Source organism: Rhodococcus sp. PSi06 (genome assembly GCF_054960675.1).
The window spans coordinates 115,343-170,973 of record NZ_JBHNYO010000002.1 but is presented as its reverse complement, the minus strand read 5'-3'; the positions used below and the strand labels follow the sequence as shown (position 1 = coordinate 170,973).

Genomic DNA, 55,631 nt, shown 5'->3' with positions numbered 1-55,631 from the left:
GGCATACGGCAAGCACCTGCGAGTGGAGCCCACGCTCGGCGCACAGCCCTGGAGGGCGACGTCCCCCGACCGAGAGGACACGTCGATGACGACGGCCGAATTCGAAACCTTCACAACCACGCGAGCGATACAGGCCGATCCCGGCGTCTACGAACCGCAGGATGACTCGTGGCTGCTGTGCGAAACGGCGGCGCAGGCCGGCGTGGTGCGCGGCGCGAGAGTGCTCGACATGTGCACCGGCAGCGGCGCAGTCGCGATCGCTGCGGCGTCCTTGGGCGCGCGTGAAGTGGTTGCGTTCGACATCTCCCCGCTCGCGGTGGCGTGTGCGCGCCGTAATGCCGCCGCCCTCGGTGCCGACGTCGACGTCCGCCTCGGATCCTTCGCGGATGCCGCCGCGCTCGACCCGTTCGATGTGGTGTTGTGCAATCCGCCGTACGTGCCCTCGGAAGCGGTGCCCGTCGGAGAGGGACCGCATCGAGCGTGGGACGGAGGCCACGACGGCCGGATGGTCTTGGACCCGTTGTGCGACAGCGCTTCCGACCTACTCGCGCCCGGTGGAACACTGATTCTCGTGCAGTCCGAGTACTCGGATCCTGGCCGTACCGTGGCCATGTTGAGCAACGCGGGTATGACTGTGTCCGTGGCAGCACGTCGGTCCATCTCGTTCGGACCGGTCATGACAGAACGGTCTGCCTGGCTACAGGAGGTCGGGCTGCTCGACGCGTCTCGCGACATCGAGGATCTGGTGGTCGTTCGTGCCGACCGATGACGACGGCCCCACCGTAGATGTTCCCGCGACCGATGTTCCCGCGACAGATGTTCCCGCGAAGCCGACGCGCACACGCACCACCGTTCGTGTAGTCAAGGGTGGGCCGATAGTGGTGGACGGACCCGTCGAGATCGTGTTGGACGACGGGTCGCGCGTGCGTTCGGACCGTTTCGCGGTGGCGGTGTGCACGTGCCGGCGGAGCAAGAACTACCCGCTGTGCGACACCAGCCATCGCGCCAAGAAGCGGCCTGCTCAGTCGAGTGAGGACAGGCCGGCAGACCAACGCGACATCACGTGATCGGCGAGTTCGTTCTCCACAAAATCCAGTGCCCGCATTCCGAACACCACGTCGGCCTCGAGCTCCGGTTCGTCGCGCAGCAGGTTTCCGACGACATCGTGACGCAGCACCTGCTCGTGTACCGCGTCCGCTTCGACGTGCTCTGCGTAGAACGCGATGCACGGTTGGGGTGCGTTCAATCGTTGCAGCCCGTGAACGTACCGCTGTGAGCCGGGGGACGACGTGATCTCCGTGGCGGCGAGGTGTCCCACCGTGGCACCGCGGAGGCTTCGATGCAGACCGAAGAGCGACATCAGGTTCACCCACGCCAGCGTCTGCGCGGGAACACGGTCGACGTATCCGAGGTACGACGCGTCGAGCTCGGCCGCCTTCATGGACTCGGCCCACAGGTGTTGGTGGACGCGGTCGCCCCGCCCGCCGCCGTACTCGTCGAATTCGACTGCTACGTAAGAGGCTTTGGCCTGACCGGTCAACCGGGGGATGGCCCAGGCATGGGGGTCGGCTTCCTTGAGATGGTAGATGGAGCGGTGGACGAAATACTCGCGCATCTGCTCCCACGAGCCCTCGTCGCGAAGGAACCAGGACGGTCCTGTGCCCGACGTCGCCTCGACGGACAGGGCATCCATTTCGGAGGCGGCATCGTTGCCGGGTTCGACATTGGCCCGGACGTACTCGAGGAATGCGGATTCGAGAGTCGCTCGGAGGCGAAGAAGATCGGGGTCCCACTCCCACGAATCGGCGATCCCGACGAAGCCGCGATAGTGCAGTTCGTACGCGATCAACAGTGTCAGTTGTACATCCCGGGAGGTGGGATCGACACCGGTGACCACCGGTAGTGCTGCAGTTCGTCCTGGTTCACCGGTGGTCAGATAACGAACGACTGCATCCGAGATCGGCCCGCACGGGGTCGGCAGAACAGGGGTCCTAGCGGCGGACGGGCTGACGGACAGGAGCGCGGTCATACCTGAGACTACCCATCGTCGCCGGCATCAATCGCGGTCCGCGCATGTGTTTGTGAGCCGAATCGACCGGCAATCCGTTCTGCACGACATCGAAGTTCGGTGCCGTTCCAGCGGAAGGACCTCATGCGCGCAGTGACATGGCAGGGCAAGAGAAAAGTCAGTGTGGACTCCGTCCCCGATCCCCGGATAGAGCAGCCGACGGACGCGATTGTGAAAATCACGACCACCAACATCTGCGGCTCGGATCTGCATCTGTACGAAACCCTCGGTGCTTTCATGGACCAGGGCGACATCCTGGGCCACGAGCCGATGGGCGTCGTCGAGGAAGTCGGTTCGCAGACAGGGGATCTGGCAGTGGGCGACCGCGTCGTCATTCCGTTCCAGATATCCTGCGGACATTGCTTCATGTGCAATTCCAGCTTGTACACCCAGTGTGAGACGACGCAGGTTCGCGACCAGGGAACGGGAGCGGCGCTGTTCGGATACTCCAAACTCTACGGTCAGGTCCCCGGCGGTCAGGCCGAGTACCTCCGAGTACCGCAGGCGCAGTTCACGCACATCAAGGTTCCCGAGGGGCCGCCTGATTCTCGCTTCGTCTACCTTTCCGATGTGTTGCCGACCGCGTGGCAGGCCGTGGAGTACGCCGCTGTTCCCAGCGGCGGATCGGTCACCGTTCTCGGTTTGGGACCCATCGGAGACATGGCAGCGCGCATCGCTCAACACAAGGGTGCTCGGGTGATTGCCGTCGACTTGGTTCCCGCGCGCTTGGCCCGTGCGTCGGCGCGCGGAATCGAGACGATCGATCTGAACGACCTCGACGGCACCGTGGGAGACGCGATTCGGGACATGACCGACGGCCGCGGCACCGATTCCGTCATCGATGCGGTCGGAATGGAGGCACACGGGTCCCCGGTGGGGAAGCTGGCCCAACAGTTCGTCGGTTTCCTTCCCGATGCCGTAGCGGCGCCCATGATGCAGAAGGCGGGTCTCGATCGCCTCGGCGCGTTGAACTCGGCCATCGACATCGTTCGTCGCGGTGGAACGATCTCGATCAGCGGGGTCTACGGGGGTATGGCCGATCCGATGCCGATGATGACCCTGTTCGACAAGCAGATTCAGCTGCGCATGGGTCAAGCGAACGTCAAGAGATGGGTCGACGACATCATCCCGCTGCTCGGTGACGACGACCCCCTCGGCGTCGACTCGTTTGCCACCCACGAGCTGGCGATGGAACAGGCACCGCACGCGTACGACATTTTTCAGAAGAAGCAGGACGGTGCCATCAAGGTGCTGTTGAAGCCGTAGCACTTCGAATACAGCGATGCGGCCCGGAACAACACGGGCCGCATCGGTATTCGCAGAAGGAGCAGTCGGTCTACATCAGTCGACGGAGATGACGTCCTTGGCGATGGCTGCCACGCGAGTCTGTCCTGCGGACACGACGCCGTGGCGATTCTTGTGTGCCTCTTCGTACGTCACGACAGTGCGGACATCCGTCGGGTCGGTGAGGTCTTTGATGGCGGCGACGGCGTCCGAGACGTTCAGATCGTCGTAGTCCGCAATCGGCAGCTCGTCGGCGTCGAGCGTTCCACTGGCCGAGCGAGCAGTGTGGATGGCGTCGGCGACAGAATCGACGCCTTCGCTACGGGTGACGTCCTCGGCAGCCTCGAGGGCAGCGTCGCGGCTGGCGGTCAGAGTCTTGACTGCCACGTCACCGGCGTGTGCACCGCGGCCGAGCAGTGCGCTGAGGCGATCCGGTGTCGCGCGAGCGGCGTCGAGTGCGCGGTCGAGGCTACGTGCAGACCATGTGGCCGGTGCGTTGACGATCTTGACCGCGGTGCCTGCGGCAGCCTGGAACGGCGTGCGGCGCAGTGCTGCGGGTCCGCCCAGTGCGTCCTCGGCAAGCACTGTTTCCAGCCACTCGACCGTTGCGGTGTGCGCGGTGGCCAACCGGGTGGCCAGTGCTACTACGGACGGCTCGTGGGCTGCAGTCGCCAGAGCCTTGATGTACTTTGCTCGGCCCAGCAGCTGCTGCTCGAGGGCCAGATCGCCCAGCAAGGCTTCGTCGAACGGCTGAGCCTGTTCGGCGACGGCCTTCACGGCAGCGAGCGTGCGGCCCAGGAACGGTGACACGAGGTCGGGCAATCCGCCGAGACCGCGCAGGGCCTCTTCGATGGCAGCGGCGCGTTCGCGTCCGTTCGCGGCGTTCTGGGTCAGTTCCTTACGAACTGCCTCGGTACGCGCCTGAACGACGCGAGTTTCCGCAATTTGGATCTCAGTGTTGGTCAGCTGCAGCGCGACGCGCAACTGGGCGATCAATGTGGATGTGCTCATGGTGATCCCCTTCGGTTGGTGGTCGATACGTGTGGCAGAGACTCGAGGGCCTGGTCTTGTTCGGCCCTGTCCGGTCATTACCCGTGAGTAGGTTCGCTCAAACGGCTACCGCGAATGTGTGAACAGCAACACGATCGGCGCACGGCGAATCGAAGCTAGGTGGTGGGCACCGGTTTCGATCGACCTGTCACCGGACATCCGACAGACATGAATACCGAGTTGTACACAGCAACCGTCTCCGCCACCGCGACGGGCGTCACCTCCGACGACGGCGTCCTGTCGCTGAGTGTGCGTGAACCCGAGAAGCTCGGCGGCCCGGGGGAGGGCACCAACCCCGAGCAGCTCATGGCTGCCGCGCTGTCGAGCTGCCTGGTCGAATCCCTGCGGATCGCCCTCGGAACGGTCGGCGGCAGCGTCGACGAACTGGCGGTCACCGGAACCGTCGTCCTCACCGACTCCGACGCATCCGGATACGACGCGAAGTTCGCACTGTCGGTGTCGCTGCCCGGCACGGACGACCCCGACGCGGTGCTGGCTCAGGCGACATCGATCTGCCCGTTCCTCAAGGCCATCGATGGGGTCGACGTCACCCTGGCATGACCCCGCGTCGGGGTGCTGTGGCACATTTCCGACATGACATCGATCCGAACCCGAACGGGTAGCGGCCTCGCCGCGATCAAAGCCGGGTTCGCTCGCGAGGACACGACGCTGATCGCCGGCGGCCTGACCTTCTACGCTGTCATTGCCGTCGTACCCCTTCTGTTGCTCACCATCCGAGCCACCACAGCGTTGGTGTCGGCCGAATGGGTGCGATCGGGGTTCGATGCGGTGGCGGCGCTGCTGCCCGACGCGCTCGATGCGCGGGCCGCAGTGGACGGACTGGCCACTGCCGGAATCGAACTGGGTCCCATCGGTGTACTGATCTCCATCTTTCCGGCGACCTTCTACGGCGAGGGCTTGCGCCGGGCGATCGTGCGATTCTCGCCGACCCGCGAATCGTTCACCGGATGGCGTGGCAGATTGGCGATGGTGCCTTTCTTCGCCGCCGCCCCGGTTCTGCTCGCCGGTGTGCTGAGCGTGGCCAGGCTGCTTCAGGCCACGACGGGCGAGGGCGGCATCGGTGCCATGACGCTTCGGGTGTTCCTCGGGTTCAACTGCCTCTGGCTGATCTTGTCGGTTCCCCTCGCGTGGACCTATCGAGTGATTGCGCCGAGAGCCGTAGGGTGGCGAGCGTTGATCATCGGATCACTGGTCACGTCGTCGATCGTGACCGGATTCGTGCACGGTTTCATTCTGTTCCTGGCAATTCCAGTGGACCTGGGCGCGCCGTTCGGCGGGCTCACTGCCATCGGCGGGGGCGTAGCCGTCATGCTGTGGATGTTCGTGTTCCACGTGTTGGCGCTGGCCGGTTGGCTGGTCACCGCGGAATTCGATCGGCCCGGCGATGCAGCCCGAACATCAGCTGAATGAAGCCGAGTACGGCCAGCGTGCACGTCACGGACATTCCGATGGTGGCCGATGTGCCGGCAGTAGCCGGGGCGGCACCGGCGACGGTCGCGGTGACCGCTGCGGCGATCACTCGCGACGGTCGCTCCCAGACCGTCAGGAACCCGACGTCCGGGATGCCGGCACCGACGGCCCGAGCCCGGGCCATCTCGTGCAGCAACGTGGTCACCCCGACTGCGATCACGAGAGGCATCGGAGCCCCGAGTACGAAGCCGCTGGCGAGCAGCAGCAGATCACTGCATCGATCTGCGACGGTATCGAGCAGATAGCCCCACTGAGACTGGGATCGGCCGATCATCGCGACGCCGCCGTCGATGCTGTCGAGTAGGCCCGAGAGGGCAATGAGCACGGCGGCGAGCAGAGGGGCCGAGGTGCCCGGCCGAGAAAGAGCGACCGCCGCCCCGGCGACGACGACGGCAGCGAACGTCACGGCGTGGGCGGAGACGGATGCGCGAACCAGAGGCGCGCTCAGCGTGTAGACCACCGTCAGCCAGCAACGGACCAGCACCGAGGAGGACGGGTCTATGCCGTTGTGCAGGGTCGACCACGTGGACAGGTATTCATCACGAGTCGCCGGTCGAACCGGGGAATCCCGCTGACTGGACACACTGCGCTGACTGACCATCGACGATCCTTGCTCGGCACCCGATACGAGGGACCCGACGAGCATCCGAACACGAGGGTGTACGTCGAGACTTCCGGGTGGCGTACCCGTTCTGTCCGTTTTCAATCGTCGTCCGAATTGCTCTCTCGCCTGCGAGCCTTCAGCCGCGAGATCTTGATGCCCGCGGCGACGAGTACGAGCAGCCATCCCGCGACCAGTACCCCGCCACCGACGAACGCCGCGCGCCGTAGCGGGTGTGCGTCTGCATAGACGTAACCGACTGTGCCCCAGAGCAATGCAATGAAAGCAATGATTGCCATCATGCAGATCATCGAATAGAGCGTTCTGTTCATTTTCACTCGACCTTGCTGTTCACTTCGTCCCGACCTGCCCTGACCTGATTTTCCCACCGACCCTGTATTCGGACTCTCGTTCGGTGCCGGCACGGTATTACCCGTCACCACGCCAAGTTCGGCTGGTGCTCACCGATCGACAATCCGAATTCGACGCCGGTGCGGTGCCTGGAACCGAACAACGCGTCCGCCACGTCGTGCGGTGCCCGTCCGAGTGCCTGTGCCCACCGTGCCGCACGTGCAGTCGATCGCGAACTACGCAACTCGACGACACCCGAACCGCCGACGTCCACGGTCATCCGGTCGGCACCGGCGGCGAGCATTCGACGCAGTGCGTGGTCGCCGAACAACACCGGGCCACGGACGTACACGACGACGTGGCTGATGCCGGTGTCGCCCGGCTGCCCGTGCCGCACCCGCGGATCGATATCTCCCCACGGCCGTCGCAACTCGGCTGCGTCGGGGCCGTGAATCCACACCGCACAATCGCTCTCGCGCAGAACGGATCCGACGGTGCGCAGCAGAGACGCCGAGGTGTGTCCCGTCGAATCGACGACCGCGACGATCTCGGGCACAGCGTAGAGCAGACCGTGGGTGCGCGCCGCCGGGTCGGTGATCCGCGAGGCCAACATCATGGCCTCGGTGTTCTTGCGTTCGCGGTCTCCGCCTGTCCGCTCGGCCCATTCCGGTCCGTCGTGCCAGGCGACTGCGCGCGGCAGGTGTGCCAGAACGGCACCGGCATCGTAGGCACGGTGCGCGAAATCCCAGTCCTCGCCGCCGTATCCGACGATGCTCTCGTCGAATCCGCCGACGTCCTCGAAGAGCGCACGAGTGCACGACATGACAGCGCTGATGATGTACCGGTACGAACGGCGATCGGCGTCGAGCAAATTTCGGGAACGCGCGTATCCGTCTCGCAGCCACTGCGGTTCGGTCAACTCCGGCGGTCCGGTCGATCGACCGCCGAGCCACTGTGCAACGTCCTCGGCGGTCCAGCCGTCCAGATCGGCGTGGCGTCGACGCCCCACGGCGAGGCCGTCGGGCAGGGCGGCGAGCAACCGGACAGATTCCGCGATGTAGTCGGGATCGGGAATCGTGTCCGCGTCGAGAAAACACAGAACCTCACCGTCGGCGGCCGACGCGCCGAGATTACGGGCGGCTGCCGCGCGAAACCCCAGATCCGACTGACGTACGACCGTGATGTCGAGCGCCGAACGATAGGCATCGACGTCCGGCGGTACGGGTGAGCCGTCGTCGGCCACGATCACCTGCACGAGAGAGGCCGGATACTGTTGGAGGGTCAGCGCGGTCAGTACGAACTCCAACCGGCGCTGTTGCTCGAAGTACGGGATCACGACCGAGACCGACGGGTGTCGGTCGCCGGACGGCACCAGATCCCACCGATTGCCCGGCACCACCCAGCGGCCGTCGGGAAGCTCCTCCGCCTGCGGCCGCTCGAATTCGCGAAAGAGTGCGCAGTACAGGGCCGCTGCCTGGTGAAGTGTCGGATAGGGGACGACGCCGGGCTGCTGCCAGGTTCTCTCGGGATCGTCCAGCGCCTCGATCATGGCCGCAGCGAGACCGTCGAGGGAGTTCTCGTGGATCCAGAGTGTCCCTGGCGAATTGGCCTCGATCTCCTCGACGTACCGACCGCGGGGGACCAGCGGTCTACGACCTGCAGCGATCCACGAGTTGATCGAACCCGACGCCGACAGGTGTCGGTGAAACGCGACAGGCACGGCGATCGATCCGAGCAGCTCGTCCAGTTCGGCGTCGGGGACGAAACCGGTCGAACCGAACGAACGGCCGAATTGTGCTGCGGCACGGCCCAGTTCGTCGATCATGTCCTCGTGACCCGGCGACGCGGATCCGATCGACAGCAGATCGACGGAGGTGTCGAGAGCGCGCATGGCCTCGAGGACCTCCTCGTGTCCCTTGCCGGGGTACACGAACCCCAGTACGCCGACGACGGCGCGTACGGTGTCGCGGCGCTCGGGAACTGTCACCGGACGGTCGATGGGAAGCGGGATCACGCGAATGTCGCGAGCACCGGCCGGCAGCTCGTCGAGCAGCAGCCGCTCGTGCATGCTGGAGACGACGACTGCCGACGCACAGTCGATCACTCGCCGATAGCAGTCTTTCCGCGCTTCGAAAGCGTGTCCGTCGGAGGCCTGCGGAACGTCGTGCACAGTGATGGTGATCGGGGCTCGGTGTCGCTGCGCCATCGACACGAAGGCGTCGGCGGCCGCACCCGCGGTGCGGCCGAACAATCGGTCGGTGAAGTGCACGTGGACCGGAATGTCGACCGAGAGATCCTGGAGGTTCGAGATCACCGGACTGGCTGTTGCAGAAGCCAATCGGTCTGCGCAGCGAACTACTCCGTGCTCGGCAGGGCCCATGACGAGATGGTGGACCGGCTGGTTCACGGCGCCAGTTCCAGTATGCGGATCAGTTCCGCGTGTCGCTCCAGCGCCGCACCGACGAAGTGCGGGTGAGCGGCGTACCACCGCAGATGGGCGCGGTGCACCGAATCCGGCGAATGCTGCGTGCCGTCGACCGACCACTCGGTCCGTGGATCGCCGGCGAGGCCGAGGGCGTCGAGCACTCGTTGCTCGACCGGTGCCCGAACACCACCGAGCAATTCGCGACCCGGATCCGCGGCGGTGCAGCCGGTACTCAGTTCGTCGAGGATGCGCTGGGCGAGAGCGATGAGCACCACATTGGTCGCATGGTTGATCGTGTGTGTTGCCGCGCGACCGGCCTCGACGAACAGATCGGCCGCTGCAATGTCGGTATCTCGGCTCTCGCGTCGACGTAACTCGACGAGGCTTGCCTCGGCGGCGCGTCGCAGCCCATCGTCCGAGACCGATCGATCCCAGTCGTCGTTTTCGCCGAGTCCGCTGTCAGCGCCAAGGATCGTGCGCAGGTCGTGGTAAGGCACCAGGCTCGGCACGGCGGCAGGTTCGCTCGGATGTCGAACGATGACCTGAAAGGGATGCAGCCCTGCGTATCTGAGTACCGGCCATCGCACGACGGTGGCGTCGGGTCGCAGTGCCTCGGCCAGATCGGGTACACCGAGCGGTAGCGAACGATAACCCTCCCGAACCGGTTGCGTGAGAAGGACCGACGCCTCGCGCACCAGTCGGTCGACATGGGGTAGGTCGGAGGCGTCGAGCTCGTGAACGGGCGGTACGCGAACGGTCCGTAGCGGCATGGCCGGATCGGAATCGAGCAGAATGCGCAGTGCCTCGGCCTGACAATTTCCCCAGACCAGAAGCAATGGCCGGTCGTCGTGTGCGGCGGCGTCACGGCCGTGTTCTCGTTCGGCTACTCCGTAGAATTCGCCGTAATGGCGGGTGCGCCCGTCCATGCTTGCCCCGACGTCGTGTGCTCGTTCGTAGTGGACCATTTCCTCGTCAAGGTAACCCCGCCAGACCTGCTGCGCCAACCCCGATTGAACCCGGGCAAAAGTGGGTACAGGACACATATCGCGTGTCGGGACCAGGCACGATTGCCCTGCCTGTACCCGAAGGAAGTCATGATTCGTGTTGCCTCGGTTCCGTCCTCGCATGTCTACGTTCAGCATCTGCAGCCAGTGCTCGGCGACCGTACGGAGTTCACCTCGGAGCGCGTCGTGTTGCTGCCCGACCCTTCTCCAGTCCGCGTGGATGTACCCGGCCAATGGTGGCCGCCGCGGCTTCTCGACGCTCAGTGGCTCGCCGAGCAGAACGACGTCCAGTTCGACGTCCTGCACGTGCATTTCGGCTTCGAGTCCTTCGGTCCCGAAGAGCTCGCTCGGACCGTCGAACATCTACGTGCCAATCGGCAGGCCTTGGTTGTGACCGTTCATGATCTGCACAATCCCCACATCGCCGACAACGCCGATCATCTTCGGCAACTGGACGTTCTGGTTCCCGGAGCCGATGCGGTGATCACCCTGACCAAGGGCGCAGCCGCCTGGATCCGCGATCGATGGGGGGTGCGCGCGACGGTGGTAGAGCATCCGCACGTGGTGCCGCTCGAGCGAATGAAATCTGCTCGCCCGACAGCCGACTCGTTCGTCATCGGCGTCCACGCCAAGAACTTGCGGCCCAACATGGACCCGTTGGCGGTGATGGACGCAGTGGTCGAGGCCGCGAGGTCGCTGCCCGACGCGACGGTACGACTGGACGTCGACCAGGATGTGTTCGAGTCGACCAGCCATTGGTACAGCCCCACGATCGGCGCAAAGCTGCTGGACTACAACACGTTTCCCGACGTCGATGTTCGAGTGCACCGTCGGTTCGGTGACGACGAGCTGTGGGACTACCTCAGCGAGATCGACGTGTCGGTGCTGCCGTATCGATTCGGCACGCATTCGGGGTGGCTCGAGGCATGTCGCGACCTCGGAACGTCCGTGGTCGCTTCGAATTGCGGCTTCTATGCAGACCAAGGCCCGGTGCGCAGCTTCCGAATGGGAATCGATCACTTCGATGCAGCCGGCCTCGTCGCAGCCGTGCGGGCATCGTACGACGATCGAACGCCCGCACTCGATCCTGGCTTCCGCGCACGACAGAGAAGACGGATCGCCGAAACCCATGCAGCAATCTATTCAGCAGTGACAAAGGAGATGCGTTGAACGAGAAGCCACTTCGCATTGCGGTGCTGGCGTCATCGAGTTTTCCGGTGGCCCAGCCCTTCGCAGGCGGTCTGGAGGCACATGTCTACAACCTGGTCCGTGCGCTCACCGAGCGCGGACACCGGGTGAGTTTGTTCGCAGCGGACGGCTCCAGCGTCGACCTCGAGGCGACGCTGCTGCCGGTCCGCACCTTGGATCTGACGCCCATTTCCATTGCCGACGTCGCGATCACGCCGACTGCTATTCGGGAACACCACGCCTACCTGGCGGTCATGCTGGAACTGGCAGGCTCGCTGTCCGATTCCTTCGACATCGTGCACAACCACAGCCTGCACTACCTGCCGCTGGCGATGTCCTCGACCTTGCCGGTGCCGATGGTGACGACCCTGCACACGCCGCCGTTCGCCTGGTTGGAGTCGGCCGTGGCGCTGGCCCCTGCCGGGGCCAACACCTTCGCCGCAGTCAGTGAGTTCGCTGCCTCTCAATGGGCCGATGTCACCACCGGCACGGTGGTCATTCGTAACGGGATCTCACTGGAAGACTGGCCGTTCGGCAGTGGCGGCGATTACGTGGTGTGGTCCGGACGAGTGGTTCCCGAGAAGGGGCTGCATCTGGCCATCGCCGCGGCGAGGCTTGCGGGACGCTCGCTGCGCATCGCGGGTCCGCTGAGCAACCTCGACTACTTCCATGGAGTCGTCGAACCACTGCTCGACGACGATATTCGCTATGTCGGGCACCTCGATCAGCCCGCGTTGGCGGCGTTGGTGGCAGGAGCCGAGGTCGCGCTGGTGTCGCCGGTATGGTCCGAGCCGTACGGCCTGGTGGTGGCGGAAGCGCTGGCGTGCGGCACCCCCGTCGCCGCGTTCGCGCGCGGTGGTATTCCGGAGATCATCGACGCATCGTCGGGAGTCCTCGTGCCGGCCGACGACGTACAGGGTCTGGCCGCAGCGATCCCTCGGGCAGCTGCGCTGAACAGAAGCGACGTCAGGGCCCGCGCCGAAGTGGTGTGTTCGATGGATCGGATGGTCGACGAGTACGAGGCGCTGTACCACTCGACACTCGATGCGTCTGCAGACCCGATGGACGAGCGGCTCGTGTTCGCTTGATCGGCTACTACGCGCACCATCACGGGGTCGGTCACGTGACTCGCGCCGATTCCATCGCGCGTTCGTTGTCGGAACCGACGACCGTCCTGTCCTCGCGCACTCGACCACCAGGACACGCTGCGGCCCAATGGATTTCGTTACCGATCGATGTCGACGAGTTCACGGACCCTGCTGCGCAGCAGAGTTCGGCGGGCGGAGTGTTGCACTGGGCACCGCACGACGTGAACGGCCTGACCGAGCGAATGGCGATCATCGCGGAGTGGGTGGCGCGGGAGAAACCGTCGGCGGTAGTGGTGGACGTGTCGGTGGAAGTGGCGATGTTTCTGCGCCTCATGGGAGTTCGAGTGATCGTCATGGCGATTCCGGGGGAGCGGACGGACCCGGTCCACGGCCTCGCCTACCGGTCCGCGACGCACATCCTCGCTCCATGGTCACAGGAGATCTACGACCCGATCTGGCTGTTGCCCTATGCGGACAAGACCACGTTCTCGGGATCGATCAGTCGATACGCCGGACGCGAGCGGACCTCGATCTCGGTCGATCCGACGGTCGTGGTGTTGGGCGCGGCGGGCGGTACGTCGCTCACCCGCGATCTCGTGAACTCGTGGTCTGCAGTGGACGACCGATTCGAGTTCAGGGCCCTCGGTGTAGCCGGTGGTGATTGGGTCGACGACGTGTGGCCGGTGCTGTGCTCGGCATCGATCGTCGTCACGCACGCCGGGCAGAACGCCATCGCCGACGTCGCCGCATCGGGTGCGCCCGCCGTCGTCGTGCCGCAAACTCGACCCTTCGACGAGCAGGTGGCCACCGGCCGAGCCCTGGCCGACGGTGCGGTTGCCGAGGTACTCGATACGTGGCCGTCCGTCGCCCGGTGGCACGCCGCAGCGGACCGCGCACTCGGTCTCGGCGGCGACCGGTGGTCTGCGCTGCGTACCGACGGTGCGCCCGCACGCGCAGCTCGGGCCATCGAGCAAGCCGTGTCTAGGAAGGTTCTGCAGTGAGGATCGCGGTGGTCACCGTGGTGGCCGGTCGACACGAGCACCTGTCGGCTCAGGTGCGAGGTCTTCGAGACATCGCTGCGGAACAGCTCGAGGTGGACCGATTCGAGCACATCGTGGTGTCCATGGGCGACGACGCGGTTGCCGAGGTGCTCGCCAGAACCGGTTCGGCCGCAACCTGTCTCGAGATCCCCGTGCACGGAGCGCTGCCGCTCGCCCGCGCACGCAACGTCGGCGCGGCTGCTGCGCTGGACCGTGGCGCTGAATTGCTGGTGTTTCTCGATGTCGACTGCATCCCGGGACCGGCGCTGCTCGAGCGATACCGATGCGCGGCAGCGGCGTCGGGTAACGAGCGATCTCTGCTCTGTGGTCCGGTCACCTACTTGAAAGAACGCGACGTCGGAACCGAAGGACGGGCTCTGGCGGCACTAACCGGCCCGCACCCGGCGCGCCCGAACCCGCCGACCGGAACCGTCGAACACGGGGACAACTTCGATCTCTTCTGGTCGCTGTCGTTCGCCGTCACCGCCCCGACCTGGACCGAACTCGGTGGCTTCTGCGAGGACTACACCGGCTACGGCGGCGAGGACACCGATTTCGCTGCCACCGCGGTGGCGTCGGGCATGGGGTTGCGGTGGGTGGGTGGAGCGCACGCGTATCACCAATGGCATCCGGTTTCCAACCCTCCGGTCGAGCATCTCGACGACATCGTGGCCAACGCGCGCACGTTCTTCGATCGATGGGGTCGGTGGCCGATGGTCGGCTGGCTCGATGCCTTCGCGGCACGCGGACTCATCGAGTTCGGCAACCGAGGCATTCGGCGCGTCGCCTAGTCTGGTCGAACCTCAGGACCTAGGAGTCAGCCCGTGCCCCAGCCTTCAGTGCCGCTGCGTTCGCTCGGCTTCCTCACGATCGGATTGTTCGACGAAGCAGATCCTGCGCGCGGGCACGAATCGACGCTGAACATCATCGAACTCGGCGAGCAGCTGGGCTTCGACAGTGCGTGGCTTCGGCACCGTCATCTGCAGTACGGAATATCGTCACCGACAGCGGTCATGGCGGCTGCGTCGCAGCGAACCCACCGGATATCACTCGGCACGGCGGTGACCCCGCTGGGTTGGGAGAATCCCTTGCGTTTGGCCGAGGATCTCGCGACGGTCGATGTGCTGTCCGGTGGACGGATCAATCCCGGCGTCAGCGTCGGGCAACCGATGCAGTTCGAGCGTGTCAAGCATGCGCTGTATCCCGACACCGCCGACAAAGAAGATTTCGGATACGACCGGGTATCGAGGTTGCTCGGTTTCATTGCCGGTGAGCCGGCGTCGACCTGGTCGGGTATCGAGGGAATCGAGTCGTATTCCGATCGCGTACAACCGCATTCGCCCGGTCTGCGTAGCCGGATGTGGTACGGCGGAGCGAGTCTTCGGTCGGCGCAGTGGGCCGGTGAGAACGAGATGAACCTGTTGGTGAGCAGTGTGGTGCGCGCCGAAGAGTCGACCGATTTCGACGAGATCCAGCACTCGCACATCGAGCGGTTCCGGAAATTCCATCCGGCGGGGCGTGATGCGCGGGTGTCGCAGGGGCTGGTCGTCATTCCGACCGACAGCGCCGATGCCGCTCGGATTGCCAAGTACGAGGAGTACGTGCGCGGTCGATCGGCACGGACGCACGAGCCGCAGGGTCCGGCGCGCATGATGTTCGCACCCGACCTGATCGGTAGCTCGGATCACATTGCCGAGCAGCTGTATGCCAACGCATCGTTTCGCGAGGTGGACGAGGTGGCCTTCGCGCTGCCGTTCAGCTTCGACCATGAGGACTACGTACAGATTCTCACCGACATGGCGCAGAAATTGGGTCCGGCCCTGGGATGGACGCCCGCACAGCAATGAGGACGGTCGACCGCGCGGCCGACCGTCCTCATCGGGCTGAACCTGTGAACTATCCGCCGGTGATGGGCGAGTTGTACGCACACGGGATCGACTTCGTGGGGAAGCCCTTCGGATCCAGTGCGTTCTTCACGATTCCGATCGCGCGCTGCGAGACCGAGATCGACAGGTGGTCCGACAGGTCGATGCCGCAACCGTCCTGCAGGGTGACGTTGTTGACCGTGGCACCGGGGCCTGCGGTGAGGAACGTCGTCTTGTAGGGGGTAACCACTTCGTCGTACTTGGTGCCGATCACGGTGTACTTGATTCCGGGGTCGGTGTCACCGCCCACAGCCAAGGCCTTGACCAGCGGAGAGTCGATGACCTGGTCGGAGGCCGCGGGACCGGCGATGGCACCCACGACGCCGAGCACGTTCAGGCCGATGTTGTTGATGGTGCGACCGAGCGTGCCGATTCCGACCAGCGTGGTGCCGTGGTTCGAGCCGGCGACGCTGACGACGGTGTTCACCTTGTTCTTGGTGGGATCGGCCGGATTCGCGCCACCCTCGAAGCGAAGGTACTGGCGGGTGACGAGACCACCCTGGGAGTGACCGACGATGTCCACCTGCGCGGAGCCAGTAGCGGTGCGCACAGCGTCGATGTAGGTAGCGATTTCCTTGGCGCTCGAGGCGACGGAGTCGGTGCCGCGCAGCGACTTCAAATGTCCGGCGATGCTGGCGTCGGTGTCACCGTAGTTCAGCGCGAAGACACAGTAGCCTTCCTTCTTCAGCGCAGGTGACATCCGAGCGAAGTTGTTGAATGCGTTCTCCCAGGTGCCGTGCAGCAGGACAACCGGTCGTGGATGCGCTGCGGATGGCTTGCAGTTCCAGTCGTTGGCACCCTGCGGCGCGATGTCCGGGTTGACGACGCTGTACAGGAAGCCGGCGATGAAGTTGGTGAATACCGGGCCGGTTCCCTTCGTCTCGGTCTTCGGATCGTAGGTGCTGGTCGCCGGGAGAGCCGAGTCGAGACTCGGAGGAACGATGCCCTGGTCGGAGGCCTTGGGCGACGCCTCGGTCGGTGCGGGCGGGATGACGTCGTCGCCCTGCACTGTGGCGGGCGGCGCGGGAGCGGTGGTGGGCTGAGCCTGCGCTGCAACACCGGTACCGAGGGCAAGCGAGCACGCCATTGCCGCGATCATCGCAGCGCGCACCGTGGTGGCTTTCCGCGTTGCGCGGAAAGAGGACCGAGAAGTGGTCATGGAGCCTGACTTTCGACGAGGGTTGATGGACAAGTCGGAACAGTAAGCCTCGGTTTCGGGCAAACACGGCCTCCGGCCTGGCGTTTGGAATCTGCCCGTAACCGCCTCGTCATTTGTGAGAGAGCGTCACAAGTGATCTTGGGCACCTCGATTCAGGACGCGTTGCCGGATATATTGGTGAAAACAATCCGTAGGTTTGATTGTTGTTCTACGCTTCGTGTGTTCGTTCGGTCGTGCGCTTGTCAGGCGCGCAGCACGGTAGAGCGACGGGTGAGTTCGGTGCCACAGTCGAGTGGATGCCGGACCTGTGCGACGGATGTATGTGAAACGGGTTTCGATATCGAGGGGTGTAATCGGGTGACCGCGACAGAGAGCATGCACGTGCCACAGGAGGATTACGTGGGCGGGCGACGTGCATCCGATCGTTTGCGAACGCCCCGGGAGACGGCAGCCCGGATGTTGGATCAGTACATCGGGGAACCGGAAGACACTCCGCCGCCGCGGGACTGTGCTCGCGGTGAACTCGACGACATGACGACCACGTGCTGCGAACTGGCGACGGGTGTCCTCGAATCGGGTCGCCTACCGACGGCGGCAGCGATGGACATCTTTCGCGATGCGGCCACCAGGTGGGCCCGTGACGGTGTCCCACTGGGGCGGATCCAGCACGCGATCAACGAGGGCTGCGCACTGGGTCTGCGCACGGCACCGCGTTCGGTCGACGAGACTGCCGATGCTTCGGTGGCCGACGGCACCGTGCTGATCATGGAACTCCTGGACGCCGTCACCGAATCCGTGTCCGACGCCTATCTCGCCGAATTTCGCACGCTGACGCAGAACGGTCCTCGCCACGACGCCGAGCTACTCGACGCGCTGCTGACCGGCGACGGGACGGCCCGCAGGATTGCCGACCGAATGGGCGCGTTGCTCGCCGAGGACTATCACGTGGTGGCCCTGCACTTTCCGGCCCACGCGGACGACGGTGCTCGCCGGAGCGACGCCAGCATGATGGCAGCTCGCAAATTGCGAAAGATACATGCCGTGCTGGCGACCCTCGACGCGGAATGTGCGCCGATCGCATCCGTCAGCGCCACCGGCGGAACCGTGCTGTTGCCCGACATTCCCGGCGTCGACGTCGACGAACTGGTCGGTCGTTTCGCGGACGGCGGGCAGATAACCGTCATCGCGACCACAGCATCGGCAGCGATCGACGATATCGCAGCGACTGCGCCCCACCTGTACGAGCTGTTGAGTCTCGTTCGTCGGTTGCGATATGCGCCGGGAACGTATCGGATTTCGGATCTGGTGTTCGAGTACCAGGTGAGCAGGCCGGGCCTGGGCCGAAAGCACCTCGTGACATTGATCGATCCGCTGCGTGATTCGGTCGATCTGTTGCCGACCCTGCAGGCCTTCGTCGAATCGGACTCCAACCGAAAGAAGACGGCCACCTGGCTGACGGTGCACCCCAACACGGTCGACTATCGCCTCAAGCGGGTGGAGCAGCTCACCGGACTGGACCCGATGAAGCCGTCGGGACTGCGCCGACTGCACGCGGCTCTGATCGCGGACCGCCTCGAGGCCCGTCGTGCTCCGGTGGACGAGCGAATATCGTGACCGTCTCGGACGGCGCGGTACTGGCAGCGTCGGCGGCGCTCGATTCGGTCGAGTCGGTGGCAGCCATGTTTCAGCCCGTCGTCGAACTGTCGACCGGCGATGTCGTCGGATACGAGGCGCTGGCCAGGTGGCCATCACCCAGCCTGGCTGTTCCCGAGGCTGTCTTCGCCCTCGCCCGCGAGCGCGGCATGGTGGGCCGCGTCGACGTCGCCTGCCGCGCGGCCGCGCTGCGCGCGGCTCGAGAACACGCGTACTCGCGCAGAGTGCGCTTCTTTCTCAATATCGAGCCCGGCTGCTTCGTCGACGAACAGGACGTGAACACCCATCTGGATGCGATCGGCGATGATCTCGACGTGGTTCTCGAAATCACCGAGCGCGATCTCGACCGAAACGTGCCGATGTTGATGGCGTTGGTTCGAGGGGCCCGCGCCCGCGGAATGGCGGTGGCGATGGACGACGTCGGGGCGACCCCGGCGACGCTCGGTCTGCTTGCTTCGGTGAGGCCGGACATCGTCAAACTCGACGCATCGATCGTCCGGTCGCCGTACCGATCGCGGGCCGCAGTACGACAGATACGAGAGTATTTGCACTCGAGCGACGCAATTCTGCTGGCTGAAGGAATCGAAACTCGTCGGCATCTGCGTCGCGCATCGGCATTGGGCGCGACGCTGGGGCAGGGCTGGCTGTTCGGCCGGCCCATGCCTCTGCCGAATCCGTCGATCTGACGAGCCGGTCCCCACGCACACGAAACCCCGCACCTATCAGGTGCGGGGTTTCGTTGCTACGAACCGATCAGTTCGTGAACTTGTCCTTGATGTTGCCTGCGGCGTCGGAGACGTCGTCGCCGACCTGCTTGGTCTTGCCCGACGCCTGATCCTTTGCGCCCTCGGCAGCAAGATCGTCGTTGTCCGTCTTCTGGCCGATCTTTTCCTTGGCCTCGCCCACAAGCTCTTCGGCCTTGTGCTTCGCCTTGTCGATGAAATCAGCCATGTGAACTCCTCGAAATAGATTGTCGTACGTGTTCGCACCTTGCTATACCCACAATCGGACGCCCTAATCCCCGCGCGAGCATGGATTGTGCAGTAGTGATCGGGGTAAGCGCCGATCATGAACTCAGATCCCGACGAACAATCCCCTCAGGAGACACCCTCACCTGCGCATCGGCGACCCAACGGTGTGGACGACGCCACGGTGGCCGCGGTGGGCAAGATGTCCGAGGCGCTCGAATGCGTCGAGCGGGCTCGCGGACACCTCTATTCGTTCCATCAATTGATGGGGCATTCCGATCTGCTGCTGGGGGAAGCGGTGGACGCGCTCTCCGATGCGCATCACGACGACATCGCTCAGCGAATCGACGACGACATGATCGGCAGGAACATCGCGCCCGGACGCTGGACGTTCCAGCTCGTCGAGGAATTCGACGACGGCTACTGGAGTCCACTGCGCGAACACGAGCGGGCAGTGCGGGACGAGCTGCTCGACGGTCGACGCCACGTGTTCGAGGCCGAGATGAAGGAGCAGCGTCGCACGCACGGCCGACGAGGACACGAGGCGAGGCCGGCCGACTGACAGGGCTTCGAACGACATCGACCCCGCCGAAAACGGCGGGGTCGATGCTCGTAGAGTGCTGGCTTCTAGCCTGCTTGCTGCGCTGCGTCGACCTCACTGGAGGCGTTGGCGGTGGACAGCTGGCCACCGGAGTTCTCCAGGTGTGCGCGGACGAACCAGTGGAACAGCTCCAGCTGGGCGCTCTGGCCGATCAGCATGTCTTCGGTGATGGGGTCGATATCGCCGACCTCGTCGATGTTCTTGCGGGTGGTTTCGATGACGCCGGTGTACACGAGATCCAGCGCTCCGAGGTGCTCGATTGCCGTTGCGCGGCCGATCGAGTAGTCGTCCCACGTGCGCCCGGAGACGATGGCCCCCGGCGTGCCCTTCGCCGACGAGCCGAGGGTCGCGATGCGCTCGGCGACGTCGTCCGCGAAACCGCGCACTGCTTCGACCTGCGGATCCAGCATCTCGTGCACCGAGATGAAGTTGGGTCCGACGACATTCCAGTGAATGTGCTTGAGGGTGAGGTGCAGATCGTTGTACGCGTTCAATCGATCCTGCAAGATTTCGGCGACGCGCGCGCCCTTTTCCGAGGTGAGTCCGGGGACGGTGTACGAGTTCTTTTCAGCCATGTTCAGTGTTTGCCCCAACGTCTCGGAACACAAACATGCCCCGCCGAAGAACTCGGCGGGGCATGTGTCGAGCGGGGCTACGACTTGTCGAGCCTCGGTGTGTCCGGACCCGACGTCCCCGTGGACGAGGTGGTGCCGGCGGTGGAAGTGCCGTCCGTCGGATCGACGATCGGACTGTCGGCGGCCACCTTGTCGACGGCGTCGGCAGTGTCGTCCTCCGGCGGGGGATTCTTCAGGCTCAAGATGATCGAGCCTGCCAGGACCACGATGATGACCACCAGGCTGACCAGCGAAGGAATCTCGGGGATCGACGTGCTGATCACCTTGTGTCCGGCCTGGAGGATCAGCTTGACACCGATGAAGGCAAGGATGATCGCCAAGCCCTTGGACAGGTAGTGGAACTTTTCGAGCAGGCCCGCGAGCAGGAAGTACAGGGCGCGCAGACCGAGGATCGCGAAGGCGTTCGAGGAGTACACGATGAACGGGTCGTCGGTCACCGCCAGAACGGCGGGGACGCTGTCGACTGCGAACACCAGGTCGGCTGCCTCGATGGCGACCACAACGGCGAGTAGTGGCGTGGCCACGCGCTTGCCGGCCTCCTTGACGAAGAACTTGGTACCCGAGTACTCGTCCTGCACGGGGACGATCTTCTTCAGCATGCGCACCGCGATGGAGGTGCCGGGATCGTAGGAGTCGTCCTCGTCCTTCATCAGCTTCCATGCGCTGTAGAGCAGGATGGCAGCGAAGACGAACAGAACGGCGGCGAACTTGCTCACGATGGCCACACCGGCGGCCAAGAAGATGGCGCGGAAGACCAGGGCGCCGATCACACCGAAGAACAGCACGCGATGCTGGTACTCACGGGGAACCTTGAAGTAACCGAAGATCAGCGCGAAGACGAAGAGGTTGTCGACGGACAGACTCTTCTCCAGCAGCCAGGCCGTGGTGTATTCGACACCTGCCGTCGTACCGAGTGTGAAGAACACGACGATGCCGAAGACGATGGCCACGCCGACCCACAGGGCGCTCCACCATGCGGCTTCTTTGAACCCGATGATGTGCGCGCCGCGGTGAGCGAGCAGGTCGATTGCCAGCAGGATGAGGACGACGGCTCCGAAGGCCGCCCATGCCCACCACGGGACGACGTTCATGAACGACCACCCTTACCGGTGATCTTGCTGCCGAGTTGCTTCAACTTCGCCTGATTCTCGGGCTTGGTGGCGTATCGACGTACCTGATCGGCCATCTTCTTGCCCTGCGGGCTGCGAGCGAATGCGGTCAACTTCTGTGTCAACGACGACATCTGTCACACGCTCCTTCACGTTCTCGTCTGTCTGTTTCGGGGATACTGCTGTCGACGGTGGACCGTCGGTGGGTCTTTCCGCGGGTCGTTCTTCCGCGACTACTCCAGTGTGACTGTTCGGTTTCGTGCAGGCACGGTCGGTTTGCGGACATGTTTCGTGGAGATTTGTTGCCGGGTTCCGGCAATCAAGCCCGAAAAGGGTCACGAATCAGCGCGATGTCGCGGCCAGTCGAGCAACTTGGCACCGAGGACCGCCGTATGCAGCGCGAATGCCTCGACGGGGTTGCCCACATCCTGACCGGTCAAATCATGTACTCGGGACAATCTGTATGTGACCGCCCTCACAGACAAGTGCATGCGCCGGGCGGTCGACGCGGAATTCGAGCCGGTGTCGAAGTACACCTGCAGCGTCTCCAGCAACGGTCCTGCGCCACCGCGGGCTACCAGCAGCGGAGTGAGCAACGTGTCGACCAGATCGGCGATGGCGGCACGATCACTGATGAGAACCCGATAGACGAGCAGATCCCGTGCCTCGACGACAGGAGCGTCGAGTCCGAGCGCGGACGCCAGTTCGAGAGCATCGAGCGCCTCTCGGTACGACGCGGCGACGCCTGCTGCTCCGCTGCGCGAGCGCCCGACCCCCATCTGCGTCCTGCCGTATTCACCGCCGCGACGGAGGTCGACAGAGTCGCCGGGGTTGGGTGCGGACGTTCCGAGAATGTGCCCGGCTCGGGTGAGTACATGCTCGACGGCCTCGAGATCGGGTGCGGGGAAGACCAGAATCAACCGGCCTTGCTTGGTTGCGACGAGCAACTCGGCGTCGCCCTTGCTGCCCTGCACGCTGCGCTCGACGAGCCCGATCGCAGAACTCGCATCGGTGAAGGGCTTACTCGACGTGACCACCGCGACCGCATGCGGACTCGACAGGTCGAGTCCGAACGTCTGCGCGCGCCCGAGTACCCCCGCGACGTCGGACGTTCCCGAGAGCAGGTCGTCGACGAACTCTCGGCGGGCCAACACCTCGGCACGAACCAGCGTGCGACGGGCGAGTTGGTAGCCTTCGGCGAGTTCGGCCACTGCGTCGTCGACGGCCCGCAACATCACTTCGCCTGCTGTGACGACACCGGCGGGATTCTCGGCGGCTGCCGTTACCGCGGGAAGTTCTCGCCACAGCCGCCATGCCGAGGACAGATACAGGTCGAGCAGTGCGCGCAATGCCACTCCGGCGCGTGCGGCGGCATCGCCTTGCTCGCGGAATGCCCGCAGTTGTTGCCGTCGGAGTGGGACGCCTGCGTTCACCGCGTCGGTCAGGACGCCGAGGAAGTCGCCGAGGAACACGACGTCGAGGCCGCCGGCATCCGACGCAGCCAGCGCGGCGACCGTGTCGAGCGCTGCTGCGTCGTCCTGTGTGGCCATGTTTCGCTCGTCTCCCATCGGATCGAATGTCAATGGTAGGCGCCGCTGCGGCAGTGAAGAAACGAACCGATACGTCGATCGAGTCGTCGTGCGGCGTGTTCGGTGTGCGCGAGGCGCTGTCCGGGAGCACAATCAGCCGATCCGCACGTTCGCCTCCACGTTGGGAGAGCCGGCCATGACCGAGCCGAACAGACCCGCATCGAGTCTGCGATCACAGCTGCTGCGCAAGAAGCCGATCGTGGACCCCGATGAGCACGGGACCGGTGGGTTGGAACGCACCATCGGAACGTTTCAGCTGACGATGTTCGGTGTCGGTGCCACCATCGGCACCGGTATCTTCTTCGTACTGTCGCTTGCTGTTCCGGAGGCCGGCCCCGCGGTTGTGCTCTCGTTCCTGGCGGCGGGCATCGCAGCCGGTCTCGCCGCTATCTGCTACGCCGAGATGGCGTCGGCGGTACCGGTTTCCGGCTCCACCTACTCGTACGCGTACGTCACGATGGGCGAGGTGGTCGCGATGGGAGTCGCGGCCTGTCTGCTGCTCGAATACGGGGTGTCGAGCGCCGCCGTCGCCGTCGGCTGGAGTGGGTACCTCAACGAACTTCTGAACAATCTGTTCGGGTTCACCATCCCGCACGCGCTGTCCGCTGCGCCCGGTGACGCCGACCCCGGAGTGATGAACCTGCCCGCCGTGGTGCTCATCGTGCTCTGCGCCATTCTGCTCATTCGTGGGGCAAGTGAGTCCGCGGCCGTCAACGCCGTCATGGTCGTCATCAAGCTCGGTGTGCTCGCGCTGTTCGCGATCGTCGGATTCACCGCGTTCGACTCAGGCAATTTCTCGGACTTCATGCCACTGGGCGCGGCGGGTGTGACAGCGGCTGCGGGCACGATCTTCTTCTCGTTCATCGGACTCGATGCGGTGTCCACTGCGGGCGACGAGGTGAAGAATCCGCAGAAGACGATGCCCCGAGCCATCATCGCGGCATTGATCGTCGTCATCGTCTTCTATCTCGTGGTGGCCGTCGCCGCTCTCGGTACTCAGCCGTGGACCGCCTTCGCCGGGCAGGAGGAAGCAGGGTTGGCCGAGATTCTGCGCAATGTCACCGGGCAGGCCTGGCCGGCAACCATTCTGGCGGCAGGGGCCGTCATCTCGATCTTCTCGGTGACCCTGGTGACGATGTACGGGCAGACTCGCATTCTGTTCGCGATGGGCCGAGACGGCATGTTGCCGAAGGCTTTTGCCAAGGTCAGTCCGCGTACGCACACTCCGGTCAACAACACGATCGTGGTTGCGGTGATCATCTCGGTACTCGCGGCGTTCATTCCGTTGGACAAGTTGGCAGATCTGGTGTCGATCGGCACACTGGTCGCGTTCATCGTCGTCTCCATCGGTGTGATCGTCCTTCGGCGCTCCATGCCCGATCTCGAACGGCCGTTCAAGGTTCCGGGATATCCGGTGACTCCGGTGTTGTCGGTCCTGGCCTGTCTTTACATTCTCTCCGGTCTGCACTGGACCACGTGGTTCTGGTTCGGGCTCTGGCTCGCCGTGGTGTTGGCGTTCTACTACTTCTGGGGTCGACATCACTCGACGCTGCGCGGGGCGGAACAGGACGCGCGATGAGCGTCCTGATCGCCTTCGCTCCGGGAAAAGGCAGTGTGGGTGCCCTCGATCTCGGGGCTCAGCTCGCTCGATCGCTCGGAACCGAGATCGACGTGGCGACGGTTGTGCCCAAACCATGGTCGACGCCGTCGATGGCCCGGGTGGACGCGGAGTTCGCGAATTGGGCGGCCGCAACAGCATCGGAGTCGGAGGCGAAGGCGCGCCACTATCTGCAGGAGAGAGCGCCCGACATCAGCGCGACCTTCCATCGCCTCGCCCACCGATCGGTGTCGACGGCGCTCACCGAGGCGGCCGAGGAAACCGGAGCCGCGGTGCTGGTTCTCGGATCCTCGGGCGACGGTGCGCTGGGACAGGTGGTGGTGGGATCCACTGCGGACAAACTCCTGCATTCCTCGCCGGTGACCGTGGCACTGTCTCCGCGCGGCTATCGCATGCGCGACCGTGCGACTCTGACGAGGATCACCTGCGCGTTCTCCGGAGACAGTGAGGCCTCGCGGGTGGTCGGTCCCACCGCGGAGTTGGCCCGGCAAGCCAGCGTCGAACTGCGGTTGGCGTCGTTCGTCGTGCGCGGGGCAACGATGTACCCACCCGAAGTCGGATTGCGAGCCGAGGACGACGTTGCCGCCGAACTCGCCCGAGGGTTGCGAGAGGCGTTGACCGCGGCGGTCGACGACGCAGTGGAGGTGGGGCTTTCGGCCGACCAGGTGACCACCGAGTTGGCCTCGGCGGGTAGCTGGCGCGAGGCCCTCGACGAAGTGCACTGGCAGGACGGAGAAGTGCTGACCATCGGATCGTCGGGACCGTTGGGGCCCATCGCACGCGTGTTTCTCGGGTCTCGGGCCACGAAGATCATTCGTCATTCACCGGTGCCCATCCTGGTGTTACCGCGGCGGTGACGTACGGGCCTGTCAGCGGTTGAGGGCCAGTACCGACAGCAGTTCGTAGGCAACGTGAGCCGCGGCGATTCCGGTGATCTCGGCGTGGTCGTATGCGGGCGCGACCTCGACGATGTCGGCACCGACCACGTTGAGGCCGACGAGTCCGCGCAGCGTGTTCAGCAGTTCGCGTGAGGTCATGCCTCCCGCTTCCGGAGTCCCGGTGCCCGGAGCGTGGGCCGGGTCGAGTACGTCGATATCGACCGAGACGTAGACCGGTCCTCCGTCGAGGCGACGACGCATCCGCTCGACGATGCTGGCCACGCCGTCGACCTCGTAGTCGTCGGAGCGAATCACCTGGAAGCCGAGCACACGATCGTCCTCGAGGTCCTGCTCGCTGTAGAGCGGGCCGCGAATACCGATGTGCTGTGAGCGCTCGAGGTCGATCAGGCCTTCCTCGCTGGCTCGCCGGAACGGCGTCCCGTGGGTGTAGGGGGCTCCGAAGTACGTGTCCCAGGTGTCGAGGTGAGCGTCGAAGTGCAGCACCGCTATCGGCCCGTGGTCGCGCGCGAGTGAACGCAGGATCGGCAGTGCGATGGTGTGATCGCCGCCGAGGGTGAGAACCGACGAGCCGTCGGCGCGCAGGTCTGTCACGGCGTCGTGAACCGTGGTCAGGGCCTCGGTGATGTCGAACGGATTGACTCCGATGTCACCGAAGTCCGCCACCTGTTGACGGGCGAAGGGAGACACCTTCAGCGCAGGGTTGTACGGCCGCAACAGTTTCGAGGCCGCCCGGATGTGACCCGGGCCGAAGCGTGCACCGGGGCGGTAACTCACACCGGAATCGAACGGCACACCGAGGATGGTGACGTCGGCACGAGACACCTCGTCGAGACGGGGCAACCGCGCGAAGGTGGTGGGCTCGGCGAAGCGGGGAACCTTGGTGGCGTCGACCGGACCGATCGGGGGGTGCTCGGGATTGCTCGGGTTCATCGAGAATTCCTTCCGAATTTTCTTCGAGTCCGATGCCGGCGAGGTCGACCGGATCGCCCGGCAAGCGTTACTCTGATGCTCGGTCTTGTCAACACGAGTTTCCTGAGAGGCGAGAGCAGTGTCCCTGGCTACGTCGGTTTTCAGCGATGCACCGCGGATCGGCGCGCGCCTCAAGGAGGCTCGGCAGAAGAAGCGATTGACCCTGGACGCGCTCGCCGATACGTGCGGGGTGACCAAGGGGTATCTGTCCAAGCTCGAGCGCGATCAGGTGAACGCGTCGGTGGCGTCGTTGGTGCGGGTCTGTGCTGCGCTCGACGTACCGGTCGGCTCCCTGTTCGACGATGCCCCGGCGGGTGACGTGGTAAGAGCACAGTCGTTGCCGCGCATCGTGTTCGGCGGCGAGGCGATGACCGAGTACCTGTTGACCCCGGTGGGGGAGCGGCGCGTGCAGGTACTGCTCGGTGACATCGCGGAGGGCGGCGGCAGCGGTGCGGAGGCGTACACCCTGCCGTTGGACGTCACCTTCGTGCACGTGTTGTCCGGCCGGGTGCGGGTGATCTTCGAGGCGGACCCGGACGGCAGCTTCGGCGGTGACGACGTCCTTCTCGGTGCAGGCGATGCGTTCACCTTCTCGCCCCGGCGGCCGCACAGTTTTCGCAGCGAGGGTAGCGGCGGAGCGCAGGTTCTTTGGGTGCTGGCCCCGGCATTGCCCGAGGAGTTGCCCGCGGCGACACCGGAGTCCTCCTCGTGAGTGTCACGGCCGCGCTGTTCCAAGGCCCGGAGCTGTCCGGCGATGTCGAGACCAACCTCGCCGCGATCGACGCCGCCGCGGCGACCGCAGCTGCAGCCGGGGCGTCCATACTGGTCACCCCGGAAATGTCGGTCAGTGGTTACGACATCGGAGATCTGGTGCGCGAGCGAGCCGAACCGTTCGACGGTCCGATCTTCGAGTCCATCGCAGCCATCGCGCGATCTCGTTCCGTCGCAATCGTGTACGGATATCCCGAGAGCAGCGGTGATTCGGTGTTCAATTCGGTCCAGGTGGTCGACGCATCCGGGCTCTCGGTTGCGCGTTACCGCAAGACGCATCTGTTCGGAGAGCTCGACAGGACGCACTTCACTCCAGGGCCGGAACTGTTGGTGCAGTTCGATTTCGGAGACCTGCGCTGCGGGTTGCTCACGTGTTACGACGTCGAGTTCCCCGAAACGGTCCGCGCCCACGCCGATTCCGGAACTCAATGGTTGATCGTCCCCACCGGTCTGATGACACCGTTCGAGATCATCGCAACTCACGTCGTTCCCACCCGGGCGTACGAGAGTCAACTGTTCATCTCGTACGTCAATCGATGCGGCACCGAGGCGAGCCTGACGTACTGCGGGCTGACCTGTGCCGTCGCACCGGACGGAACGGATTCGGCCCGGGCCGGCGTGCACGAGCAGCTGCTCACTGTGTACATCGATCCGGCCGAGCTCGCTCGATCACGCGCCGTCAACACCCACCTGGCCGACCGCCGTACCGACCTCTATTCCACAGGACCCTCGCGGGCCGAGCAGGAGACCGACCGATGACCACACCCGTCACCCCGGACAGCGCGATCGAATCCGAGGACGACCAGCCGCTCACGATGTTCGGCCCGGACTTCCCGTTCGCCTACGACGACTATCTCGCGCATCCGGCCGGCCTGGGAAGCATTCCCGACGCGGCCCTCGGTACCCGAGTCGCGGTGATCGGCGGCGGACTCGCCGGCATGGTCGTCGCCCGCGAACTGTTGCGACTCGGGCTCGAACCCGTTGTGTACGAATCGGATCGAATCGGGGGCAGGATGCGCTCGGTGCCGTTCGACGGGTACCCGGGAGTGGTTGCCGAGATGGGCGCGATGCGGTTTCCGCCGTCGTCGACCACGCTGTTCCACTATCTCGACACCGTCGGACTCGACACGACGCCGTTTCCGAACCCGTTGGCCGAGGCCACCCCCAGTACGGTGATCGACCTCAAGGGCGAGAGCCACTACGCGCGCAAGCTCGACGATCTGCCGCCCATCTTCGCCGAGGTGGCAGACGCGTGGAACCGGACACTCGAGGAGCACGCCGAACTGGTTCCGCTGCAGCGCGCCATTCGCCGGCGCGACGTGGCCGAGATCAAGCGAATTTGGAACGAGCTGATCGTGAAGTTCGACGATCAGACCTTCTACGGATTCCTCGCTGCGTCCGAGCACTTCTCGTCGTTTCGGATGCGAGAGCTGTTCGGCCAGGTGGGTTTCGGAACCGGTGGCTGGGATACCGATTATCCCAACTCCATTCTCGAGATCCTCCGCGTCGTCATCACCGCCGCGGACGACCACCACCGCGGAATCGTCGGCGGGTCACAGCAACTGCCGATGCGGTTGTGGACCGATTCACCCGCGACCATGGTGCACTGGCCCGCAGGCACGTCGGTGGCCTCCCTGAACGGGGGCACCACCATGTCGCGTGTCACCGAGATCAGGCGAACCGACGGCGGCACCACGATCCACGACGACCGCGGCAACATTCGCACCTACGCGGCCGCCGTCGTGACTGCGCAGAGCTGGATGCTGCTGAGCAACATCAGATGTGACGACGATCTGTTTCCCATCGACCACTGGACCGCTATCGAACGCACCCATTACATGGGTTCGACCAAAGTGTTCGCACTCGTCGATCGGCCGTTCTGGAAGGACAAGGATCCGGTCACCGGACGGGATCTGGTGAGCATGACGCTGACCGACCGCATGAGTCGCGGCACCTACCTCCTCGATCAAGGCGAGGGCAAGCCGGGACTGATCTGCCTGTCCTACACCTGGTCCGACGATTCGCTCAAGCTCCTGGCCCTCGACCCGACCGAACGCATGAACATCATGCTGCGATCGCTCGAGGAGATCTATCCCGGCGTCGATTTCCGCAGTCACATCATCTCCACCCCGGTCACTCTGTCCTGGGAAACCGAACGCGACTTCATGGGTGCGTTCAAGGCAAATCTGCCGGGGCACTACAGGTATCAGGAACGTTTGTTCACCCACTTCGTGCAGGACGAGCTCGAACCGCGGCACCGGGGGATCTTTCTCGCCGGCGACGACATCTCGTGGACCGCGGGATGGGCGGAGGGAGCGATTCACACGGCCCTCAACGCGGTGTGGGGCGTCGTGCATCACCTGGGGGGCTCGTGCGCCGAGGGCAATCCCGGGCCGGGCGACGTGTTCGACGCCATCGCGCCACTTCGGTTGGGCGACTAGCTTTTCGGCGGCAGTGACCGCGGGGCGCGCTCGTCGATGACGAACAGAGCCAACGCGATCGTCAACATCAGGGCAACGACCCAGATAGCTCGTAACCCGAACAGCTCGACCGCACCGGCACCCAGCATCGCCCCGCCGAGAAATCCGGAGATCACCGCGGCGAACCGTCGTGCCCGCGTGCCGGCCTCGCGATCGTGGTCGACGACCCGATGAAACGCCGCCATCGCCATGCTGCGGAGATTGCCGGTGGTCATCGTGGTGTTGAACGGTGAATCCACCAGCACGCGGAAGGTGGTCACCTGCACCCCCGCCACGTGCGCCAAGATCACCGCGACCACGGCGTCGGGCACTGTGGCCGGAAGAAAACCGACGATCAGCACCACGAAAATCTCGAACACCAGCACCGCGCGGACCGGCCGTCGCACGATCCTTGCCACCGCCGGTAACGCGATGAACTCCGCGGTTGCAACGCCCAGCACGAACGCCGTCAACGGGGGTAGAAACGCCAACGCTTCGACCCACCGACCCCCGGCGACATCGACACCGAGAAGCACCACGTTTCCGGTCTGCGCACCGGCGAACACGCCACCGCGAGTGACGTAGGTATAGGCGTCGAGAAATCCCCCGACCGCGGCCAGCAGTACCCCGAGCCGAACCGACTTCGCGGTGGCAACGGCGATATGTGGTTCAGGACGCGGAGCGGTCACCGAGAAATCCTGACACACAGGGCTCCACTCACGCTGCGAGTAGAGAGAGCAGCAATTCCGCCCGCACTCTCGCCGACGTCAGGTCCACCGCCAACAGCTCCTCACAGCGTGTGATGCGGTTGCGGAGAGTGTGGCGGTGAACGGACAGTTGCACGGCGGCAGTTTCCCAATGTCCGTTGGCCTCGAGAAATGCCCGCAGTGACGCCACCAGGTCGGCGCTGTGGATGCGGTCGTACTCTGCCAGCACGGCGATGGTCACCGCGGCCATAGCGCGCAGCGACTCCTGGACCGGTTCGGAGGCCAGCAACATCGAGCCGGAGAATTCGACGACGCGATCGTGGGATCCGGCGGCTGCGCAGGCGAGCGAGGCCTCTCGAAGCGCCGTAGGGGACCGGTTGATGTGCAGCGGAGAGCTCAGGCCGGCGCATGCCGATCGGGGCAACGATTCCAGCAGCCGGGCAACGACAGTGGCGTCATCGGAGCCTCGGAGCAGGAGCGCGCAACCGGTGTCGGTCGTCCGGGCGTACGTGGGACGGCCACGGAGCCGACACTCGGCATCGATCGCGTCGACGATGCGCTCGGATGGCCCGCGGACCACCGCAACCCTGATGTGTGAGTCCTCGTCGGCCGCCTCGGTCAGATAGGAGGGCATCTGCGCATTGTCGTGATCGGTCAGATGCCCGTCGAGCAGTAACCCGAGCGCCAGGGTGTTGAGCCGGGATTGTTCGACGCGCAAGCGCGCCGGCTTCTCGAGTTCGAGCGTCACCAGCGAGACGGCATGCCCGAGCAGGATTTGCTCGACCCCGGTCACCGGCCCGGTGGTGCGAATGGCCAGGAACGTCGGTGCGCTACCGGTGATCGGGACGGAATGCAGGCTGACCGTGCGCCCGGGTTCACTGACCGAGACGGTGGCAGGCGACGACGACGGGCGGATGCTGGCGGCGATGCCGCGGGCCTGCTCGACGAGATCGGATGCGTCGGTCGGATGAAACGATTCGGTGCGCCGGCCGATGAGTGCCACAGCTGTCGACGTGGCGACGGCGAGCTCGCGGACGATCGCGTCGACGCCGCCGTGCAGCGCTGCCCGGGTGATGCGGTTCTGCACTGCCGCAGCGCGCACGACCTGCTCGTACTCCTGCTCCGAGATGCGTTTCATGATGGCCCGGATGACAGCAGCGAACGGAATGTCGTAGGGCACTTCGACGACCGGAAGGCCCACGTCGTCGGCGGCGTCGAGCAGATGCTGAGGAATGACGCTGTGCGACAACCCGATTCCGAATCCGAGGCAGGCGACACCCGCGGTCGCCAGGGTGCGAACGTAGGTGTCGAGCGCGGGACCGTCGGAGTCGAAGCCCAGCCCGGTCGTCAGAATCAACTCGCCGCCCGACAGCCACGGGCTGGGATCGGTCAGCTCGGTCGCCTGTGCGAAGGTGATGGACGCAGAACCGCGTGCGGGTCCACCGCGATGACTCAGTCGAAGGTGTCGCTGACCCAGCAGCCAGGACATGTGCACACTCACCTGTCGCACTGTAGACCCTCGGGTGGACGAAACGGTGTGCAATCGACTCGTGGGATAGACGAAAAGGCAGCAGCTGCTCGAATCCGGCGGTCGCATACTTGCGGAACAAACCCAGATGAAAGGTGCGACCATGGCCTCGATCGAGTACCGGCTTCTGCAGGAGCGCAAGATTGTCACCGCGTTTCCCGGCCCCAAGTCGTCGGCATTGGCGGAGCGCCGCAAGGCCGTCGTCGGTGCAGGTGTGGCATCGACCCTGCCGGTCTACGTGGCCGACGCGGACGGCGGTGTGGTCGTCGACGTGGACGGTAACTCGCTGATCGATCTCGGTGCCGGAATCGCCGTGACCACCGTCGGTGCCTCGAACTCGGCAGTCGTTGCCGCCGTGCAGGATCAGGTCGCGCATTTCACCCACACCTGCTTCATGATCGCGCCGTACGAGGGCTACATCGCGGTCTCCGAGAAGTTGGCCGAGTTGACTCCCGGTGATCACGACAAGCGCAGCGTCCTGTTCAACAGCGGTGCCGAGGCCGTGGAGAACGCGGTCAAGATCGCCCGCCACGCCACCGGCCGCACGGCCGTCGTCGTGTTCGACCACGCTTACCACGGACGTACCAATCTGACGATGGCGCTGACGGCGAAATCGATGCCGTACAAGAGCGGCTTCGGTCCCTTTGCTCCCGAGGTCTACCGCGCCCCGATGTCCTACCCGTTCCGGGAAGGCCTGAACGCCGACGGGTCTGCGGTCACCGGTGCCCAGGCCGCCGCGCGCGCGATCTCCGTCATCGAAAAGCAGGTAGGCGCAAACAATCTCGCCGCCATCCTGATCGAGCCGATTCAGGGTGAGGGCGGATTCGTCGTCCCGGCCGAGGGTTTCCTGCCCGCTCTGGCGAACTGGGCGCGGGAGAACGATGTCGTGTTCATCGCCGACGAGGTGCAGTCCGGCTTCACTCGCACCGGCGCATGGTTCGCCAGCGAGCACGAGGGCGTCGTGCCGGATCTGATCACGATGGCGAAGGGCATCGCGGGCGGGATGCCTCTGGCCGCGGTCACCGGCCGCGCCGACCTGATCGACGCCGTGCATCCCGGTGGACTCGGCGGCACGTACGGCGGCAATCCCGTTGCCTGCGCCGCCGCCCTGGCATCGATCGAGCAGATGGAGACACTCGAGCTCAACGTCCGCGCCCGCGACATCGAGCGCATCGTGCTGGCGCGGCTGCACGCACTGATTCCCGAGGTCGCCATCATCGGTGACATTCGCGGACGCGGGGCAATGCTGGCAGTCGAGCTGGTGGTGCCGGGTGGACGCGAGCCCAACCCGGAAGCGACCAAAGCCGTTGCTGCTGCTGCACTCGAGGCCGGGGTGATCATCCTGACCTGCGGTACCTACGGCAACGTCATTCGCCTGCTGCCGCCCCTGGTGATCTCCGACGAGCTGCTGGACGACGCGCTCACCGTCCTCGAAGTCGCGCTGCGCTCAGTGGCACAGGGGAACTGATATGTCGGTCCACGATCTGATCTCCTCGCTGCCCACCGACCTGTGGCTCGGGGGCAAGCAGTCCGCGTCCGCGTCGGGCGGCCGATTCTCCGTGCTGAACCCGGCGACCGGTGAGGAACTGACCACCGTCGCCGACGCCACCGCGGCCGACGGGATCGCCGCTCTCGATCTGGCGGCCGCGGCTCAGCCGTCGTGGGCGGCGACGCCGGCGCGGGAGCGAGCAGAGATTCTGCGGCGCGCGTTCGATCTGTTGCACGACCGCGCCGCCGACTTCGCTCTGCTGATGACCTTGGAAATGGGAAAGTCGTTGGCGGAGAGCCGCGGCGAAGTGAACTACGGCGGTGAGTTCCTGCGCTGGTTCAGCGAGGAAGCCGTGCGGATCGGTGGCCGCTTCACTGCTGCGCCGGCGGGGAACGGCCGAATACTGGTGACCAAGGTGCCGGTCGGGCCCGTGCTGGCCATCACCCCGTGGAACTTCCCGTTGGCCATGGGAACGCGCAAGATCGGGCCCGCTCTGGCGTCCGGGTGCACCGTGATCGTCAAACCGGCCGAGGACACTCCGTTGACGATGCTGCTGCTCGGGCAGGTGTTCGCCGACGCGGGGTTGCCCAGCGGGGTGCTCTCGATACTCCCGGCCTCCGACGCCGCGGCGGTCACCGGACCGCTGATGGAGGATCCCAGGCTGAGGAAAGTCACCTTCACCGGCTCGACCGGGGTGGGGAAGTTGTTGGTACGCAACGCAGCCGACCGTTTGCTCCGAACCTCGATGGAGCTCGGCGGCAACGCTCCGTTCATCGTGTTCGAAGACGCCGACATCGATGCGGCCGTCGACGGGGCGATGCTGGCCAAGATGCGCAACGGTGGTGAGGCGTGCACGGCAGCCAATCGCCTCTACGTCGCGAACTCGGTGCGTGAGGAATTCACCGCGAAGCTGACCGCACGGATCGAGGCGCTGACGGTCGGTGCGGGTGATGCAGACGGCACCGACATCGGACCGCTCATCAACGACAAGCAGCGCCGGACGGTGACCGCACTGGTCGACGACGCCGTGTCGAAGGGTGCTCGCGTGCGAACGGGTGGCACGACACCGAGCGGGCCCGGATTCTTCTACACACCGACGGTTCTCGACCGCATCCCGGCAGATGCGAAGTTGTTGCAGGACGAGATCTTCGGGCCGGTCGCCGCAATCATCGGGTTCGACACCGAAGACGAAGCGGTGGCCGCAGCGAACGACACCCGGTACGGGTTGGTGGCGTACTTCTACACCGAGAACCTCGACCGTGCCCTGCGAGTGTCGGAGGCACTGGACACCGGCATGGTCGGGGTCAATCGTGGCGCCATCTCCGACGCGGCCGCCCCGTTCGGAGGCGTCAAGGAATCCGGCTTCGGCCGCGAGGGCGGCTCGGAGGGCATCGAGGAGTACCTCGAGACCAAGTACATCGCGCTCCAGTAGCCCGTGCACTCGACGCTCCACTCCGTGGCCGTCGGCCCGGACATCCTCGGTCGACGGGCGGGGAGTGGAGCGACACATGCCGGTGCGGACTCAGCCCAGGGCAGCCGCGATCCGGTCCTCGGCCAGACGATCGGCCGCGGCCCCCAGCAGGATGCCCTCGGCGCGCGCGATGGCGAAGATGCCGGTGACGGTGTCTCGGATCTTCCCGATCGTTGCCATCACCTGGTCCGAATCCTTGCCGCGCAGTTCGCCTTCCACCTGGATCAGGCCGCCTGCGTTGGCGACGTAGTCCGGTACCCAGACCGTCCCACGCGCGGCGAGCATGGCTTCGACGTCGGGTGTGAGGAGTTGGTTGTTCGCTGCGCCGCACACGATGGCCGCCGACAACCGGCCCACCGACGAGGCGTCGAGGGTGGCACCCATGGCGCACGGTGCGTAGACGTCGATATCGTCACCGATTATGTCGGATCCGATGGTGACCCCGGGAAAGTCCAGGGCGATGCGATCGAGTGCAGGGGCGTAGGAGTCGCTGACGATCACGTCGGCACCGGCATCTCGGAGCAGAGCGACGAGGTTGTAGCCGACCTTGCCTGCGCCTTCGACGCCGACGCGCTTGCCGGTCAGATCGTCTGAGCCCCAAACCGATTCGGCTGCCGCACGGAGCGAGAGGAAGACTCCGAGTGCGGTCTGCGGGCCGCTGTCGCCGGTACCGCCCGCGGTGGTGTTCTTGCCGACGACGTGCGCCGTCTCTTCCGCGATGATGTCGAGGTCGTTGCTGTTGGTGCCCACATCGCCCGCGGTGACGTAGGTTCCGCCCAGCGACTCGACGAATCGACCGTATGCATTCAGCAACGTGGGGGTCTTGACGACGTTGGGATCACCGATGATGACGGCCTTTCCACCGCCGAGATTCACTCCCGCGACGGCGGCCTTGTAGGTCATCCCACGGGAGAGCCGCAGTACGTCGGTCAACGCATCCTGCTCGGATGCGTAGGGGTAGAAGCGAGTTCCGCCGAGGGCAGGCCCGAGAACGGTGGAGTGCACCGCGATGATGGCGCGCAGCCCGGTATCGCGATCCTGGCAGAACACGACGCGTTCGTGGACGGAGTCGCTCGGCAGGTCGGGACGGTCGAAGACGCCCGGCGTCGAGGAGTGGGAGTGGGGCGGGGTGCCGGCTACGGCGGCGGGGTGGTCGGCAACAACGGACACAGGCGGTCTCTTTCGGTGATGAGGCGGCGGTTCCGGAAAGGGTGGTATCCGGGAACATGTCCGTCGAAGAGTGTCCTGAAGGTGCACACCGGTCAACCGCTCTCGCCGAGATCATGCATGTTGCATCGTGGCGTCGGAATCGGTCCGGCACAGCTGGGCTGATTGCTCAGCGTCGACCTCCTTCGGCAAGCTGCTCGAGCAAGGGCTTGGTGCGGTATTGAATCAGTTCCGACATCGCGATGGACATGTTGGTGCGCTCGACTCCCGGTATCTCGAGAATGAGACCGGCTATGCGATACAGGTCGTCGGCATCGACGGCGGCGATGCGGATGTGCATGTCTGCAGCTCCGGACAGCCCGAACACCTCGAGTACCTCCGGGATGGTGCGGAGGTTCTCCGTGACCGCCGCCAGCGTGTGCTGGTTGACCGTCGCGGTGACGAATGCCTGCAGCGGTCGACCCAGCGACTTCGGCGGGATGCGGTGGTCGATCGGAGTGAGTGAGCCCTTGTCGTCCCATCGGCCGAGGCGCGCCTGCACGGTGTTTCGGGACAACCCCAGTGTCGTGGCGAGTTCTACCCCGGTGGCGCGGGGCCTCGCGCACAGGGCGAGGAGAAGCTTGGCGTCGGTCTTGTCCAAATCGGTCATTGCGCACTTTCTGTAGCTCGGTTGTTACTCAATATTGTGCAGGCTGCTCGGTTTCGAACTCATGACTTGTGCAGTCTGGATGTCGGTGGTGTCCTTGTGAAGGACATCACATCAGGACGGAGAGTGCCAGGACCATGAACACCAACTCGCTGATTCAGCTGATCAAGGAATCGGGAACAGTGGTGCGCAACGAGACCTACTCGCCTCTCGTCGCCGATATCGACACCGCCGCGATGATGGACATGTACCGAGATCTCGTCGTGGTCCGCCGCATCGACTCGGAGGCCACCGCGTTGCAGCGGCAGGGCGAATTGGGTCTGTGGGCACCGCTACTCGGTCAGGAAGCGGCGCAGGTCGGATCCGCACGAGCGCTCGACACCGAGGACTTCGTGTTCGCCAGCTACCGCGAGCACGGCGTCGCCTACTGCCGCGGCGTGGATCCCACTCGGATGCTGCGGTTCTGGCGCGGATCGACGCTGTCCGGCTGGGACCCGTACGAGTACCGGATGACGACACCGGCGATCATCGTCGGATCGCAGGGTCTGCACGCGACCGGATACGCCATCGGTATGCAGCTCGAAGGTGCCGAGGGCGCGGCCATCACCTACTTCGGTGACGGCGCGACGAGTCAGGGCGACATCTCCGAGGCGCTCGGTTTCGCCGCCAGTTTCCATGCGCCGGTGGTGTTCTTCTGCCAGAACAATCAGTGGGCGATCTCCGAGCCGGTGACGGTACAGACCAAGACCACGATCGCCGCTCGCGGCGAGGGCTTCGGTATTCCGTCGGTGCGCGTGGACGGCAACGACGTCCTCGCGGTCCTGGCGGTGACCCGAGCAGCGCTGGCGCGCGCACGCGAGGGCAGTGGCCCGACGCTCATCGAGGCCGTCACCTACCGGATGGGCCCGCACACCACGTCCGACGATCCGACGCGATACCGCTCGGGTGCTACCGACGACGAATGGCGTGCGAAGGATCCGATCGATCGAATCGAGAAGCTGCTCAGGCGAATCGGCGTGTTCGACGACGCGTTCGCCGCCTCGGTGAAGCAGACGGCCGACGACGTTGCCGCCGAGCTGCGTCGCGGGTGCCTGGAAACAGTCGAACCGGAAGCGATGTCGGTGTTCGACAACGTGTACGCCGATCCACACCCCCTCCTGGACGACGAGCGGGCCCAGTTCGCCTCGTACCAAGCCGGATTCGAAGGAGCTGTGTCATGACCACCATGGAGAGAATCGCGCCGCAGCGACCCACCAGTCTTCCGCTGGGCAAGGCCATCAACGCAGGTCTGCGACGAGCGATGGAGAACGACCCGAAGGTGCTCCTCATGGGCGAGGACATCGGCAAACTTGGTGGAGTCTTCCGCATCACCGACGGCCTGCAGAAGGATTTCGGACCCGGTCGCGTTCTCGATATGCCGCTGGCCGAATCGGGCATCATCGGCACCGCAGTCGGCCTCGCGATGCGGGGATTCCGGCCGGTATGCGAAATCCAGTTCGACGGCTTCATCTATCCGGCCTTCGATCAGATCGTCTCGCAGGTCGCCAAACTGCACTACCGCACCAGTGGCAACGTGAAGATCCCGATGACGATTCGCGTGCCCTACGGCGGCGGCATCGGTGCCGTCGAGCATCACTCGGAGTCCCCCGAGGGCTACTTCGCGCAAACCGCGGGCCTTCGTGTCGTCACCTGCAGCAATGCCGCAGACGGCTATTCGATGATCCAGCAGGCCATTGCGAGCGACGACCCCGTGTTGTTCTTCGAGCCCAAGCGTCGGTACTGGGAGAAGGGTCCGATCGACCTCGACTCCGCAGATCTCGATGCCTCGTTCCCACTGCACCGGGCTCGGGTGGTCACCGAGGGCACCGACGTCACCCTCATCGCCTACGGCCCGCTCGTCGCCACTGCCCGCAAAGCCGCCGAAGTCGCTGCCCTCGAAGGAATCTCGATCGAGGTCATCGACCTGCGCTCTCTCTCGCCGATCGACTTCGAGACCATCGAGGCCTCGGTACGCAAGACCGGACGGCTGGTCGTCACGCACGAGGCCCCCGTATTCATGGGTATCGGCTCCGAGATTGCCGCTCGAATCTCCGAACGCTGCTTCTACAACCTCGAAGCGCCGGTGCTGCGGGTGGGCGGCTTCGGTACTCCGTACCCGGCATCGAAGCTCGAGAAGTTCTATCTTCCCGACGTCGACCGGATCCTCGACGCGGTCGACCGCTGCCGCGCCCACTGATCTCGCTCACTGCCACCGACAGACACCGAACAGGATTCGACGATGCCCACCATCCAGAGTTTTCCGCTGCCCGACCTCGGGGAGGGTCTCACCGAGGCCGATCTGCTGACCTGGCTCGTCGCCGTCGGTGACACGATCGAGTTGAACCAGAACATCGCCGAGGTCGAAACCGCCAAGGCTGCCGTCGAGCTACCGTCACCGTTCGCGGGGGTGGTTGTTGCGCTGCATGTCTCGGAGGGCGACACCGTCGAGGTCGGGGTGCCGATCATCGACATCCGAGTCGGCGGCGACAGCGAGGATGCGACGGTGCCGCACGGCGTCGAGACTGCTCCGGACACCGGCGAGGCCGGCCCTGCAGAAGCCGACGACGAACGCGTTCCGGTTCTCGTCGGTTACGGCGTGGCGAAAGAGGGCTCCAGTCGACGCGGCGGTCGGGGAACACCGCCGGTCGCGTCGACACCGAACGGGCAGAACGGAAAGCCGCTCGCTGCACCACCGGTTCGAAAGATGGCCAGGGACAACGCTGTCGACTTGGCCGAGGTACCCGCCACCGGAGGCCGCGGCGACGTCACCCGTCAGGACATCGAGTCGTACTTGCAGGTGGGCGACACAGCCGCCGAGCCGGCTCCCTCGCGGGTGGGCCGCGAGGAGCGCACGCCGATCAAGGGAGTCCGCAAACATACGGCCGATGCGATGGTGCGCAGTGCATTCACCGCGCCACACGTCACCGAATTCGTGACCGTGGACGTCACCGACACCATGACCTTGCTGGAGTCACTCCGATCCTCGTCCCACTTCGCCGACGTGCGGTTGACTCCGCTGGCCTTGGTGGCCAAGGCGGTTCTCGTTGCTCTGAAGTCGAATCCGACTCTCAACTCGTCCTGGGACGAGGATGCACAGGAGATCGTCACCAAGCACTACGTCAACCTCGGCATCGCCGCTGCAACCCCGCGCGGTCTGATGGTGCCGAACATCAAGGATGCGCACGAACTGTCGTTGGTGGACCTCGCGCGTGCACTGGGTGAGCTGACGCGTACGGCGAAGGAGGGGAAGAGCAGTCCGGCCGACCTCGCCGACGGCACGATCACGATCACCAACGTCGGCGTGTTCGGAGTGGACGCCGGAACACCCATTCTCAATCCCGGTGAAGCAGCCATCCTGTGCTTCGGTTCGATCCGTCGTATGCCCTGGGAGCACGAAGGGGCCATAGCGCTGCGGTCGGTGACGACGCTGTCGCTGTCGTTCGATCACCGACTCGTCGACGGCCAGCAGGGATCCCAATTCCTTGCGCTCGTCGGCCGGCTGCTGAGCACTCCGATGGATATGATCGCCCTGAGCTGATTCCGCAGCTCGGCTCGACGAAGACAAGGGTGCACGTGTGGCCGAGGCGATCGACGAGTATTTTCTGAACCAAGTTCGCGCTGCCCGGCCCGGTGTGTCGGTCGTCGCCGACGCGGATCGACTGCTCGGGTACTTCGATGCCCAGCTCGCAAGCAGGCATCTCGATTTCGCGGCCCGCTGGTTACAAGCCGAGGGCTTCGGTCACTACACCATCGGGTCGTCGGGCCACGAAGCGAACGCAGCAGTCGGTGCCGCGACCGAGGTCACCGACCCGGCGCTGCTGCACTATCGCTCCGGTGGCTTCTATATCGCACGCGCACAGCAGCATTCGGGCACGGAACCGATCACGGACCTGCTGTCGAGTCTGGTTGCCTCGACCCGCGATCCCATCTCCAGCGGTCGCCACAAGGTGTTCGGACATCCGGATCTGGGCATCGTCCCGCAGACCTCGACCATCGGCTCGCAGGTACCACGCGCAGTGGGCCTGGCCTTCGCGCTCGGCCGGGCGACAGCACTGCGACGTCCGACTCTGTGGTCCGACAACGCTGTTGTGGTGTGCAGCTTCGGTGATGCTTCCGCCAACCATTCGACGACGGTGGGTGCGCTCAATTCGGCTGCCTACTGTGCGTATCAGGGCGTTCCGATGCCGATCCTGTTCGTCTGTGAGGACAACGGAATCGGCATCAGCACCCGATCGCCGCGAGGTTGGATTGCGCGATCGCTCGGCCGGTTCCCGTCGATCGAGTACGTCCGGGCCGACGGCAGTGATCCGGTCGCCTTGATGCGGACCGTCGACGCTGCCGTCGCAACGGTGCGGAACCGGCGACGTCCGGTCATACTCCACCTCGAGACGGTGAGATTGATGGGCCACGCCGGGTCCGACGCGGAGTTGGCCTACCGTTCGAGTGCAGACATCCTCGGAGACTACGAGCGAGATCCGTTGCTGGCCTGTGCTCGTGCGTTGATCGACGCCGGAATCATGACCGCTGCCGAGGTGGAGGGCCGCTACCGGGCAATGCACGAGACCGTCATGCGCGAGGCCGAGAGGACCGTCGACGAGTTGCGCTCGGGTACCTCGGCGCGACTGGCCACTGCGGATGCAGTGATGGCCCCACTCACCGATCGGCGACCGAGTGCCGTGGCTGCCACCGCACGCAGTCTGCGTGGTGTGGACACCGACGAACGTGTCACGTTGGCCGCGATGATCAACCGAACCCTCACCGACATCATGTCGACGCGAGCCGACGTGCTCGTGTTCGGTGAGGATGTGGCCGTCAAGGGCGGGGTGTACGGAGTGACGAAGGGGCTACGAAAGAAGTTCGGCGCAACACGGGTTTTCGATACCCTGCTCGACGAGCAGACCGTGCTCGGTACTGCTCTGGGTGCTGCGCTCGCGGGGTTCGTTCCGATACCCGAGATTCAATATCTGGCGTACCTGCACAATGCCGAGGACCAACTACGCGGTGAGGCCGCGTCGCTGAAGTTCTTCTCCGACTCTCGATACACCAACGGGATGGTGGTGCGCATCGCCGGTTTGGCATATCAACGGGGCTTCGGCGGGCACTTCCACAACGACAACGCAGTGGCCGTACTGCGCGACATTCCGGGCATCGTGGTCGCGGTTCCGAGTTCCGCTGCCGAGGCCGCCGGTCTGTTGAGAACCTGTGTGGCACTCGCGGTAGAGGAGGGGCGCGTAAGCGTGTTTCTGGAGCCCATCGCGCTCTACCACCGCAGCGACGTGCTCGACGGCGACGGCGCACTACGCTGCGCCGACGAAGGACCGGCCGATTTCGGCACCGTGGCAGGCCATCTCGACGGAGACGATCTGGCCATCGTCACGTTCGGGAACGGCGTCGGGATGAGCAGACGTGCGGCGTCCACGTTGCGAGAACGGGGAATCGCGGTCACGATCCTCGACTTGCGCTGGATCGTTCCGCTACCGGTCGAGGATCTACTGCACCGGCTCGTTCGCTTCGAGCGGGTACTGATCGCCGACGAAACGCGGCACGACGGCGGCGTGGGTGAGGGCGTCGTCACCGCACTCGTCGAAGGTGGATACGACGGTGCCATCGGCCGCGTCTCGAGCAAGAACTCGTTCGTCCCTCTGGGCGGCGCAGCCGATCTCGTCCTCCTGTCGGAAGACGAGATCGTTGCCGCAGCGGTGCGGATGATGGACGCCGACTGATTCAGTGGATCGGTTGGGCAGGAACAGCGCTCGCGTCCCGATCGATGGCGGCCGGTGCTCGGATGAAGAACGAGGCCGCCACCGCGACCAGTGACACGGCCCCGCCGTAGAGGAAAGCGGTATGGATGCCGGCCTCGGAACCGCCCACCGCATCTGCGCCGTCAGCGATGCGGGCGGCTGCGGTGTTGGACATCACGGTGACGAACAGTGCGGTACCGGCAGCGCCGGCCAACTGCTGAACCGTGTTGAAGATGGCACTGCCGTGCGAGTACAGCTGGATCGGCAGCGATCCCAGTGACGAGGTCATGAGCGGGGTCATGATGAGTGCCAGCCCCGCCGAGAGCAGCATGTGAATACCGATCACCAGTGGAAGCGCGGAGTGCGCGTCGAGCACGGTCATGGACCACAACGCAGCGCTCACCACCATGGCACCGGGAATGACCAACGGGCGCGGTCCGATTCGGTCGAAGATGCGTCCGACGAAGGGGGCGAGCAGACCCATCAGCAGTCCGCCGGGAAGCAGCATCAGACCGGTGCCGAGCGTGTCGAGTCCGCGGACGTTCTGCAGATATATCGGTAGCAGAATCAGCGCACCGAACAGGGCCATCATCGAAATCGCGATCATGCCGAGTCCGATGCTGAAGGTGGGAGTACGGAACGGGCGCATGTCCAGCAGTGCACCGCCGCGCTCCTGCCGCGAGATCTGTCGGGCAACGAACACGACCAGGGCGGCGGTGCCGACGACCAGCGGCAGCCAGACCGGCACCACGGACTCCTCGGCCGAGTGCCCCAGGCTGCTCAGGCCGTAGACGATGCCGCCGAAAGCCAAGGCGGACAACATCACCGATGCGGGATCGAACGACGGCCTACTGGTTTCGGTCACGTTCTTCACCAGAGTCGTCCCGATGGCGAACGCGATGAGGGCGATCGGAAGAACGAGCCAGAACATCCACCGCCAGTTCAAGGAATCGAGGATGACGCCCGAAATCGTCGGACCGACTGCGGGTGCCACGGCGATGACGATGGAGATCACGCCCATCATCGCGCCGCGCTTGTGCGCCGGAACCACGGTGAGCACTGTGGTCATCAACAGCGGCAACATGATCGCGGTGCCACTGGCCTGGGTGACGCGTCCGAGCAGGAGCAGCTCGAAACCCGGGGCGGAGGCAGCGAACAGAGTGCCGATCGTGAACAGCGTCATGGCTGCGACGAACACCTGACGCAGAGTGAAGCGCTGGAACAGAAATCCGGTGACGGGAATGACCACTGCCATCGTCAGGAGAAAACCGGTGGTCAGCCATTGCGCCGTCGTCGCCGAGATGTTCAGGTCGACCATCAGGGTAGGTAGCGCCACGCTCATGATCGTCTCGTTGAGGATCATGACGAACGCCGCGATGACGAGTATGCCGATGAGCAACCTGCTGCCCGGCTCGAGCTGCCCCTCGGGTACGTGATCGGTCTCGGGTGAGTTCATGTGGCGACCACTTTCAGGTAACGGTTCACTGGGTGGGGCACTGTTCCGTATAGACAGCTTGAATCATCGTGACAGTGACTGTCAACTTGAATACTGGTGGTAAGTTGACAGCTGAATGCAGAAGAGTGACCGATGGATGGACGACGATGAGCGAACAAGTACCGGATCTGCGCGAGCGACGCCGCCGAGAGACTCAGCTGGAGATCACTCGGGCTGCTCTCGAACTGTTCGAGACGCAAGGCTGTGCCGCGACGACGGTCGACCAGATCGCCCGCAGGGCCGGAGTATCGCCCAGCACGTTCTTTCGTAGCTTCGCGTCGAAGGAAGAGTCGGTGCTGGGCCTCGCCCCCGAGTTCGAGCTCGACATCGACGCGTGGTTGGCGTCGACGGCACCCGAGAACATCACCCTCACTGCGATCGAAGCACTGTACGAGCAGTCCGTCGAACGATTTTCCGCTGCGCCGCACGAGGCGAGGGACCGCCTGCTGCGTACGCGCCGGTTGATCGGGCGCGACGATCACCTGCGGGCGGCCGCCTTCGCGACCGAAGCCATGACGCTGTGCCGCGTCACCGATTCGGTGGCAACCAAGCTCGGCGGACACGAATCACGGTCCTATGCACGGTTGCTGGTCGAGGGAGCCGGGATGGTCATGCGCATCGCCTTCGACGACTGGGCCGAACGAATCGACAGCGGCGAGGACGCCGATCTGGTGACCATTTACCGAACGACGACGAAAGCCCTGCGACGCGTGGCCCGTTGACGTCGTTGTGCGTGGTACTTCGTAGTATCGGTCGAGTTTGCGTGCACGTGGCGCGAAGCGCCTCTCATCCGAAGCGGCTCGGTGTCACGTCGTCCGCTCGCAGACCCTTCGAGGTCACGTCGACCGGAAGCGGTTCTCGCCGGAGCAGGGCCGCCCCCACTCGGGCCAGAGCGGCGCACGTCTGAATTCCGTACCCACCCTGGCCTGCACACCAGAAGAAGCCCTCGATGTTCGGGTCGAATCCGACGACCGGCGTTCGGTCGGGCACGAAGCTGCGCAGGCCCGCCCAGGACGACCGCACATGGCGCGCCGTCAGCGTGGTCGCTTCCGCGATGTCGTCGAATGCCCGCGCGATCTCCAACTCGTCGGGACGGGCATCACTGGGCTCGGTGGGTGTCTCGTCCGCCGGTGAGCACAACAGTTGTGTGCCTTCGGGTTTGATGTAGAACGTCTCGTCGATGTCGCTCAGAGTCGCCAGGGCACCGGTATCGAGATCGTCGGGTGCGGCAACCATGAACACCGAACGACGCATGGGGACGAGTCCAATGGGATCGGCACCCACCATCGCCCCGAGGGCATCCGCCCATGCGCCCGCTGCGTCGACGACGATCGGCGCGGTGTGAGTCGACCCGTCGGTGGTGTGCGCGTGCCACCGACCGTCGATGCGGCTCAGTGACCTCACCCCGGTCCCGGTGTAAACACGGCCGCCCCGCTGACGGAGCCCTCGCACGTAGCCCTGATGCAGGGCATGTACGTCCACCTCCATCGAATGTGGTTCGTACAGAGCGCAATCGACCAGTTCGGGGCGCAGCGGCGGGAAGAACGTGCGGGCGTCGGCGGGGGAGAGCAGTTCTGCGTCGGGCGTCAACCGGCTGACGTCGGCATACATTGCCTCGAGTGCGTCGCCTCTACCGGTGCGAGCGAACTGCAGCAGTGGGCGCGGGGCGAGCAATCGAGATCGGAAGTGCTCCGGCGGGTTCTCCAGAAAGTCTCGGCTGGCCGTCGTCAGTGCACGAATCGCGCTGTTGCCGTAGGTTTCCAAGAACAGAGCCGCCGAGCGTCCGGTGGTGTGGAAAGCCAGGGTCGTCTCACGCTCGAGCAGGGTGACTCGGTGTTCGCTCGCGAGTTCGTATGCGAGCGAAACGCCCCCGATTCCCCCGCCGATCACCAGGACGTCGGCGGTGTGCGCGTCGTGCGCAGAGCTGCTCATCGAGTCCTCCCGTTCTTCGGCTGGTTGTTCTTCGGCTGGTTGTTCTTCGGCTCGGCGGTCCACTGCGCGCCGGGGCCGATCGCCTCGTCGAAAATCAGCCAGGTTCGGGTCGACAATATTCCGTCCAGTCCCTGCAACTTGTCGAGGACCAGATGTCGTAGCGCCGATGTATCCGGAGCGCGGACCAGAACGAGCGCGTCGAAATCTCCGCCCATCAGAGAGATGTGTTCGACGAACGGGTAGGTGCTCAGGTCGTCGGCGACGGCACGCCACGAGTCCTGCCGAATGGACAGCGCCACATAGGCGGACGCGCCGACTCCCGCCTTCTCGTAGGCGATGCGTGCGGTGAACCCCTCGATGACACCCTCTTCCAGGAGGCGATCGACGCGCACGTAGGCGTGTGCACGGGAGATATGGGTCGCCTCGGCCAACGCTCGCATGGACATTCGGCCGTCGCGACTCAGTTCGGTGACGATGCGTCGATCCACGTCGTCGAGCTCGTACTCGGTCTCTGCCATCCGTCCACTTCCGGTCGTTCTTACGGTGTCGATGTGGACAGATTGCCACAGTCGAACCAAGTGGAGGCCATATATCTACGATCGAAGCCCTGATTTGAAAGTGGGTCCACTGGGCCGCACTCTGTGTAGAACACGTATGGACAACCGGACACGTGCAGAAGGGGTACCGCATGACCACGACGGATACGCTCGATCACGTCACGACCTCGGTCGCACGGCGTGTTCGCGAGGGATACGAGGCGGAATTCGTCGAATGGACCGATCGCGGTATCGATCTCGTCCGAACCTTCCCCGGATTCCTCGGTGGTGGTTGGCTGCGCAGTTCCGGCGGATCGAACGATTATCACGTGGTGTACCGATTCGAGACCCACGACGACCTCGACGCATGGCTGCGCTCGGAGCAGCGACGGCGCTGGCTGAGCATCGGCCGTTCGATCGCCGACGATGTTGCGACACACAGGCTTTCCGGCGTCGAGGGATGGTTCGAGCCGCAGTCGAACCTGACCGACGCAGTTCGAGTGATCGGCGGCCCGCCGCCCCGGTGGAAGCAGGCGATCTCGATCGGTGTGGCGTTCTATGCCGTCAGCCTGCTCGTCAACATCGTTCTCACACCGCATCTGGCGGGGCTCAACGTAGCTGTACGCACCGCAGTCGTGGTGATGATGTGCACCCCGTTGATGGTTTACGTGGTGATGCCGTTCGTGACCTCCCGGTTGCGGAAATGGCTCGTACCGCGCGCCTGAGCTCGGCTTGCCATCGGTCGGGCCCGGGGTTCTATACAGTTCGAGGCATGCCCGACGCCCCAGTCCAGAACCAGTTCGCTCTGGACGGGGCCTGGAACTTCCGAGACCTCGGCGGGGTTCGCACTGCCGGCGGCTCGCGAATCCGCCCCGGAAAGCTCTATCGCGCATCGGAATTGAGTGCCCTCACCGAAATCGGCGCACGCGCCGTTCTCGATCTCGGCATACGAACGGTCGTCGATCTGCGCGGTGATTCCGAGGTCGCACGAAGTGGTGTCGACAAAGTTCCCGACGGCGTGCAGTCGATCTCGATGCCGTTCCGGGACGACACCGGAGGGCGCGCTCCGCACGAGGCTCCGACTCACGACGAACAGAGTCAGGTGAACTACCTGCTGCGCTCCTACGCGTCGTATCCGGTGCTGCCCGGGGCCGCACTCGCGATCAGGCAGGTTGTCGAGGCCATCGCTGCCGGCCGAGGCGGCGTTCTAGTGCATTGCGCCGCAGGAAAGGATCGGGCCGGCTGGACGGTTGCGACAGTGTTGCGAGCCGTCGGAGTGAGTGAGGACGACATCCGTGCCGACTACCTCGTCAGCAACGCGGCGGTGGAGCCGCTGCTCGCGCACATACGCCGGACGTGGGCGGGTGTCGATGCTGCCGGAGTGCCCGGGGAGGCATTGTTGGGAGTCCGCGCGTCCTATCTGGAGCACGGAATGCAGGCAGTGATGTCGCACTACGGATCATTCGATGCGTATCTGAGCCACCTGGGTATCGACGATCGACTGCGCGGACGGCTGGTCGACGAATTGGTTCAGGACTGAGCCGATTCAGAACTGAGCGGTACCCTCTGCGTCATGCGAATCGGACAGACGGCCCCGGATTTCGAGCTCCCCGATCACTCGGGTGACTTCCGTGCTCTCACCGAGCTGACGGAGCTGGGCCCGGTGGTGCTGTTCTTCTACCCTGCGGCCAACAGCCCCATCTGCACAGCCGAGGCGTGCCATTTCCGTGATCTCGGAACGGAATTCAGCAGATTCGGTGCGCAACGAGTGGGGATCAGCACCGACACCCGGGACAAGAATCAGCATTTCGCTCTGCAGCGATCCTTCGACTTTCCGTTGCTGTCCGATTCCGACGGTGCGGTGTCGGAGCAGTTCGGAGTGCGGCGAGGCGGGTGGTTCACCCGACGGCGTCGGCTCCGCGAGCTCGAGCGCGGTCGCGCGCATGCTGCCGACAGGGGATACCTTCGGCAATTGTTGTCCGTGAAACGGACGACATTCGTGATAGATCGGCACCGAGTGGTGCGGATGGTGGTGCGGAGCGAACGCGGTCACGTCCATGCGACCAAGGCGCTGGAGTACCTGCGTTACCTCTCGTGAACGCTGCTCGCTAGTCGTTTGCGCCGCTGAACAGGGCGGTGTAGACGGCAGGCTTGGTTGCTTCGGCGTGTGCATCGGTCGATGCGTCGTCGGGGTGGCTGAACAGCGCCTCGTTCTTGTCTTTGTCTTCCATCCCCCGAGCATGCCCTTGATCGACCGCAATAGCCACTCGCCGCGCGGGCTCAGCGGACTTCCCCGAGTGGGATACTGCTCGGGTGCCCGATGACACTCTGTTCGACGCCCTTCGCCGCGAACCCGACGCCGAGGCACCCAACCTGTATGCCGTCGATGCCGCGGATCGACTCGTCCTCGACACCGTCGACGAGCGTCCGGGAATCGACCGAACGGCACCGATCGCGGTGATCGGCGATCGTTACGGGGCCCTCACCCTCGGTGCAGTAGCGCTGGGCTTCACGAACGTGCGCGTCCACCAGGATGCAGTCACCAGCGCGCGGGCACTCGAACTCAACGCCGCGCGGGTCGGCATGACAGGCTCGTACACCCAGCACGCTCTCGGTTCCGAACTCCTCGACGGCGTCGGCACGGTGCTGATGCAGTTGCCGCGAGGTCTGGCCGAGCTCACCGAGGTCGCCGAGCACATCGCGGCGCACGCGACGGCGGACGTGATCGTGTTGGCCGGTGGGCGAGACAAGCACATGACCCCCGCCATGAATGACGTACTGCGACGGTCCTTCCACTCGGTCACGGTCGGACGGGGCAGGCAGAAAGCGCGAGTGCTCACCGCAACCGGGGCGGCGGCGTCGGGCATGACGTATCCGGTGAGCAATCGCATTGCCGATGTGGACATGACCGTTGTTGCGCACGGTGCGGTGTTTGCGGGAGCCGGTCTCGACATCGGGACTCGGTACCTGCTCGAATACGTACCGAAGATGTTGCCGCGTGCTCGCCGAGCCGTCGACTTGGGTTGTGGCACAGGGATTCTCGCCACCGAGCTGGCTCGAACCCGGCCGAATCTCGAGGTGATCGCCACCGACCGCTCTGCCGCAGCGATCGCGTCGGCAGCGGCGACGGCGGCGGCGAACGGCACGCAGATTTCCGTCGTCGCCGACGACGCGATGTCGACGTTCGAGAACGAGTCGATCGATCTGGTCGTGTGCAACCCGCCGTTTCACGAGGGCGCAGCCGTCCACACCGGGGGGGCGAGCAAATTGTTCGCGGCGGCCGGCCGAGTGCTGCGGCCCGGCGGTCAGCTGTGGACGGTGTTCAACACCCATCTGAACTATCGGCGCGAGCTGGCCGAGGCCGTCGGCCCCACCGATTCGATGGGACGTAACGGCAAGTTCACCGTTGCTCGCTCGGTGCGCCCGAGCGAGCAACGGTAAGTCTCACATGACTGCGCCGCCGTCTTCCGGGGTCCCGGAAGTCTGGCCTCGGTCGCGGCCGCGATCCTCGACGAGAGTGCCCTCGACGATCTCGGCTTGACGCTGACCCTCCGCGTAGTCGACGTCGGGGTCCTCGTCGGACTCCTCGATGACGTGGTCGACCAGTTCCTCGGTCAGTTCGTCGTCGGGAGTTTCGGTGATCGGCCGTTCGAGCTCTTCCTCGAGGGCAATGTCGGGTTCTTCCTCGCTGAGCTTGAGGTCGAGGCTTTCGCCCTCGGCGGCTTCACGCGCGGTGGTGCCGAAGCTGTTGGCTTCGCTCCAGTGATCCGGGGGATCGACCACGGTGTCGCCGTCGTCGTTGCGCACCTCGTCGGAGTCGAGGCCTTCGCTCTGATCCAGTGTCTGGTCGGTGTCGTCTTCGATTGCCATTTTTCAATAGTGCCCGTTTCGATCCGGTGTCACACACGCAGTCGTGTCCGCGTATGAGGCCCCCAACCGGTAGAGTCCGATTTGTCCGTCGTAGAAGTTCTCGGCTCGGGAACTTTTGTCCGGATATCAGACGTTCTACTGGTGACCGACGGGGAGATCCCCGGTGGGGATCAGAACTTTACGAAGGGAAGAGACACGGTGCGCACCTCCAGCAACCCGGTGTTCCGCAACCTGCCCAAGCAGCAGGGCGGCGGCTATGCCACATTCGGATCTGCGACGGCTGGAGCCTCGCAGGCCGCCACGTTCGGCCAGCATCCCGGAACCCAGGCCGATCCGTACACCACTCAGCCCGCTCAGCGGGCCATGACCATCGACGACGTCGTCACCAAGACCGGCATCACGCTCGGTGTTCTGACCGTCACTGCGATTCTTTCGTACCTGTACGCCTCGGCCAATCCGTCGGCTGCTCCGGCTCTTCTGATCGCCGGTGGCCTGATCGGCTTCGGCCTGGTCATGTTCGCGACCTTCGGGCGCAAGATGGACAACAAGTTCATCGTCCTCGCCTATGCCGCTGCGGAAGGTGTTTTTCTGGGCGCACTGTCGCTCGTGTTCACCGGCATCGAGTTCGGTGGAGCCGGTGGCTCGACGCTGATCGGCCAGGCCATCCTCGGCACGTTCGGTGTGTTCTTCGGCATGCTGGTCGTCTACAAGACCGGTGCCATCCGGGTGACCCCGCGCCTGACCCGCATGGTGGTCGGTGCTCTCATCGGTGTCGTCGTGCTGATGCTCGGCAACCTCGTCGCCAGCTTCTTCATGGACGGTGGCTTCGGACTCCGTGACGGTGGACCCATCGCCATCATCTTCAGCCTCGTCTGCATCGGTATCGCGGCGTTCAGCTTCCTGCTCGACTTCGATCAGGCCGATCAGCTGATTCGTGCACAGGCACCGGAGAAGGCTGCGTGGGGCGTCGCTCTCGGTCTGACCATCACTTTGGTGTGGCTCTACGTCGAGATCCTGCGTCTGCTCAGCTACTTCCAGAACGACTAGTTCTTACGCGAAGAAGCCCCGCCACTCCGTCGAGGAGGGCGGGGCTTCTTCGTTGCGATGGCCCGGTTCAGCTGAGGCGTTCGAGCACCATTGCCATACCCATGCCGCCGCCGACGCACATGGTCTCGACCCCGAAGGTCTTGTCCTGTGTCGTCAGGTTGTTCAGCAACGTGGTGGTGATGCGGGCACCGGTCATACCGAACGGGTGGCCGACCGCGATGGCTCCGCCGGAAATGTTGAGCTTGTCCTCCTCGATGCCGAGGTCGCGCGCTGAGCCGAGGACCTGCACCGCGAAGGCTTCGTTGATCTCGAACAAATCGATGTCGGAGATCGACATACCCGCGATCTTCAAGGCCTTGCGGGTGGCCTCGATCGGGCCGAGGCCCATGATCTCGGGGGACGTGCCGGTGACACCGGTGGAGACGATCCGAGCCAGCGGGGTCAGACCCAGCTCCTTGGCCTTGGTGTCGCTCATGATGACGAGGGCGGCTGCGCCGTCGTTGAGCGGGCACGCATTACCGGCGGTGATGGTGCCGTTCGGCCGGAAGACGGGCTTGAGTTGGCTGATCTTCTCGTAGGTGGTGCCGGCGCGGGGGCCGTCGTCGGTGCTGACGACGGTGCCGTCGGGCAGGGTCACCGGGGTGATCTCCCGCTCGAAGAAGCCGGCGTTGATCGCCTCTTCGGCACGGTTCTGGCTGCGGACGCCCCAGTGATCCTGATCCTCACGGGTGATGCCGGTGAGCAACGCAACGTTCTCTGCCGTCTGACCCATCGCGATGTACGCGTCGGGCAACTCGCCGTTCTCGCGGGGATCGGTCCAGCTGTCCGCGCCCTCTTCCTGTGCCTTCTTGGTACGCGCTTCGGCGTCGGCGAAGATGGGGTTGTGGCTCTCGGGCAGCGAATCCGAGCTGCCGTGGATGAAGCTGGAGACGCTCTCGACACCGGCCGAGATGAAGACGTCACCCTCGCCCGCCTTGATCGCGTGCAGCGCCATCCGGGTGGTCTGCAACGAGGACGAACAGTAACGCGTGATCGTCGTTCCGGGGAGCGAGTCGTAGCCGAGCTGAACTGCGACGATACGAGCGAGGTTGTTGCCCTGCATGCCGCCGGGCAGACCGCAGCCGAGAAGGAGATCGTCGATGTCCTTGGGGTCGAGAGAGGGCACCTTGGCCAGCGCAGCGGCGACCATCTGAGCGGTGAGGTCGTCGGGACGAATGTCCTTGAGCGAGCCCTTCATCGCCCTTCCGATCGGTGAGCGCGCGGTGGCGACGATGACTGCCTCTGGCATGAGATCTCCTTTGTGATCGATACTGCGGAACTACAGTGCTACCGCCGGGTGGGCGATGTCTCCTGACCGAACTTACAACCCCGCCGATCCACTCCCGGCACGACGTACGAGATCGTCCGACGCACTGCTGATCTCGGCATCGAGCTCGGCGGTTCGACGACGTAGGAAACGGTCGAGGGCGGCGGTGGCGCGGGGGATGGCCTTGCGGGATTCGGCGGCAGCGGAGACGGTCGGTAGCTCGGGCAGGGGACCGCCGTGCCAGACACCCAACGCGGACGCGAGTACCGGGAGAATCTGTTGGGCGGCCAACTCGTATCCCGCGGCGGACGGGTGAAAGCGGTCCGCGGAGAACATCGTGTCGGGAGCGGCGAGAAACTCGGGTGCCAGCAGATCCGCCAGAGCCACCGGATGCCCGCCGGCACTGAGCGTCCTGGCCGTCTGAGCATGAGCCAGTCGCCGACCCCAATTGCGGACGACAGTGCGCAGCGGCTGCGGAATGGCTGTGACGACACCGAGATCGGGGCACGTCCCCACCGCGACGACGCAGCCCTTGGCGGTCAATCGCTCGACCGCGTCACCCAGCCTGGCCGCCGAGGCAGGGATGGAAAATTTCTTGGTGACGTCGTTCGCGCCGATGAAGATCACTGCGGCATCGGGAGGTGGCCCGGCGACGAACATGGCGTCGACCTGACCTTCGAGGCCCTTGGACGTGGCACCGGCAATTGCTTTGGTGCTCAAGCGGATTCGCTGGCCGGTTTCCTCGGCCAACCCGCGCGCGAGCAGGACCCCGGGAACTTCGTCGGCGACGGTGCAGCCGACACCCGCGGCAGTGGAGTCGCCGAAGATCATCAGATGAATATCTGCTGAACTTCCCAGACGCCACCGCTCCGGGGCTGCGCAGCCGGCGGTGTAGACCCCGTCCGCCTCGGGTGGCTTGGCTATAGTGCGCCCGATGACGCCGCGCGCCGCGGCAGCCTGGCCCATCAGATGTCGATAGGCGGCCCAGGACGCAGTCCCTGCTCCAGAGCCCGCAAGTACCGTCGCGGCGCTCGCCTTCGCAGCGGTGCGCCATCCGCTCGCCGTCACAGATCGATCCCTCTCGTCGTGCCCTCTCACCATCGTATGCGGGTGTCGACAGCCGTGGCCGAGAGTCCGATACCTGCATCTGGGAAGATGGAGCCATGCGCATCGCACAGCACATCACCGAACTCATCGGCAACACCCCGTTGGTGAAGTTGTCCTCCGTCATCGGCGACGGTGCCGGCACGGTCGCGGCCAAGATCGAGTACCTGAACCCGGGTGGTTCGTCCAAGGACCGCATCGCCGTGAAGATGATCGACGCGGCCGAGGCCTCCGGCGAGTTGAAGCCCGGCGGCACCATCGTCGAACCGACGTCCGGCAACACCGGTGTCGGGCTCGCGCTCGTCGCGCAGCAGCGTGGCTACAAGTGTGTGTTCGTGTGCCCCGACAAGGTCGGTGAGGACAAGCGCAACGTGCTGCGTGCCTACGGTGCCGAGGTCGTCGTGTGCCCCACCGCCGTCGCGCCCGAAGACCCCAACAGCTACTACAGCGTCTCCGACCGTCTCGTGCGCGAAATCGAGGGCGCGTGGAAGCCCAACCAGTACGCCAACCCGGCCGGCCCTGCCAGCCACTACGAGACCACCGGTCCCGAGATCTGGGCCGACACCGACGGCAAGATCACGCACTTCGTCGCCGGCGTCGGTACCGGCGGCACCATCTCCGGCACCGGGAAGTACCTCAAGGAGGTCTCCGGCGGCAAGGTCAAGGTCATCGGCGTCGACCCCGAGGGCTCGGTGTACTCCGGCGGCACGGGTCGGCCGTACCTGGTGGAAGGTGTCGGCGAGGACTTCTGGCCGAGCGCCTACGACCCGTCCATCCCGGACGAGATCATCGCCGTGTCCGACAACGACTCGTTCGACATGACCCGTCGCCTGGCGCGCGAGGAAGGCCTGTTGGTCGGCGGCTCGTGCGGCATGGCTGCCGTTGCTGCTATCCAGGTCGCCGAGCGTGAGGGTCCCGACGCACTGGTCGTCGTGCTGCTGCCCGACGGCGGACGCGGCTACTTGGCGAAGATCTTCAACGACTCGTGGATGTCGTCGTACGGATTCCTCCGCTCACGCCTCGATGGCAAGACTCACGAGACCTCGGTCGGCGAGGTGCTGCGCGGAAAGTCCGGTGCATTGCCGGATCTGGTGCACACGCACCCGTCGGAGACCGTGCGCGACGCCATCGAGATTCTGCGTGAGTACGGCGTCTCCCAGATGCCGGTCGTCGGAGCCGAGCCGCCCGTCATGGCCGGCGAGGTCGCCGGCAGCGTCACCGAACGGGACCTGCTCAGTGCCGTGTTCGAGGGTCGCGCCGCGTTGGCCGATCCGGTCGCCAAGCACATGAGTGAGCCGTTCCCGCTGATCGGAGCCGGCGAAACCGTCTCCGACGCCACCAAGGCGCTGGGCGAATCCGATGCGTTGATGGTCGTCGAAGAGGGCAAGCCCGTCGGCGTCATCACCCGCCACGATCTGCTCGGATTCCTCAGCAAGGGTGCCTAGGCCGGGTGCACTAACGTCGAGGAGGTGACTTCCTCGACTGCTTCCCGCCTGAAGGTTCTCGTACCCGACGAGCTCGGCGAAGAGGTGCTGGCGCAATCGCCGGGTCTCGAGGCGGTCCGCTACGTTGGCGGTGAGCCCTGGCCCGCCGAGCACTCGGACGCCA

General features: G+C 64.9%; 56 protein-coding genes (1 of these 56 cut by a window edge). 32 read left to right on the top strand and 24 right to left on the bottom strand.

Annotated features, from left to right (window positions below; all coding sequences use genetic code 11):
* The first annotated feature begins 85 nt into the window (after positions 1-85).
* Both ACFI9K_RS03205 and ACFI9K_RS03200 read left to right on the top strand, forming a co-directional pair.
* The gene (locus ACFI9K_RS03205; RefSeq protein ID WP_462662450.1) at positions 86-769 is read left to right on the top strand and encodes a HemK2/MTQ2 family protein methyltransferase; all 684 of its coding nucleotides are present in this window, start codon (positions 86-88) and stop codon (positions 767-769) included.
* Entirely contained in the window at positions 756-1,067 is a 312-nt protein-coding gene (locus ACFI9K_RS03200) for a CDGSH iron-sulfur domain-containing protein (protein ID WP_462662205.1), read from the top strand. Before ACFI9K_RS03205 ends, ACFI9K_RS03200 begins: the two co-directional genes overlap by 14 nt.
* On the opposite strand, the gene ACFI9K_RS03195 is transcribed toward ACFI9K_RS03200, so the two are convergent.
* Positions 1,022-2,029, bottom strand: coding sequence for an iron-containing redox enzyme family protein (locus ACFI9K_RS03195; protein ID WP_462662204.1), 1,008 nt, complete (start codon positions 2,027-2,029; stop codon positions 1,022-1,024). The two genes, ACFI9K_RS03200 and ACFI9K_RS03195, sit on opposite strands and share 46 nt — an antisense overlap.
* Positions 2,030-2,152: 123 nt before the next feature.
* On the opposite strand from ACFI9K_RS03195, the gene ACFI9K_RS03190 reads away from it, so the two are divergent.
* Positions 2,153-3,334 carry a zinc-dependent alcohol dehydrogenase gene (locus ACFI9K_RS03190; RefSeq protein ID WP_462662203.1) on the top strand — a complete coding sequence of 394 codons (1,182 nt, stop codon included), beginning with the start codon at positions 2,153-2,155 and terminating at the stop codon, positions 3,332-3,334.
* A 75-nt stretch (positions 3,335-3,409) separates the two neighbouring features.
* Here ACFI9K_RS03190 and ACFI9K_RS03185 read toward each other — a convergent pair whose 3' ends face one another.
* Positions 3,410-4,363, bottom strand: a complete 954-nt coding sequence (locus ACFI9K_RS03185; RefSeq protein ID WP_462662202.1) for a ferritin-like domain-containing protein — start codon at positions 4,361-4,363, stop codon at positions 3,410-3,412.
* A 207-nt stretch (positions 4,364-4,570) separates the two neighbouring features.
* Between ACFI9K_RS03185 and ACFI9K_RS03180 the strand changes: the two genes are divergently transcribed.
* Both ACFI9K_RS03180 and ACFI9K_RS03175 read left to right on the top strand, forming a co-directional pair.
* Positions 4,571-4,963, top strand: a complete 393-nt coding sequence (locus ACFI9K_RS03180; RefSeq protein WP_222092749.1) for an OsmC family protein — start codon at positions 4,571-4,573, stop codon at positions 4,961-4,963.
* 33 nt (positions 4,964-4,996) lie between these two features.
* Entirely contained in the window at positions 4,997-5,833 is an 837-nt protein-coding gene (locus ACFI9K_RS03175) for a YihY/virulence factor BrkB family protein (protein WP_462662201.1), read from the top strand.
* Here ACFI9K_RS03175 and ACFI9K_RS03170 read toward each other — a convergent pair.
* From ACFI9K_RS03170 to ACFI9K_RS03155, 4 genes are all read right to left on the bottom strand, one after another.
* Positions 5,781-6,494 (bottom strand): CDP-alcohol phosphatidyltransferase family protein, encoded by a 714-nt coding sequence (locus tag ACFI9K_RS03170; RefSeq protein WP_462662200.1) that lies wholly within the window; start codon positions 6,492-6,494, stop codon positions 5,781-5,783. The genes ACFI9K_RS03175 and ACFI9K_RS03170 overlap by 53 nt on opposite strands.
* Before the next feature lie 101 nt (positions 6,495-6,595).
* Positions 6,596-6,826 carry a hypothetical protein gene (locus ACFI9K_RS03165; protein WP_222092752.1) on the bottom strand — a complete coding sequence of 77 codons (231 nt, stop codon included), beginning with the start codon at positions 6,824-6,826 and terminating at the stop codon, positions 6,596-6,598.
* Between the two features lie 104 nt (positions 6,827-6,930).
* A complete protein-coding gene (locus ACFI9K_RS03160) occupies positions 6,931-9,252 on the bottom strand; it encodes a glycosyltransferase (protein ID WP_462662199.1) in 2,322 nt (773 codons plus the stop codon).
* Positions 9,249-10,235, bottom strand: a complete 987-nt coding sequence (locus tag ACFI9K_RS03155) for a WcbI family polysaccharide biosynthesis putative acetyltransferase (protein ID WP_462662198.1) — start codon at positions 10,233-10,235, stop codon at positions 9,249-9,251. Before ACFI9K_RS03155 ends, ACFI9K_RS03160 begins: the two co-directional genes overlap by 4 nt.
* A 129-nt stretch (positions 10,236-10,364) precedes the next feature.
* Here ACFI9K_RS03155 and ACFI9K_RS03150 point away from each other — a divergent pair, with 129 nt between their 5' ends.
* From ACFI9K_RS03150 to ACFI9K_RS03130, 5 genes are read left to right on the top strand one after another with little or no spacing between them, the layout of a single operon-like run.
* Entirely contained in the window at positions 10,365-11,444 is a 1,080-nt protein-coding gene (locus ACFI9K_RS03150) for a glycosyltransferase family protein (RefSeq protein ID WP_462662197.1), read from the top strand.
* Positions 11,441-12,550, top strand: coding sequence for a glycosyltransferase (locus ACFI9K_RS03145; protein ID WP_462662196.1), 1,110 nt, complete (start codon positions 11,441-11,443; stop codon positions 12,548-12,550). Before ACFI9K_RS03150 ends, ACFI9K_RS03145 begins: the two co-directional genes overlap by 4 nt.
* A 35-nt stretch (positions 12,551-12,585) precedes the next feature.
* Positions 12,586-13,551 carry a glycosyltransferase gene (locus tag ACFI9K_RS03140; RefSeq protein WP_462662195.1) on the top strand — a complete coding sequence of 322 codons (966 nt, stop codon included), beginning with the start codon at positions 12,586-12,588 and terminating at the stop codon, positions 13,549-13,551.
* On the top strand, positions 13,548-14,381 hold the full coding sequence (locus ACFI9K_RS03135; protein WP_462662194.1) for a glycosyltransferase family 2 protein: 834 nt from the start codon (positions 13,548-13,550) through the stop codon (positions 14,379-14,381). Before ACFI9K_RS03140 ends, ACFI9K_RS03135 begins: the two co-directional genes overlap by 4 nt.
* A gap of 33 nt (positions 14,382-14,414) precedes the next feature.
* On the top strand, positions 14,415-15,437 hold the full coding sequence (locus ACFI9K_RS03130) for an LLM class flavin-dependent oxidoreductase (RefSeq protein WP_462662193.1): 1,023 nt from the start codon (positions 14,415-14,417) through the stop codon (positions 15,435-15,437).
* A gap of 49 nt (positions 15,438-15,486) precedes the next feature.
* On the opposite strand, the gene ACFI9K_RS03125 is transcribed toward ACFI9K_RS03130, so the two are convergent.
* Positions 15,487-16,674: an esterase/lipase family protein gene (locus tag ACFI9K_RS03125; protein ID WP_462662192.1), complete on the bottom strand. Its 1,188-nt coding sequence runs from the start codon at positions 16,672-16,674 to the stop codon at positions 15,487-15,489.
* Between the two features lie 357 nt (positions 16,675-17,031).
* Between ACFI9K_RS03125 and ACFI9K_RS03120 the strand changes: the two genes are divergently transcribed.
* Positions 17,032-18,288 (top strand): PucR family transcriptional regulator, encoded by a 1,257-nt coding sequence (locus ACFI9K_RS03120; protein WP_462662191.1) that lies wholly within the window; start codon positions 17,032-17,034, stop codon positions 18,286-18,288.
* Entirely contained in the window at positions 18,285-19,013 is a 729-nt protein-coding gene (locus ACFI9K_RS03115) for an EAL domain-containing protein (protein ID WP_462662190.1), read from the top strand. Before ACFI9K_RS03120 ends, ACFI9K_RS03115 begins: the two co-directional genes overlap by 4 nt.
* 67 nt (positions 19,014-19,080) lie before the next feature.
* On the opposite strand, the gene ACFI9K_RS03110 is transcribed toward ACFI9K_RS03115, so the two are convergent.
* Complete coding sequence (locus tag ACFI9K_RS03110) at positions 19,081-19,278, bottom strand: CsbD family protein (protein WP_222092760.1); 198 nt, start codon at positions 19,276-19,278, stop codon at positions 19,081-19,083.
* 117 nt (positions 19,279-19,395) lie between these two features.
* On the opposite strand from ACFI9K_RS03110, the gene ACFI9K_RS03105 reads away from it, so the two are divergent.
* Positions 19,396-19,857, top strand: coding sequence for a hypothetical protein (locus ACFI9K_RS03105; protein ID WP_462662189.1), 462 nt, complete (start codon positions 19,396-19,398; stop codon positions 19,855-19,857).
* Positions 19,858-19,922: 65 nt separating this feature from the next.
* On the opposite strand, the gene ACFI9K_RS03100 is transcribed toward ACFI9K_RS03105, so the two are convergent.
* From ACFI9K_RS03100 to ACFI9K_RS03085, 4 genes are all read right to left on the bottom strand, one after another.
* Complete coding sequence (locus tag ACFI9K_RS03100) at positions 19,923-20,471, bottom strand: Dps family protein (protein WP_222092762.1); 549 nt, start codon at positions 20,469-20,471, stop codon at positions 19,923-19,925.
* A gap of 77 nt (positions 20,472-20,548) precedes the next feature.
* Positions 20,549-21,622, bottom strand: coding sequence for a TerC family protein (locus ACFI9K_RS03095; RefSeq protein ID WP_462662188.1), 1,074 nt, complete (start codon positions 21,620-21,622; stop codon positions 20,549-20,551).
* Positions 21,619-21,774 (bottom strand): hypothetical protein, encoded by a 156-nt coding sequence (locus ACFI9K_RS03090; RefSeq protein ID WP_222092764.1) that lies wholly within the window; start codon positions 21,772-21,774, stop codon positions 21,619-21,621. The genes ACFI9K_RS03095 and ACFI9K_RS03090 overlap by 4 nt, the downstream gene beginning before the upstream one ends.
* 201 nt (positions 21,775-21,975) lie before the next feature.
* Positions 21,976-23,190: a PucR family transcriptional regulator gene (locus ACFI9K_RS03085; RefSeq protein ID WP_462662187.1), complete on the bottom strand. Its 1,215-nt coding sequence runs from the start codon at positions 23,188-23,190 to the stop codon at positions 21,976-21,978.
* A gap of 175 nt (positions 23,191-23,365) precedes the next feature.
* Here ACFI9K_RS03085 and ACFI9K_RS03080 point away from each other — a divergent pair, with 175 nt between their 5' ends.
* The gene (locus ACFI9K_RS03080; protein ID WP_462662186.1) at positions 23,366-24,808 is read left to right on the top strand and encodes an amino acid permease; all 1,443 of its coding nucleotides are present in this window, start codon (positions 23,366-23,368) and stop codon (positions 24,806-24,808) included.
* Positions 24,805-25,704 (top strand): universal stress protein, encoded by a 900-nt coding sequence (locus ACFI9K_RS03075; RefSeq protein ID WP_462662185.1) that lies wholly within the window; start codon positions 24,805-24,807, stop codon positions 25,702-25,704. The genes ACFI9K_RS03080 and ACFI9K_RS03075 overlap by 4 nt, the downstream gene beginning before the upstream one ends.
* A 12-nt stretch (positions 25,705-25,716) precedes the next feature.
* On the opposite strand, the gene speB is transcribed toward ACFI9K_RS03075, so the two are convergent.
* Positions 25,717-26,676, bottom strand: a complete 960-nt coding sequence (gene speB / locus ACFI9K_RS03070) for an agmatinase (protein ID WP_032405057.1) — start codon at positions 26,674-26,676, stop codon at positions 25,717-25,719.
* Between the two features lie 118 nt (positions 26,677-26,794).
* Between speB and ACFI9K_RS03065 the strand changes: the two genes are divergently transcribed.
* Genes ACFI9K_RS03065 through ACFI9K_RS03055 form a run of 3 tightly spaced genes read left to right on the top strand, consistent with a single transcriptional unit; the run spans position 26,795 to position 29,927 of the window.
* Positions 26,795-27,427 (top strand): helix-turn-helix domain-containing protein, encoded by a 633-nt coding sequence (locus ACFI9K_RS03065; RefSeq protein WP_462662184.1) that lies wholly within the window; start codon positions 26,795-26,797, stop codon positions 27,425-27,427.
* Positions 27,424-28,245 carry a carbon-nitrogen hydrolase family protein gene (locus ACFI9K_RS03060; protein WP_462662183.1) on the top strand — a complete coding sequence of 274 codons (822 nt, stop codon included), beginning with the start codon at positions 27,424-27,426 and terminating at the stop codon, positions 28,243-28,245. Before ACFI9K_RS03065 ends, ACFI9K_RS03060 begins: the two co-directional genes overlap by 4 nt.
* On the top strand, positions 28,242-29,927 hold the full coding sequence (locus ACFI9K_RS03055; RefSeq protein WP_462662182.1) for a flavin monoamine oxidase family protein: 1,686 nt from the start codon (positions 28,242-28,244) through the stop codon (positions 29,925-29,927). The genes ACFI9K_RS03060 and ACFI9K_RS03055 overlap by 4 nt, the downstream gene beginning before the upstream one ends.
* On the opposite strand, the gene ACFI9K_RS03050 is transcribed toward ACFI9K_RS03055, so the two are convergent.
* Together ACFI9K_RS03050 and ACFI9K_RS03045 are read right to left on the bottom strand one after the other, a co-directional pair.
* Entirely contained in the window at positions 29,924-30,634 is a 711-nt protein-coding gene (locus tag ACFI9K_RS03050; RefSeq protein ID WP_462662181.1) for a YoaK family protein, read from the bottom strand. The two genes, ACFI9K_RS03055 and ACFI9K_RS03050, sit on opposite strands and share 4 nt — an antisense overlap.
* 28 nt (positions 30,635-30,662) lie before the next feature.
* A complete protein-coding gene (locus ACFI9K_RS03045) occupies positions 30,663-32,153 on the bottom strand; it encodes a PucR family transcriptional regulator (RefSeq protein WP_462662180.1) in 1,491 nt (496 codons plus the stop codon).
* Between the two features lie 130 nt (positions 32,154-32,283).
* On the opposite strand from ACFI9K_RS03045, the gene gabT reads away from it, so the two are divergent.
* Positions 32,284-33,648: a 4-aminobutyrate--2-oxoglutarate transaminase gene (gene gabT / locus ACFI9K_RS03040; protein WP_462662179.1), complete on the top strand. Its 1,365-nt coding sequence runs from the start codon at positions 32,284-32,286 to the stop codon at positions 33,646-33,648.
* 1 nt (position 33,649) lies between these two features.
* Positions 33,650-35,101, top strand: coding sequence for an NAD-dependent succinate-semialdehyde dehydrogenase (locus ACFI9K_RS03035; RefSeq protein WP_462662178.1), 1,452 nt, complete (start codon positions 33,650-33,652; stop codon positions 35,099-35,101).
* Between the two features lie 90 nt (positions 35,102-35,191).
* Here ACFI9K_RS03035 and ACFI9K_RS03030 read toward each other — a convergent pair whose 3' ends face one another.
* Positions 35,192-36,220: a Glu/Leu/Phe/Val family dehydrogenase gene (locus ACFI9K_RS03030; RefSeq protein WP_462662449.1), complete on the bottom strand. Its 1,029-nt coding sequence runs from the start codon at positions 36,218-36,220 to the stop codon at positions 35,192-35,194.
* Between the two features lie 256 nt (positions 36,221-36,476).
* On the bottom strand, positions 36,477-36,956 hold the full coding sequence (locus ACFI9K_RS03025) for an Lrp/AsnC family transcriptional regulator (protein WP_462662177.1): 480 nt from the start codon (positions 36,954-36,956) through the stop codon (positions 36,477-36,479).
* 134 nt (positions 36,957-37,090) lie between these two features.
* On the opposite strand from ACFI9K_RS03025, the gene pdhA reads away from it, so the two are divergent.
* From pdhA to ACFI9K_RS03005, 4 genes are read left to right on the top strand one after another with little or no spacing between them, the layout of a single operon-like run.
* Entirely contained in the window at positions 37,091-38,173 is a 1,083-nt protein-coding gene (gene pdhA, locus ACFI9K_RS03020) for a pyruvate dehydrogenase (acetyl-transferring) E1 component subunit alpha (RefSeq protein ID WP_222092777.1), read from the top strand.
* Positions 38,170-39,189, top strand: coding sequence for an alpha-ketoacid dehydrogenase subunit beta (locus ACFI9K_RS03015; protein ID WP_462662176.1), 1,020 nt, complete (start codon positions 38,170-38,172; stop codon positions 39,187-39,189). The genes pdhA and ACFI9K_RS03015 overlap by 4 nt, the downstream gene beginning before the upstream one ends.
* A 42-nt stretch (positions 39,190-39,231) precedes the next feature.
* Complete coding sequence (locus ACFI9K_RS03010) at positions 39,232-40,530, top strand: dihydrolipoamide acetyltransferase family protein (protein ID WP_462662175.1); 1,299 nt, start codon at positions 39,232-39,234, stop codon at positions 40,528-40,530.
* Between the two features lie 37 nt (positions 40,531-40,567).
* Positions 40,568-42,715: a thiamine pyrophosphate-dependent enzyme gene (locus ACFI9K_RS03005; RefSeq protein WP_462662174.1), complete on the top strand. Its 2,148-nt coding sequence runs from the start codon at positions 40,568-40,570 to the stop codon at positions 42,713-42,715.
* Between the two features lies 1 nt (position 42,716).
* On the opposite strand, the gene ACFI9K_RS03000 is transcribed toward ACFI9K_RS03005, so the two are convergent.
* The gene (locus tag ACFI9K_RS03000) at positions 42,717-44,189 is read right to left on the bottom strand and encodes an MDR family MFS transporter (RefSeq protein WP_462662173.1); all 1,473 of its coding nucleotides are present in this window, start codon (positions 44,187-44,189) and stop codon (positions 42,717-42,719) included.
* Positions 44,190-44,335: 146 nt separating this feature from the next.
* On the opposite strand from ACFI9K_RS03000, the gene ACFI9K_RS02995 reads away from it, so the two are divergent.
* Positions 44,336-44,950, top strand: a complete 615-nt coding sequence (locus ACFI9K_RS02995) for a TetR/AcrR family transcriptional regulator (RefSeq protein WP_462662172.1) — start codon at positions 44,336-44,338, stop codon at positions 44,948-44,950.
* A 64-nt stretch (positions 44,951-45,014) separates the two neighbouring features.
* On the opposite strand, the gene ACFI9K_RS02990 is transcribed toward ACFI9K_RS02995, so the two are convergent.
* Together ACFI9K_RS02990 and ACFI9K_RS02985 are read right to left on the bottom strand one after the other, a co-directional pair.
* Entirely contained in the window at positions 45,015-46,160 is a 1,146-nt protein-coding gene (locus tag ACFI9K_RS02990) for an NAD(P)/FAD-dependent oxidoreductase (RefSeq protein ID WP_462662171.1), read from the bottom strand.
* A complete protein-coding gene (locus tag ACFI9K_RS02985; protein WP_462662170.1) occupies positions 46,157-46,678 on the bottom strand; it encodes an Lrp/AsnC family transcriptional regulator in 522 nt (173 codons plus the stop codon). Before ACFI9K_RS02985 ends, ACFI9K_RS02990 begins: the two co-directional genes overlap by 4 nt.
* Before the next feature lie 170 nt (positions 46,679-46,848).
* Between ACFI9K_RS02985 and ACFI9K_RS02980 the strand changes: the two genes are divergently transcribed.
* The 3 genes from ACFI9K_RS02980 to ACFI9K_RS02970 are packed head-to-tail and all read left to right on the top strand — an operon-like array spanning position 46,849 to position 48,794.
* Positions 46,849-47,421: an antibiotic biosynthesis monooxygenase gene (locus ACFI9K_RS02980; RefSeq protein WP_462662169.1), complete on the top strand. Its 573-nt coding sequence runs from the start codon at positions 46,849-46,851 to the stop codon at positions 47,419-47,421.
* Positions 47,422-47,468: 47 nt separating this feature from the next.
* On the top strand, positions 47,469-48,236 hold the full coding sequence (locus ACFI9K_RS02975) for a tyrosine-protein phosphatase (RefSeq protein WP_462662168.1): 768 nt from the start codon (positions 47,469-47,471) through the stop codon (positions 48,234-48,236).
* Positions 48,237-48,269: 33 nt separating this feature from the next.
* Positions 48,270-48,794: a peroxiredoxin gene (locus ACFI9K_RS02970; protein WP_462662167.1), complete on the top strand. Its 525-nt coding sequence runs from the start codon at positions 48,270-48,272 to the stop codon at positions 48,792-48,794.
* A 10-nt stretch (positions 48,795-48,804) separates the two neighbouring features.
* Here ACFI9K_RS02970 and ACFI9K_RS02965 read toward each other — a convergent pair whose 3' ends face one another.
* Positions 48,805-48,927, bottom strand: coding sequence for a hypothetical protein (locus ACFI9K_RS02965; RefSeq protein ID WP_462662166.1), 123 nt, complete (start codon positions 48,925-48,927; stop codon positions 48,805-48,807).
* Positions 48,928-49,009: 82 nt separating this feature from the next.
* Here ACFI9K_RS02965 and ACFI9K_RS02960 point away from each other — a divergent pair, with 82 nt between their 5' ends.
* A complete protein-coding gene (locus ACFI9K_RS02960) occupies positions 49,010-50,137 on the top strand; it encodes a class I SAM-dependent methyltransferase (protein WP_462662165.1) in 1,128 nt (375 codons plus the stop codon).
* 3 nt (positions 50,138-50,140) lie between these two features.
* On the opposite strand, the gene ACFI9K_RS02955 is transcribed toward ACFI9K_RS02960, so the two are convergent.
* Positions 50,141-50,566 carry a hypothetical protein gene (locus tag ACFI9K_RS02955; protein ID WP_222092788.1) on the bottom strand — a complete coding sequence of 142 codons (426 nt, stop codon included), beginning with the start codon at positions 50,564-50,566 and terminating at the stop codon, positions 50,141-50,143.
* A 198-nt stretch (positions 50,567-50,764) separates the two neighbouring features.
* Here ACFI9K_RS02955 and ACFI9K_RS02950 point away from each other — a divergent pair, with 198 nt between their 5' ends.
* A complete protein-coding gene (locus ACFI9K_RS02950) occupies positions 50,765-51,613 on the top strand; it encodes a Bax inhibitor-1/YccA family protein (protein WP_462662164.1) in 849 nt (282 codons plus the stop codon).
* A 67-nt stretch (positions 51,614-51,680) separates the two neighbouring features.
* Here ACFI9K_RS02950 and ACFI9K_RS02945 read toward each other — a convergent pair whose 3' ends face one another.
* Together ACFI9K_RS02945 and ACFI9K_RS02940 are read right to left on the bottom strand one after the other, a co-directional pair.
* Positions 51,681-52,901 (bottom strand): acetyl-CoA C-acetyltransferase, encoded by a 1,221-nt coding sequence (locus ACFI9K_RS02945; protein ID WP_222092790.1) that lies wholly within the window; start codon positions 52,899-52,901, stop codon positions 51,681-51,683.
* Positions 52,902-52,973: 72 nt separating this feature from the next.
* Entirely contained in the window at positions 52,974-54,020 is a 1,047-nt protein-coding gene (locus ACFI9K_RS02940) for an SGNH/GDSL hydrolase family protein (RefSeq protein ID WP_462662163.1), read from the bottom strand.
* A 62-nt stretch (positions 54,021-54,082) separates the two neighbouring features.
* Here ACFI9K_RS02940 and ACFI9K_RS02935 point away from each other — a divergent pair, with 62 nt between their 5' ends.
* Positions 54,083-55,468: a cystathionine beta-synthase gene (locus tag ACFI9K_RS02935; protein ID WP_462662162.1), complete on the top strand. Its 1,386-nt coding sequence runs from the start codon at positions 54,083-54,085 to the stop codon at positions 55,466-55,468.
* Between the two features lie 24 nt (positions 55,469-55,492).
* Positions 55,493-55,631, top strand: partial view of a 2-hydroxyacid dehydrogenase gene (locus ACFI9K_RS02930; RefSeq protein ID WP_462662161.1) — the 5' portion only. It continues 818 nt past the right edge of the window; 139 of the gene's 957 nt are visible here — the first part of the coding sequence; it begins with the start codon at positions 55,493-55,495; the stop codon falls past the right edge of the window.

What these genes read in the sequence shown, in the direction of transcription:
- ACFI9K_RS03205 (WP_462662450.1), top strand. Translation starts at nt 86, where the DNA reads ATGACGACGGCCGAATTCGAAACCTTCACAACCACGCGAGCGATACAG.
- ACFI9K_RS03195 (WP_462662204.1), bottom strand. Translation starts at nt 2,029, where the DNA reads ATGACCGCGCTCCTGTCCGTCAGCCCGTCCGCCGCTAGGACCCCTGTT.
- ACFI9K_RS03190 (WP_462662203.1), top strand. Translation starts at nt 2,153, where the DNA reads ATGCGCGCAGTGACATGGCAGGGCAAGAGAAAAGTCAGTGTGGACTCC.
- ACFI9K_RS03185 (WP_462662202.1), bottom strand. Translation starts at nt 4,363, where the DNA reads ATGAGCACATCCACATTGATCGCCCAGTTGCGCGTCGCGCTGCAGCTG.
- ACFI9K_RS03180 (WP_222092749.1), top strand. Translation starts at nt 4,571, where the DNA reads ATGAATACCGAGTTGTACACAGCAACCGTCTCCGCCACCGCGACGGGC.
- ACFI9K_RS03175 (WP_462662201.1), top strand. Translation starts at nt 4,997, where the DNA reads ATGACATCGATCCGAACCCGAACGGGTAGCGGCCTCGCCGCGATCAAA.
- ACFI9K_RS03170 (WP_462662200.1), bottom strand. Translation starts at nt 6,494, where the DNA reads ATGGTCAGTCAGCGCAGTGTGTCCAGTCAGCGGGATTCCCCGGTTCGA.
- ACFI9K_RS03165 (WP_222092752.1), bottom strand. Translation starts at nt 6,826, where the DNA reads ATGAACAGAACGCTCTATTCGATGATCTGCATGATGGCAATCATTGCT.
- ACFI9K_RS03155 (WP_462662198.1), bottom strand. Translation starts at nt 10,235, where the DNA reads ATGGTCCACTACGAACGAGCACACGACGTCGGGGCAAGCATGGACGGG.
- ACFI9K_RS03150 (WP_462662197.1), top strand. Translation starts at nt 10,365, where the DNA reads ATGATTCGTGTTGCCTCGGTTCCGTCCTCGCATGTCTACGTTCAGCAT.
- ACFI9K_RS03125 (WP_462662192.1), bottom strand. Translation starts at nt 16,674, where the DNA reads ATGACCACTTCTCGGTCCTCTTTCCGCGCAACGCGGAAAGCCACCACG.
- ACFI9K_RS03110 (WP_222092760.1), bottom strand. Translation starts at nt 19,278, where the DNA reads ATGGCTGATTTCATCGACAAGGCGAAGCACAAGGCCGAAGAGCTTGTG.
- ACFI9K_RS03105 (WP_462662189.1), top strand. Translation starts at nt 19,396, where the DNA reads ATGAACTCAGATCCCGACGAACAATCCCCTCAGGAGACACCCTCACCT.
- ACFI9K_RS03100 (WP_222092762.1), bottom strand. Translation starts at nt 20,471, where the DNA reads ATGGCTGAAAAGAACTCGTACACCGTCCCCGGACTCACCTCGGAAAAG.
- ACFI9K_RS03095 (WP_462662188.1), bottom strand. Translation starts at nt 21,622, where the DNA reads ATGAACGTCGTCCCGTGGTGGGCATGGGCGGCCTTCGGAGCCGTCGTC.
- ACFI9K_RS03090 (WP_222092764.1), bottom strand. Translation starts at nt 21,774, where the DNA reads ATGTCGTCGTTGACACAGAAGTTGACCGCATTCGCTCGCAGCCCGCAG.
- ACFI9K_RS03085 (WP_462662187.1), bottom strand. Translation starts at nt 23,190, where the DNA reads ATGGCCACACAGGACGACGCAGCAGCGCTCGACACGGTCGCCGCGCTG.
- ACFI9K_RS03080 (WP_462662186.1), top strand. Translation starts at nt 23,366, where the DNA reads ATGACCGAGCCGAACAGACCCGCATCGAGTCTGCGATCACAGCTGCTG.
- ACFI9K_RS03075 (WP_462662185.1), top strand. Translation starts at nt 24,805, where the DNA reads ATGAGCGTCCTGATCGCCTTCGCTCCGGGAAAAGGCAGTGTGGGTGCC.
- speB (WP_032405057.1), bottom strand. Translation starts at nt 26,676, where the DNA reads ATGAACCCGAGCAATCCCGAGCACCCCCCGATCGGTCCGGTCGACGCC.
- ACFI9K_RS03055 (WP_462662182.1), top strand. Translation starts at nt 28,242, where the DNA reads ATGACCACACCCGTCACCCCGGACAGCGCGATCGAATCCGAGGACGAC.
- gabT (WP_462662179.1), top strand. Translation starts at nt 32,284, where the DNA reads ATGGCCTCGATCGAGTACCGGCTTCTGCAGGAGCGCAAGATTGTCACC.
- ACFI9K_RS03035 (WP_462662178.1), top strand. Translation starts at nt 33,650, where the DNA reads ATGTCGGTCCACGATCTGATCTCCTCGCTGCCCACCGACCTGTGGCTC.
- ACFI9K_RS03025 (WP_462662177.1), bottom strand. Translation starts at nt 36,956, where the DNA reads ATGACCGATTTGGACAAGACCGACGCCAAGCTTCTCCTCGCCCTGTGC.
- pdhA (WP_222092777.1), top strand. Translation starts at nt 37,091, where the DNA reads ATGAACACCAACTCGCTGATTCAGCTGATCAAGGAATCGGGAACAGTG.
- ACFI9K_RS03015 (WP_462662176.1), top strand. Translation starts at nt 38,170, where the DNA reads ATGACCACCATGGAGAGAATCGCGCCGCAGCGACCCACCAGTCTTCCG.
- ACFI9K_RS03010 (WP_462662175.1), top strand. Translation starts at nt 39,232, where the DNA reads ATGCCCACCATCCAGAGTTTTCCGCTGCCCGACCTCGGGGAGGGTCTC.
- ACFI9K_RS03000 (WP_462662173.1), bottom strand. Translation starts at nt 44,189, where the DNA reads ATGAACTCACCCGAGACCGATCACGTACCCGAGGGGCAGCTCGAGCCG.
- ACFI9K_RS02995 (WP_462662172.1), top strand. Translation starts at nt 44,336, where the DNA reads ATGAGCGAACAAGTACCGGATCTGCGCGAGCGACGCCGCCGAGAGACT.
- ACFI9K_RS02990 (WP_462662171.1), bottom strand. Translation starts at nt 46,160, where the DNA reads ATGAGCAGCTCTGCGCACGACGCGCACACCGCCGACGTCCTGGTGATC.
- ACFI9K_RS02985 (WP_462662170.1), bottom strand. Translation starts at nt 46,678, where the DNA reads ATGGCAGAGACCGAGTACGAGCTCGACGACGTGGATCGACGCATCGTC.
- ACFI9K_RS02980 (WP_462662169.1), top strand. Translation starts at nt 46,849, where the DNA reads ATGACCACGACGGATACGCTCGATCACGTCACGACCTCGGTCGCACGG.
- ACFI9K_RS02975 (WP_462662168.1), top strand. Translation starts at nt 47,469, where the DNA reads ATGCCCGACGCCCCAGTCCAGAACCAGTTCGCTCTGGACGGGGCCTGG.
- ACFI9K_RS02970 (WP_462662167.1), top strand. Translation starts at nt 48,270, where the DNA reads ATGCGAATCGGACAGACGGCCCCGGATTTCGAGCTCCCCGATCACTCG.
- ACFI9K_RS02965 (WP_462662166.1), bottom strand. Translation starts at nt 48,927, where the DNA reads ATGGAAGACAAAGACAAGAACGAGGCGCTGTTCAGCCACCCCGACGAC.
- ACFI9K_RS02955 (WP_222092788.1), bottom strand. Translation starts at nt 50,566, where the DNA reads ATGGCAATCGAAGACGACACCGACCAGACACTGGATCAGAGCGAAGGC.
- ACFI9K_RS02945 (WP_222092790.1), bottom strand. Translation starts at nt 52,901, where the DNA reads ATGCCAGAGGCAGTCATCGTCGCCACCGCGCGCTCACCGATCGGAAGG.
- ACFI9K_RS02940 (WP_462662163.1), bottom strand. Translation starts at nt 54,020, where the DNA reads ATGGTGAGAGGGCACGACGAGAGGGATCGATCTGTGACGGCGAGCGGA.
- ACFI9K_RS02935 (WP_462662162.1), top strand. Translation starts at nt 54,083, where the DNA reads ATGCGCATCGCACAGCACATCACCGAACTCATCGGCAACACCCCGTTG.